Annotated in this window: 60 protein-coding genes, 1 other RNA gene and 1 riboswitch (2 of these 62 running past the window's edge); of the genes, 26 read left to right on the top strand and 35 right to left on the bottom strand. The window is 35.8% G+C overall.

What is annotated here, in order from left to right; genetic code table 11:
- From LBYS11_RS02040 to LBYS11_RS02030, 3 genes are all read right to left on the bottom strand, one after another.
- Positions 1-887 carry the 5' portion of a globin-coupled sensor protein gene (locus LBYS11_RS02040; protein WP_103117366.1) on the bottom strand. 406 nt of this gene lie to the left of the window's left edge, so the window shows 887 of its 1,293 coding nt (coding positions 1-887); its start codon is at positions 885-887; the stop codon falls past the left edge of the window.
- 294 nt (positions 888-1,181) lie between these two features.
- Positions 1,182-2,018: an undecaprenyl-diphosphate phosphatase gene (locus LBYS11_RS02035; RefSeq protein WP_175400802.1), complete on the bottom strand. Its 837-nt coding sequence runs from the start codon at positions 2,016-2,018 to the stop codon at positions 1,182-1,184.
- A 104-nt stretch (positions 2,019-2,122) separates the two neighbouring features.
- Positions 2,123-3,202, bottom strand: coding sequence for a metallophosphoesterase (locus LBYS11_RS02030; protein WP_066038436.1), 1,080 nt, complete (start codon positions 3,200-3,202; stop codon positions 2,123-2,125).
- A gap of 309 nt (positions 3,203-3,511) precedes the next feature.
- On the opposite strand from LBYS11_RS02030, the gene LBYS11_RS02025 reads away from it, so the two are divergent.
- Positions 3,512-4,660 carry an acyl-CoA dehydrogenase family protein gene (locus LBYS11_RS02025; protein ID WP_048393289.1) on the top strand — a complete coding sequence of 383 codons (1,149 nt, stop codon included), beginning with the start codon at positions 3,512-3,514 and terminating at the stop codon, positions 4,658-4,660.
- Between the two features lie 36 nt (positions 4,661-4,696).
- On the opposite strand, the gene LBYS11_RS23415 is transcribed toward LBYS11_RS02025, so the two are convergent.
- The 5 genes from LBYS11_RS23415 to LBYS11_RS02010 form a co-directional block, all read right to left on the bottom strand.
- Positions 4,697-6,016 carry a sensor histidine kinase gene (locus tag LBYS11_RS23415; RefSeq protein WP_233732367.1) on the bottom strand — a complete coding sequence of 440 codons (1,320 nt, stop codon included), beginning with the start codon at positions 6,014-6,016 and terminating at the stop codon, positions 4,697-4,699.
- A 53-nt stretch (positions 6,017-6,069) separates the two neighbouring features.
- Positions 6,070-6,906 carry a hypothetical protein gene (locus LBYS11_RS23410; protein ID WP_233732365.1) on the bottom strand — a complete coding sequence of 279 codons (837 nt, stop codon included), beginning with the start codon at positions 6,904-6,906 and terminating at the stop codon, positions 6,070-6,072.
- A gap of 16 nt (positions 6,907-6,922) precedes the next feature.
- Positions 6,923-7,078, bottom strand: coding sequence for a hypothetical protein (locus tag LBYS11_RS23020; protein WP_155483369.1), 156 nt, complete (start codon positions 7,076-7,078; stop codon positions 6,923-6,925).
- A complete protein-coding gene (locus tag LBYS11_RS02015) occupies positions 7,056-7,748 on the bottom strand; it encodes a response regulator transcription factor (RefSeq protein ID WP_048393287.1) in 693 nt (230 codons plus the stop codon). Before LBYS11_RS02015 ends, LBYS11_RS23020 begins: the two co-directional genes overlap by 23 nt.
- A gap of 76 nt (positions 7,749-7,824) precedes the next feature.
- Positions 7,825-8,688 carry a DMT family transporter gene (locus tag LBYS11_RS02010; RefSeq protein WP_103117365.1) on the bottom strand — a complete coding sequence of 288 codons (864 nt, stop codon included), beginning with the start codon at positions 8,686-8,688 and terminating at the stop codon, positions 7,825-7,827.
- A gap of 155 nt (positions 8,689-8,843) precedes the next feature.
- On the opposite strand from LBYS11_RS02010, the gene LBYS11_RS02005 reads away from it, so the two are divergent.
- A complete protein-coding gene (locus LBYS11_RS02005) occupies positions 8,844-9,074 on the top strand; it encodes a MerR family transcriptional regulator (RefSeq protein ID WP_004229745.1) in 231 nt (76 codons plus the stop codon).
- Between the two features lie 59 nt (positions 9,075-9,133).
- Here LBYS11_RS02005 and LBYS11_RS02000 read toward each other — a convergent pair whose 3' ends face one another.
- The 3 genes from LBYS11_RS02000 to LBYS11_RS01990 all read right to left on the bottom strand — a co-directional run bounded on the left by LBYS11_RS02000 (position 9,134) and on the right by LBYS11_RS01990 (position 12,598).
- Positions 9,134-10,120, bottom strand: coding sequence for a homoserine dehydrogenase (locus LBYS11_RS02000; RefSeq protein WP_048393283.1), 987 nt, complete (start codon positions 10,118-10,120; stop codon positions 9,134-9,136).
- 463 nt (positions 10,121-10,583) lie between these two features.
- Positions 10,584-10,967, bottom strand: a complete 384-nt coding sequence (locus tag LBYS11_RS01995; RefSeq protein ID WP_048393282.1) for a hypothetical protein — start codon at positions 10,965-10,967, stop codon at positions 10,584-10,586.
- 329 nt (positions 10,968-11,296) lie between these two features.
- Positions 11,297-12,598: an O-acetylhomoserine aminocarboxypropyltransferase/cysteine synthase family protein gene (locus tag LBYS11_RS01990; protein WP_048393279.1), complete on the bottom strand. Its 1,302-nt coding sequence runs from the start codon at positions 12,596-12,598 to the stop codon at positions 11,297-11,299.
- A gap of 115 nt (positions 12,599-12,713) precedes the next feature.
- A riboswitch (SAM riboswitch) is annotated at positions 12,714-12,827 on the bottom strand.
- Positions 12,828-12,982: 155 nt separating this feature from the next.
- Here LBYS11_RS01990 and LBYS11_RS01985 point away from each other — a divergent pair.
- Positions 12,983-13,615, top strand: coding sequence for a glycerol-3-phosphate acyltransferase (locus LBYS11_RS01985; protein WP_048393278.1), 633 nt, complete (start codon positions 12,983-12,985; stop codon positions 13,613-13,615).
- A gap of 195 nt (positions 13,616-13,810) precedes the next feature.
- A complete protein-coding gene (locus LBYS11_RS01980; protein WP_048393276.1) occupies positions 13,811-15,292 on the top strand; it encodes a DASS family sodium-coupled anion symporter in 1,482 nt (493 codons plus the stop codon).
- 73 nt (positions 15,293-15,365) lie between these two features.
- Here LBYS11_RS01980 and LBYS11_RS01975 read toward each other — a convergent pair whose 3' ends face one another.
- Complete coding sequence (locus LBYS11_RS01975) at positions 15,366-16,889, bottom strand: succinyl-CoA:acetate CoA-transferase ScpC (RefSeq protein ID WP_048393275.1); 1,524 nt, start codon at positions 16,887-16,889, stop codon at positions 15,366-15,368.
- 368 nt (positions 16,890-17,257) lie between these two features.
- On the opposite strand from LBYS11_RS01975, the gene chrR reads away from it, so the two are divergent.
- A complete protein-coding gene (gene chrR / locus LBYS11_RS01970; RefSeq protein ID WP_048393273.1) occupies positions 17,258-17,989 on the top strand; it encodes a class II chromate reductase ChrR in 732 nt (243 codons plus the stop codon).
- Between the two features lie 204 nt (positions 17,990-18,193).
- On the top strand, positions 18,194-18,619 hold the full coding sequence (locus LBYS11_RS01965) for a hypothetical protein (RefSeq protein ID WP_054549068.1): 426 nt from the start codon (positions 18,194-18,196) through the stop codon (positions 18,617-18,619).
- Positions 18,620-18,660: 41 nt separating this feature from the next.
- Here LBYS11_RS01965 and LBYS11_RS01960 read toward each other — a convergent pair whose 3' ends face one another.
- A complete protein-coding gene (locus LBYS11_RS01960) occupies positions 18,661-20,340 on the bottom strand; it encodes a tripartite tricarboxylate transporter TctB family protein (RefSeq protein ID WP_054549130.1) in 1,680 nt (559 codons plus the stop codon).
- A gap of 132 nt (positions 20,341-20,472) precedes the next feature.
- Between LBYS11_RS01960 and LBYS11_RS01955 the strand changes: the two genes are divergently transcribed.
- From LBYS11_RS01955 to LBYS11_RS01945, 3 genes are all read left to right on the top strand, one after another.
- Positions 20,473-21,123, top strand: coding sequence for a lysoplasmalogenase (locus LBYS11_RS01955; protein ID WP_103117364.1), 651 nt, complete (start codon positions 20,473-20,475; stop codon positions 21,121-21,123).
- Between the two features lie 90 nt (positions 21,124-21,213).
- Positions 21,214-22,443, top strand: a complete 1,230-nt coding sequence (gene pepT / locus LBYS11_RS01950) for a peptidase T (protein WP_048393267.1) — start codon at positions 21,214-21,216, stop codon at positions 22,441-22,443.
- Between the two features lie 176 nt (positions 22,444-22,619).
- Positions 22,620-23,582: a DMT family transporter gene (locus LBYS11_RS01945; protein ID WP_103117363.1), complete on the top strand. Its 963-nt coding sequence runs from the start codon at positions 22,620-22,622 to the stop codon at positions 23,580-23,582.
- Positions 23,583-23,842: 260 nt separating this feature from the next.
- Here LBYS11_RS01945 and LBYS11_RS01940 read toward each other — a convergent pair whose 3' ends face one another.
- A complete protein-coding gene (locus tag LBYS11_RS01940; protein ID WP_103117362.1) occupies positions 23,843-24,274 on the bottom strand; it encodes a DUF4395 domain-containing protein in 432 nt (143 codons plus the stop codon).
- Between the two features lie 119 nt (positions 24,275-24,393).
- Here LBYS11_RS01940 and LBYS11_RS01935 point away from each other — a divergent pair, with 119 nt between their 5' ends.
- Positions 24,394-25,104 (top strand): Fe-S oxidoreductase, encoded by a 711-nt coding sequence (locus tag LBYS11_RS01935; RefSeq protein WP_103117361.1) that lies wholly within the window; start codon positions 24,394-24,396, stop codon positions 25,102-25,104.
- A gap of 63 nt (positions 25,105-25,167) precedes the next feature.
- On the opposite strand, the gene LBYS11_RS01930 is transcribed toward LBYS11_RS01935, so the two are convergent.
- Both LBYS11_RS01930 and LBYS11_RS01925 read right to left on the bottom strand, forming a co-directional pair.
- On the bottom strand, positions 25,168-25,851 hold the full coding sequence (locus LBYS11_RS01930; protein WP_004229769.1) for a hypothetical protein: 684 nt from the start codon (positions 25,849-25,851) through the stop codon (positions 25,168-25,170).
- Positions 25,852-25,862: 11 nt separating this feature from the next.
- The gene (locus LBYS11_RS01925) at positions 25,863-26,975 is read right to left on the bottom strand and encodes a mandelate racemase/muconate lactonizing enzyme family protein (RefSeq protein ID WP_103117360.1); all 1,113 of its coding nucleotides are present in this window, start codon (positions 26,973-26,975) and stop codon (positions 25,863-25,865) included.
- 80 nt (positions 26,976-27,055) lie between these two features.
- Here LBYS11_RS01925 and LBYS11_RS01920 point away from each other — a divergent pair, with 80 nt between their 5' ends.
- A complete protein-coding gene (locus LBYS11_RS01920; RefSeq protein ID WP_048393260.1) occupies positions 27,056-28,297 on the top strand; it encodes a helix-turn-helix domain-containing protein in 1,242 nt (413 codons plus the stop codon).
- 55 nt (positions 28,298-28,352) lie between these two features.
- Here LBYS11_RS01920 and nhaC read toward each other — a convergent pair whose 3' ends face one another.
- From nhaC to LBYS11_RS01900, 5 genes are all read right to left on the bottom strand, one after another.
- Positions 28,353-29,801, bottom strand: a complete 1,449-nt coding sequence (gene nhaC, locus LBYS11_RS01915) for a Na+/H+ antiporter NhaC (protein ID WP_048393453.1) — start codon at positions 29,799-29,801, stop codon at positions 28,353-28,355.
- A 276-nt stretch (positions 29,802-30,077) separates the two neighbouring features.
- A complete protein-coding gene (locus LBYS11_RS01910) occupies positions 30,078-31,187 on the bottom strand; it encodes an amidohydrolase (protein WP_054549062.1) in 1,110 nt (369 codons plus the stop codon).
- A gap of 205 nt (positions 31,188-31,392) precedes the next feature.
- A complete protein-coding gene (locus LBYS11_RS23175) occupies positions 31,393-31,536 on the bottom strand; it encodes a hypothetical protein (RefSeq protein ID WP_167444843.1) in 144 nt (47 codons plus the stop codon).
- Positions 31,537-31,736: 200 nt separating this feature from the next.
- Positions 31,737-32,288 carry a superoxide dismutase family protein gene (locus LBYS11_RS01905; protein ID WP_054549059.1) on the bottom strand — a complete coding sequence of 184 codons (552 nt, stop codon included), beginning with the start codon at positions 32,286-32,288 and terminating at the stop codon, positions 31,737-31,739.
- A 161-nt stretch (positions 32,289-32,449) separates the two neighbouring features.
- Positions 32,450-33,214 (bottom strand): 3D domain-containing protein, encoded by a 765-nt coding sequence (locus tag LBYS11_RS01900; protein ID WP_103117358.1) that lies wholly within the window; start codon positions 33,212-33,214, stop codon positions 32,450-32,452.
- Positions 33,215-33,510: 296 nt separating this feature from the next.
- On the opposite strand from LBYS11_RS01900, the gene LBYS11_RS01895 reads away from it, so the two are divergent.
- Positions 33,511-33,696, top strand: a complete 186-nt coding sequence (locus LBYS11_RS01895) for a putative motility protein (RefSeq protein WP_004229797.1) — start codon at positions 33,511-33,513, stop codon at positions 33,694-33,696.
- A gap of 36 nt (positions 33,697-33,732) precedes the next feature.
- The gene (locus tag LBYS11_RS01890) at positions 33,733-34,902 is read left to right on the top strand and encodes a response regulator (RefSeq protein ID WP_048393245.1); all 1,170 of its coding nucleotides are present in this window, start codon (positions 33,733-33,735) and stop codon (positions 34,900-34,902) included.
- 44 nt (positions 34,903-34,946) lie between these two features.
- On the opposite strand, the gene LBYS11_RS01885 is transcribed toward LBYS11_RS01890, so the two are convergent.
- Complete coding sequence (locus LBYS11_RS01885; RefSeq protein ID WP_103117357.1) at positions 34,947-35,963, bottom strand: GGDEF domain-containing protein; 1,017 nt, start codon at positions 35,961-35,963, stop codon at positions 34,947-34,949.
- A gap of 426 nt (positions 35,964-36,389) precedes the next feature.
- On the opposite strand from LBYS11_RS01885, the gene LBYS11_RS01880 reads away from it, so the two are divergent.
- The 5 genes from LBYS11_RS01880 (at position 36,390) to LBYS11_RS01860 (ending at position 43,770) form a co-directional block, all read left to right on the top strand.
- Positions 36,390-39,281 carry a hybrid sensor histidine kinase/response regulator gene (locus tag LBYS11_RS01880; RefSeq protein ID WP_233732362.1) on the top strand — a complete coding sequence of 964 codons (2,892 nt, stop codon included), beginning with the start codon at positions 36,390-36,392 and terminating at the stop codon, positions 39,279-39,281.
- A gap of 120 nt (positions 39,282-39,401) precedes the next feature.
- On the top strand, positions 39,402-40,091 hold the full coding sequence (locus LBYS11_RS01875) for a response regulator transcription factor (RefSeq protein WP_066038418.1): 690 nt from the start codon (positions 39,402-39,404) through the stop codon (positions 40,089-40,091).
- Positions 40,088-41,074, top strand: coding sequence for a sensor histidine kinase (locus LBYS11_RS01870; protein WP_103117355.1), 987 nt, complete (start codon positions 40,088-40,090; stop codon positions 41,072-41,074). Before LBYS11_RS01875 ends, LBYS11_RS01870 begins: the two co-directional genes overlap by 4 nt.
- Before the next feature lie 103 nt (positions 41,075-41,177).
- Complete coding sequence (locus LBYS11_RS01865) at positions 41,178-41,939, top strand: ABC transporter ATP-binding protein (RefSeq protein WP_103117354.1); 762 nt, start codon at positions 41,178-41,180, stop codon at positions 41,937-41,939.
- A complete protein-coding gene (locus LBYS11_RS01860; protein ID WP_103117353.1) occupies positions 41,929-43,770 on the top strand; it encodes an FtsX-like permease family protein in 1,842 nt (613 codons plus the stop codon). Before LBYS11_RS01865 ends, LBYS11_RS01860 begins: the two co-directional genes overlap by 11 nt.
- 418 nt (positions 43,771-44,188) lie before the next feature.
- On the opposite strand, the gene LBYS11_RS01855 is transcribed toward LBYS11_RS01860, so the two are convergent.
- Positions 44,189-44,629 (bottom strand): hypothetical protein, encoded by a 441-nt coding sequence (locus tag LBYS11_RS01855; protein ID WP_048393233.1) that lies wholly within the window; start codon positions 44,627-44,629, stop codon positions 44,189-44,191.
- A gap of 171 nt (positions 44,630-44,800) precedes the next feature.
- Here LBYS11_RS01855 and LBYS11_RS01850 point away from each other — a divergent pair, with 171 nt between their 5' ends.
- Positions 44,801-45,439 (top strand): YfbR-like 5'-deoxynucleotidase, encoded by a 639-nt coding sequence (locus LBYS11_RS01850; RefSeq protein ID WP_081010946.1) that lies wholly within the window; start codon positions 44,801-44,803, stop codon positions 45,437-45,439.
- A 103-nt stretch (positions 45,440-45,542) separates the two neighbouring features.
- On the top strand, positions 45,543-46,055 hold the full coding sequence (locus LBYS11_RS01845; RefSeq protein WP_048393231.1) for a zf-HC2 domain-containing protein: 513 nt from the start codon (positions 45,543-45,545) through the stop codon (positions 46,053-46,055).
- 52 nt (positions 46,056-46,107) lie between these two features.
- Here LBYS11_RS01845 and LBYS11_RS01840 read toward each other — a convergent pair whose 3' ends face one another.
- Complete coding sequence (locus LBYS11_RS01840; RefSeq protein WP_048393229.1) at positions 46,108-46,446, bottom strand: zinc ribbon domain-containing protein YjdM; 339 nt, start codon at positions 46,444-46,446, stop codon at positions 46,108-46,110.
- Positions 46,447-46,693: 247 nt separating this feature from the next.
- Between LBYS11_RS01840 and ssrS the strand changes: the two genes are divergently transcribed.
- Positions 46,694-46,886, top strand: a non-coding RNA gene (ssrS, locus tag LBYS11_RS01835) — 6S RNA.
- Positions 46,887-47,394: 508 nt separating this feature from the next.
- Here ssrS and LBYS11_RS23405 read toward each other — a convergent pair.
- Entirely contained in the window at positions 47,395-47,598 is a 204-nt protein-coding gene (locus LBYS11_RS23405) for a hypothetical protein (protein ID WP_233732359.1), read from the bottom strand.
- Between the two features lie 23 nt (positions 47,599-47,621).
- Positions 47,622-48,002 carry a helix-turn-helix domain-containing protein gene (locus tag LBYS11_RS01830; RefSeq protein WP_103117352.1) on the bottom strand — a complete coding sequence of 127 codons (381 nt, stop codon included), beginning with the start codon at positions 48,000-48,002 and terminating at the stop codon, positions 47,622-47,624.
- Positions 48,003-48,219: 217 nt separating this feature from the next.
- Here LBYS11_RS01830 and LBYS11_RS01825 point away from each other — a divergent pair, with 217 nt between their 5' ends.
- On the top strand, positions 48,220-48,825 hold the full coding sequence (locus LBYS11_RS01825) for a stalk domain-containing protein (RefSeq protein WP_103117351.1): 606 nt from the start codon (positions 48,220-48,222) through the stop codon (positions 48,823-48,825).
- A gap of 80 nt (positions 48,826-48,905) precedes the next feature.
- Here LBYS11_RS01825 and LBYS11_RS01820 read toward each other — a convergent pair whose 3' ends face one another.
- The gene (locus LBYS11_RS01820) at positions 48,906-49,184 is read right to left on the bottom strand and encodes a hypothetical protein (RefSeq protein WP_233732356.1); all 279 of its coding nucleotides are present in this window, start codon (positions 49,182-49,184) and stop codon (positions 48,906-48,908) included.
- 220 nt (positions 49,185-49,404) lie between these two features.
- On the opposite strand from LBYS11_RS01820, the gene LBYS11_RS01815 reads away from it, so the two are divergent.
- Entirely contained in the window at positions 49,405-49,869 is a 465-nt protein-coding gene (locus LBYS11_RS01815; protein ID WP_231595654.1) for a hypothetical protein, read from the top strand.
- A 22-nt stretch (positions 49,870-49,891) separates the two neighbouring features.
- On the opposite strand, the gene ytxJ is transcribed toward LBYS11_RS01815, so the two are convergent.
- The 5 genes from ytxJ to LBYS11_RS01790 all read right to left on the bottom strand — a co-directional run bounded on the left by ytxJ (position 49,892) and on the right by LBYS11_RS01790 (position 53,154).
- Entirely contained in the window at positions 49,892-50,236 is a 345-nt protein-coding gene (gene ytxJ / locus LBYS11_RS01810; protein WP_066038413.1) for a bacillithiol system redox-active protein YtxJ, read from the bottom strand.
- Between the two features lie 96 nt (positions 50,237-50,332).
- Positions 50,333-50,746, bottom strand: coding sequence for a VOC family protein (locus LBYS11_RS01805; RefSeq protein ID WP_054549048.1), 414 nt, complete (start codon positions 50,744-50,746; stop codon positions 50,333-50,335).
- Between the two features lie 70 nt (positions 50,747-50,816).
- A complete protein-coding gene (locus LBYS11_RS01800; RefSeq protein ID WP_304413723.1) occupies positions 50,817-51,458 on the bottom strand; it encodes a 3-oxoacid CoA-transferase subunit B in 642 nt (213 codons plus the stop codon).
- A complete protein-coding gene (locus LBYS11_RS01795) occupies positions 51,455-52,162 on the bottom strand; it encodes a CoA transferase subunit A (RefSeq protein WP_004229828.1) in 708 nt (235 codons plus the stop codon). Before LBYS11_RS01795 ends, LBYS11_RS01800 begins: the two co-directional genes overlap by 4 nt.
- A gap of 83 nt (positions 52,163-52,245) precedes the next feature.
- Complete coding sequence (locus tag LBYS11_RS01790; protein ID WP_048393210.1) at positions 52,246-53,154, bottom strand: LysR family transcriptional regulator; 909 nt, start codon at positions 53,152-53,154, stop codon at positions 52,246-52,248.
- Between the two features lie 241 nt (positions 53,155-53,395).
- On the opposite strand from LBYS11_RS01790, the gene LBYS11_RS01785 reads away from it, so the two are divergent.
- Complete coding sequence (locus LBYS11_RS01785; RefSeq protein WP_048393208.1) at positions 53,396-54,079, top strand: hypothetical protein; 684 nt, start codon at positions 53,396-53,398, stop codon at positions 54,077-54,079.
- A gap of 271 nt (positions 54,080-54,350) precedes the next feature.
- Here LBYS11_RS01785 and LBYS11_RS01780 read toward each other — a convergent pair whose 3' ends face one another.
- Complete coding sequence (locus LBYS11_RS01780) at positions 54,351-54,989, bottom strand: LysE family translocator (RefSeq protein ID WP_066038411.1); 639 nt, start codon at positions 54,987-54,989, stop codon at positions 54,351-54,353.
- A gap of 192 nt (positions 54,990-55,181) precedes the next feature.
- On the opposite strand from LBYS11_RS01780, the gene LBYS11_RS01775 reads away from it, so the two are divergent.
- Both LBYS11_RS01775 and LBYS11_RS01770 read left to right on the top strand, forming a co-directional pair.
- Positions 55,182-55,604: an SRPBCC family protein gene (locus LBYS11_RS01775; RefSeq protein ID WP_048393204.1), complete on the top strand. Its 423-nt coding sequence runs from the start codon at positions 55,182-55,184 to the stop codon at positions 55,602-55,604.
- Positions 55,604-55,924 carry an ArsR/SmtB family transcription factor gene (locus LBYS11_RS01770; protein ID WP_054549042.1) on the top strand — a complete coding sequence of 107 codons (321 nt, stop codon included), beginning with the start codon at positions 55,604-55,606 and terminating at the stop codon, positions 55,922-55,924. Before LBYS11_RS01775 ends, LBYS11_RS01770 begins: the two co-directional genes overlap by 1 nt.
- A gap of 40 nt (positions 55,925-55,964) precedes the next feature.
- On the opposite strand, the gene LBYS11_RS01765 is transcribed toward LBYS11_RS01770, so the two are convergent.
- Together LBYS11_RS01765 and LBYS11_RS01760 are read right to left on the bottom strand one after the other, a co-directional pair.
- Entirely contained in the window at positions 55,965-56,744 is a 780-nt protein-coding gene (locus tag LBYS11_RS01765; RefSeq protein ID WP_103117350.1) for a YqhG family protein, read from the bottom strand.
- A gap of 17 nt (positions 56,745-56,761) precedes the next feature.
- Positions 56,762-57,671, bottom strand: the 3' portion of a protein-coding gene (locus LBYS11_RS01760) for a DEAD/DEAH box helicase (RefSeq protein WP_066038410.1). 605 nt of this gene lie beyond the right edge of the window; 910 of the gene's 1,515 nt are visible here — the last part of the coding sequence; its start codon lies off the right edge, out of view; the stop codon is at positions 56,762-56,764.

Below are 57,671 nucleotides of genomic sequence, written 5' to 3'. Positions count from 1 at the left end.
TGCCCAGAAATACTTTTCACAATTTCTACAACGGCATTTATTTTCGAAGAGGATGCATCTAATTGCTCCACCATATTTGCCATTTCAACGGTCTTATGATGAATCTTCCCTGTTTGTTCATTAATAGATATTATTTTAGTATAGCCTTCATTAGACACTTTTTGCATTGATTCTGCTTCATACATACTTTCCTTCAAAGAAGCGTTGACACGCTTTGCGCTATATACAAGTTCTGTTACTGTTTCAGTTGTAGTTTGTGATTGAACCTCTAATTGTGTAGAAATTCCGCCTATAACATCCTTTACATGGTCCCTAACATTATTACGTTGTGTTTCAATTAGTATACTTGCATAGCTATCATATTCTTCTAAAACGATTTGTTGTTCAAAATTACATATTTTACTGATAGCATCACAAAACTTCTCTTCTTCGCCCTTTGGTAATCGTAGTTCATAGACTATTTTGCGAAGTGATTTCTCAAGTATTTGAAATGCAGCTAAATACCATTTCGGATATAAATTAATCTTTACATGCATTTTTGCCACACGTCTTCGCTTCTCTAAAAAGGCTTCATCTATTCGTCCCTCAAACATTTCAATAATATGGTGACGTAATGTCTGACGTAAACGTTCGCTGGAGCTATGTGATTGAATAACCTTTTGTAAGGCAGGAACACTTTCTATTGCATGATAAAATGCCGCTACCACTTCTACTACATTTCTTTCTACATATGGTTTTAAACTATTAATCAGCTGAAGATCATGCACACTTAACCCTACAAGATTTAATTGTAGTAAACGGTCTGGATCTTCTATAAAAATACCGATTGTTGTTTCATTGCTTATTTCAATTGTATTTTTCTTAGATCTATTGATAAGTTGAAACATTTTCTCCACCTCATATATTTAATCATATATCTTAATAAGTCTATATTCCTACTTTTTATAAAAAAACAACAAATAATTAGACACTTTATGTATCAATTATAATCTCAAAACATCTAAATGAACAATATGTAGGTAAATGTTGTCTAATATTATTATAATTCGCTATTAATTTATGCTTTAACATGATTCTTTATGCTCATTTTCTATCAATTTATTGAAAAAATGGATATATGATTCAATAATCTTAACGCAAAAAAAGCCACTGCTTCTTGAAGAAGAAGCGTGACTTATTGTTTACATGAAAATGATAACGCAAAGAACTGCTGCTAAAACTAAACGATAAATGGCAAAAGGCATTAATTTTACCTTTGAAATAAGCGCTAAGAAAAACTTAATGGACAATAATGCAAAGACGAACGAACTAATGAATCCTACAGCATAAAAGCCAAAATAGTCCATTGATAAAGTATCCCAGTTTTTCAAAACGGATACGAGGCTAGCTCCTGCCATGATTGGCACAGCCATAATGAATGTAAAATCGGCTGCAACACGGTGACTCATACCAAATAGTACCCCACCCGAAATCGTTGCACCTGAACGAGAAAAACCTGGCCATAGTGATAGGCATTGTACAAGTCCTACCTTAAATGCTAAACCATAAGAAATCTTATCTAAAGAATCAACTTTTGGTTTTCTCGGTGCCAACTTATCTGCAGCAATCATCAGAATTGCTCCTGCCACTAGTGCATAAACAACATGCTCTACTTTAAAAAGATGGTCGTCAATAAAATCCTTGAATGCAAAACCTAAGACAACTGCTGGTAGCATACCAACAATAACATGCAATAAGTTAAAGCGGCCATTTATGGACTTAGCTTGACCTTCAATTTTATATAAACCAACTAAGCTTAGCATACGTTTCCACATAACTACGATAACCGCTAATATGGAACCAAGTTGTACAACAATTTTAAATGTGTTGGCAGGATATTTCCCTAAAAACTCCTCAGTCTTTAACCACATATCATCCACGATAATCATATGTCCCGTAGAAGATACTGGTGCAAATTCTGTCATACCCTCGACAAAGCCTAATATTAATGCTTTTAATAACTCTATAATTTCCACCATGTCACCTTACCTTTTTTAATCAAATACCCACTTATTATAAAATACTAAGTTTTTATATACTACTGCCTTTTCACCTAAGAAGCCGATTGTTAGATTATCACATACTATTTAAATGTTATATCTACTACCCAAAGCTCTGATCTACTGCCAATTCGCATCGGTGGGCCCCAGAAGCCATAGCCTGATGAAACAAGTGTATGCATCTGTTCCTTCAACTTATAACCATAATCCAGTTCAAATACACGAGCTGTTATATACTGATTCGGCCACAGCTGTCCCTTGTGTGTATGACCAGACATATGTAAATCAACGCCCATTTGGGAAGGCGTGTTTAAATCGTCAGGTGTATGATTCATTACAAGCCATGGTAAATTAGCAGAAGGCTTTAGCACCTCAAGTGGTTTTCTTTCTTTATTCGTTCTGTCCTCTTGCCCTGTTAATATAAACGCATCTTCTATAAGAATTGTTTCATCTAGGAGCATTTTCACATTGGCATTTTCCATTTCCTTAATAAATTCAGGAATTTTTTTGCCATAATATTCATGGTTACCTAATATACCATATGTTCCATATGTAGATGTTAATTGTTTCATGACATCTGCCATACCCTCTTGAACAAACCATTTAGGGTCATCGTCCACAATATCCCCAGCTAACAACACGATATCTGGTTGTGCTTCATTAGCTAAGCTGACAAAACGTTGTAAATGTCGTTTATGGGATAAAACACCTAAGTGAAAATCAGATGCTACAACAGCTCTTAGTGTGTTTAAGTCACTATCTTGTTTATCAACAGTTATTTCTAAATGACGAACAACTGGAGAGTAGGCTAAATAGGAGCCAATGATACTTAACAAGAATAGGATAGCTACTGCTATACTACCTATTATTTGCACGTTTTTAAAAGGTGTAAGCCAAATAATGAATTGTGCAACTAAACATAGCAATAAGCCATATTCAAAGATAAACATCCAATAATTACTGATTACAGAAAACACACGTAATGACTCGTGTAATCTTCCGATTATAATACTAAAAGCAACCATATACAGCACGATCCAAAATAATACTGGAAAACGAAACCACCCCATTGCTACAAGCCACTGCTTTACTCCCCACCCTAAATAGAAAGTCAAAGCACTATAAATACTAATTAAAAGAACAGCGCCGATTACTTTTGGCATAACCAAGTCCTCTACTTTCTTTCTATAATTTAATTGATTATACCATTATACTTATCAATCATATTGCTTAAAGCACTTGAATAATCTTCTAAAGAAAGTAGGAACTTGTCCCTTTATTCTATGACAAATTTAAGTTTACCTTTTCATTTCATTCGTTACTCTCGTTTTACATGACATTTCACTGTATATAGATGACATTTTCGTCATTTACATACTAAACGCTACTTTCATTTTCGCATTCCTTCCAGTAACATAGTAGATGAACGAGCAAAATCGCGTATTTACGAAGAAAAAGGGGTGCTATTTCAAATGACACGTTATAAATTTGAAACAACAGAGCATGAATTATTTCGCAAAACCTTTCGTAAGTTTTTAGCTGAAGAAGCTGAACCGCATTATGCCCAGTGGGAAAAGGATCATCTTATTCCGCTTTCTTTTTGGCGTAAGCTTGGTGATATGGGTTATCTTTGTCCACAAGTAGAAGAACAATATGGCGGGCTAGGCTTGGATTTCAGCTTTGGCGTCATTATACAAGAAGAACTTGAACGTATAGGCTCAAGTCTTATCGGGGTTGGCCTGCATAATGATATTGTTGTCCCGTATATCGAAGCATATGGGACACACGAACAAAAATCTCGTTGGCTACCAAAATGTGTCACAGGCGACTATATAACAGCTATTGCAATGACGGAGCCTGGCACAGGTTCAGACTTGGCTAATATCAAAACGTCAGCCATTCGCGATGGGGACCATTATATTGTAAATGGTCAAAAAACCTTTATAACAAATGGCATCCATACAAACTTAGCGGTTGTCGCAGTAAAAACAAATCCTCAGGCTGATAAAAAACATCGTGGTATTAGCCTACTTGTTATTGAAGAGGGCACACCTGGCTTTACAAAAGGAAGACAGCTCGAAAAAGTTGGTATGCATGCCCAAGATACAGCTGAACTCTATTTTGAAGATTGTCGAGTGCCTGTTCAAAATCTACTTGGCGAAGAAGGCAAGGGCTTTCATTATATGATGGAAAAACTGCAGCAAGAGCGATTAGCAGTAGCGATTGCCGCACAAACAGCCGCTGAGGATATGCTTACACTAACGCTGGACTATGTGAAATCACGTCAGGCTTTTGGCAAAACAATTGGTGACTTCCAAAATACACAATTTAAAATAGCTGAAATGGCTACTAAAATCGAGCTTGGTAAATCCTTTTTAGAATCATTGATTGAAGAGCATATTGCAGGCAATGATGTTGTGACAAAAGTTTCTATGGCAAAATACTGGATTACCGAAAATGCACGTGACCTTGCTACGCAATGTATGCAATTGCATGGTGGCTATGGCTATATGGAGGAATATAAGATTGCTAGAAGATATAGAGATATACCTGTTATGTCGATCTATGCTGGTACTAATGAAGTCATGAAGGTTATTATCGCCAAAAATTTAGGCCTATAATAAAAAAGGCGGCAGAAGTTTGCCGCCTTTTTACCATTAAACTGCTGGAATTCGAACGATTACTTTAAATAAATCGCCATCTACATCAATGCTCATTCTTGCTCCATGTAAATCGACAATGGATTGTGCAATGGCTAATCCAAGCCCTGAGCCCTCTGTATGACGTGAGGCATCTGCACGTTTAAAGCGTTCAAATAATTCCTCAGCATCTTCACTAATTTCATACTTTGCTACATTTTTCACCGTAAATTCAGCATCGCCATCTGCCGTACGCTTAAATGTCACATAAACACGCGTTCCCTCTAGCGCATACTTCAAAACATTGACAATTAAATTATCAATAAGTCTCCACCATTTTTGACCATCCACATATGCAAAGATTGGATCATGAGGCATGGTCATTCGTAAATCTAGTTGTGACTGTGTTAAATCCTCTTTATGCTCCCCTACAGCTTGTTGGATAAGCTGTGTTAAATCTACTCGACTGCGGTGAAGTTCAATATTACCACTAGCCATTTTCGATACTTCAAAAAGGTCTTCAATCAGCACTTTTAAACGTTCAGACTTTTTATCCAGTATATGGATGTATTGTTTCCGTTCTTCCTCTGTAATATTTGGCTTCTTCAGTAAATCGGTATACGTAATTATAGAGGTTAAAGGAGTACGTAAATCATGACTCACATTTGTAATCAGCTCTGTTTTTAACCGCTCACTTTTCGCCTGCTCATGCATGGACGTACGCACACCTTCTCGTAAATGATTGAGGTTTTCTGCATGACCTGAAAGCGGAGATTTACCTTTTACCTTTACATCACGATTTAAACGTCCTTCAGCCATATCCTTCGTATCTTTCATAATACGGTTTAAATAACCCATTCTTGATAGGAAAACAATCATAGCAGGAAATCCTATAAACATACAAATGCCAAGTACAAGGACTGGAAAAGCTCCGCCTCCTATCATGGTAGCAACAAGGCTACCACCTCCAAAGAAGGCTGCGGCTAGCATTACAATTGAATGTAATGCGATCGAACGATTAATAAATAAGTCAGTCAACGAATCCCCAAGTGACCATAAATAGCTCGATTTCACATTTTCCTCTAGCTTATTCAAAGTATTTACTCTTGTATACAACCAAATTAATTGCACGAAGAAAGCACTACCAATTACCATTAAAACAAGTATTTTAAAGCCAATATCGAGTATAAAACGGACATAATTATAATTATAAACAGAATTATATTCAATAGATTCAAAAACAACCTGGGCTGAAATGAAATACATAAGGCTCGTTATTAACAAAAGAATAATTTGTACATCGATTTTATACTTTGTTAAAAGATCTTTTTCCTTCATACTCGTAACTATCTGTAATAAGTCTTTACGCCCCCTCCATACAAAGACGGCCATTAAAATACTTGTGAGCCAAATAAAGTAGTGAGTATATTGATTGCGTTGAAACTGTTGAAATTGTTGATACCCTCCCTGTATAACATCTTCTGACATAGCTGCTTTTTTGAAATAGCTATTACACCTGTATATTCAGCTGTTTCGTAAAGATCATCTACATTCACGTATGTTTCGGTATTGTAAAAAATATCTCTTAAATTCTCACTGATATTCCATGCATATAGCGGTTTTCGATCAGTATACTTAATTTTATAGGCACTACTTTCGGTAACATCACCTGCACGGTACGTTTTACCAGTTTCTGTATTGGTCAACTCATAAGACCAATAGTCATAGTTTTTTCCAAAGTTTTTGGATTCACCTTTTGCTGCTTTAATATATTTATCAATGAGGGCCTCCTTTTCAGCAAGAATCTTTTTTCTTACATGCTCATCATCTTCAAAATTTGCTGTAATATCTTTAATTTTATTATCACGTTCAGACACTAGCTTTGTCTTTAATTCTGTTGCATTGGCATCTATAGCTTCCTGAATACGTTGTTCGTATTGTGCCTTAATATTATCGATTTGCTGTCCTAATGTACCATAATAATTACGATGATCTTCTATTTCAGTTTGAGTAATCTCAATTTTATTTTTCAATTCTTCTGCATTTGGTACATTAATTACTAACGGTCCTAGTTCTCCCGTGAAATTATCGATTTCATGTTGGAAATTTTCCGAATCAAAATATGATTTACCAATATACTGATAGCCCACATTATAAAAAGTAAAGACTCCGAAAATTGTCCAGATTAAACACATTAATACGAGAAGAGATTTCCATTTTTTTATCATCCCTTTTTACACTCCTCTAAAAAATTCTTTCTAACAATTGTAAAACCTCTGAGGAGCGAGAATCGACGATTTGATAGGCATAAATTCCAAAATAGATAAGCCCAATAACACCTGCAATAAATCCAGCAATAGTCATATACTTCTCTAATTTATTTTTCCATTTTATAGCCAACGCCCCATACCACCTTTAGATAGCGTGGATTTTTCGGATCAGCTTCAATTTTCTCACGTATTTTCCGAATGTGAACAGCTACAATATTTTCAGCATTATAAGCTTCCTCATTCCAAACACGTTCATAAATTTCACGAATCGAAAACACACGCCCTGCATTTTTCATTAATAGTTCTGTAATTTTATATTCTATCGGGGTTAGTCGAACTGGTTCTCCTTCTAGTACAACCTCTTTTGCCTCTTCATCAAGAATAAGTCCGTCTATTTCCACTTTTGTAGCTCCCTCACTATACGTTCCTAGCTGAACATAACGGCGCAGCTGAGATTTTACACGTGCCAACAGCTCTAATGGATGAAATGGCTTTGTTACATAATCATCTGCTCCAACCGATAATCCATGAATCTTATCGCCATCCTCCGCCTTTGCACTCAGCATGATAATCGGAATATTACGCTCTTCCCTAATTTTAAAGGTTGCTGTAATTCCATCCATATTTGGCATCATGATATCTAAAATTATTAAATGTACTTCATTGTTCTCTAGCTTTTTTAATGCATCTAAGCCATCTGCTGCTTTAATGACATGATAGCCTTCATTTTTTAAATAGATTTCAATACCATCACGAATATCTTGATCGTCATCTGTAACAAGAACTGTTAATTTCGTCATGATATACACCTCGCTCTCAAATATAAGTGTATCTTTTAAATCTTAAAAACCAGCTATTATAAAAATGAAGAATTTCTTAAGGTTTTAGCTTTTTTCTCCCACCCAATGTTAAAACAACAATGCCACCTAAAAGCATCGCTACTCCAAGCCAGGAAACTATACTTAAGTGTTCTCCAATTAAAAACACACCAAGAATTGCAGCAGTCAATGGTTCTGCTAATGAAAGTGTTACAGCTGAGGATGAACTAATTTTTTGTAGTCCACTTAAAAACAGGAAATACGCTACGCTTGTACACATAATCCCCATAAATAACATTGTCCATAAGTTGTGCACATCTACTAACCAGGAAAATCCATCTTGTATAGAAAACGGCAGTAAAAACAAAGCGCAAATGGAGAATGTCATAGCAACTGCGGGTAATGCTTCTTCTTGTGCCATTAATTTTTTACTTATGCTTGTGTAAAATGCAAAGGACAAACCTGCACAAAGCGCTAATGTGAATCCGCCAACGTGAACAGACTCCTCTCCATTATTCATAAACAATAAAAGACATCCGATAATGGCCATCAATGTAGCAAGTCCCCATACTGCTGTGGGACGTGTTTTCCATACTAGCCACTCTAATACACCAGAAAACACTGGTGCACTACCAATAGTAGCAACAGTTCCAATGGCTATACCTGTTAGACGAATGGATGAGAAGAAAAGACCTTGGAAAAACGCAATACTAGCCGCAGCTAAAATTGTCCATTTCCATGACCACCTTAAAAAATTAATTTTCCTCATTATAATCGTAATAGCTAATAATAAACTGCCACCAATTGCAGAACGAATCGTGGCTACAGCTATTGGAGATACCCCTTCATCCAAATATGTCTGGGCAGTACCTGTCATTCCCCATAGAATAGCTGCTAGTAATACAAACAATGAATTTAACATTTTTCAGCTCATCCCCGCTTCACATCTTTCTCCATACTAATCATACATATTTATCCAAAATCAAACAATTATCATTTTTACTTTTCTTTTAATTCCAATAGTATGTTTTCTCATGAATGGACGTTATAATAAAAACAGTAAAAGGAGCGAATCGTATGTACAAATCAATTGAAGAGACAGCTATTGATCTTGGTATGCCTGAGGATCAAGTAATGCGTCTAATTTACGAAGGACGCATCCGTTCTGTTTACGATGGCCAACAAATTTTAATCAATAGTGGACAATTCAGCACTTATTTTAAACAATTGGAACGTATAAAAGAGGAAATTGAAATTTGGCGTGCTACTCCTATTCCAGAGGACATAGACGTCAAAGATGAAGACTAAAAGCCCACCATTCATACAATTGAACATTGTTGAATGGCGGGCCTTTTTTAAAGCTTTTATTAGATTGTCACAACAAATCCTGCTCTTTTCCCAATGATTTCAGCATAATCTTCTACCATGACACTCGCTGTTGGATACATCCCTGCTCCAGGACCGATTAATGTTAATGTACCAATATAGTTAGTCTCTAATGCCACCGCATTGAACACATCATCGACTGGATAAAGTGGATGCTCTTTATCAACTAGTTGAGGACCTACTTTTGCAATAATCTTACCGTTAGCTAGTTTTTCCACCTCAGCAACATGGCGGTAACGAAGACCCTTTTCACATGCTTCATGAACCTGTTCAGCAGAGATACTATCGATCCCAATTACCTCTACATCTGACCAGTCAGGCTGCTCACCAAAAGCTAAGGCACTTAATATCATTAATTTTTTAAATGCATCCTGCCCAGATATATCATTATATGGATCTGCTTCGGCATAACCTAAGCCTTGTGCCTCTTTTAAAGCTGTTTCGAACGACCAGCCCTGTGCACGCATTTTTGTTAAAATATAATTACATGTGCCATTTAAGACACCTTGTATACGACTTACATCATTTACAAGTAAGATATTTTTCATTGTTTTTATCACAGGTACGCCACCAGCGGTAGTAGCCTCATAGCCTACAAAAACGCCATTAGCTTTTGCAAGATCCTGCAACTCCAAACCTCGTTTGGCAAACATCACTTTATTGGCAGTAATAACATGACATTTATGTTCCACCGCTCGCTTTAAATAACTGTATGCAGGTTCTTCGTTCACAATTGCTTCAAACACTACCTGCATACCTGGCTCTGCTAAGACTTCATCCATACTTGTTGTCATTAAATGTGCTGTACCTGGTACACGTTCACGACTAGCATCTGTCACTAAAATCTTCGCTACCTCTAATTCAATACCTAATTTATTTTTTAGCTCTTCTCGTTTTTCATTTAAAATATGGTAAATCCCCTGACCTACCGTTCCAAATCCTAAAATCGCTGCCTTTATAGTTGCCATTCTTGTTATTCCCTCCAACTTACATTCCGCAGTTTCATTAAAGCTAATTTTCCATGGGGTTGTGTCATGACAATTTGACACCCACCGCAGTCTTTAGCCAACAACTCTCTTTGTATGAGTTTCGCTATTTCTATATGTGTTAGGACACATACAAATTCAAATAATTCAAAATTTAACTTAAAGAAAATTGTAACGCAAATACACGCTTTGCACAAGAAAAATCTTTCTAGGAAGGACATTTGTTTTCTCTAGATGTGCAAAAGAAATCGGTTTCATTCCCTTTATTATACGTTTTATTAATCAATCTATAAGATTTGAACAAATATTGACTATTTAAATTTCAATATATGAATGTCTTTCTTCTATTATATATATGTATGCTCAGACACTCATAACAATCCCTTTAAAGAAAAAACTCATTCCCTGTAGCAGCAGAGAATGAGCTTAAAAATATGAGGGGGTTTTAACTTGCTTTTGAAAGCAATTGATAACGATATTGTGCTAAAGCTTGTTGAACAAGACTAATCTCTTCTTCTGTAAAATTTGGTATTGCATACGTACGTTCCACTAATTGAAATGTACCATACTTCAAGTAAAACTCTGTCGCAGGAAGTGAGATATGGCTCACACCGTACTGTTCATATGCCTCAAATACTTCCTTTACAGTAAAGTCCTTTTCAGTAAAAACATGTTCTTGAAATGCTGTATGACCAAATACTTCCTGCCATTTTCTTTCGACTGATGTAAGAAGGTGTTGAATGGATTTATTGTTGACAAATACATGCCCTTCATTTAGCTCATATATTAGATAGGATACAATGTTTTGCGCACTATAGATGTTACCCATTTTAAACACTCCTTTATCATCAGTTTTTGGGAAGAGTAGTCACTGGCTAGGCAACTACTCTTCTATATATTCAAAAGTGGGGGAGCACTTATGAAACATTTACCTTTTAAAAAAATTTTCGTACTGTTAACTTATTTCCTAGTATATAACATGGATTTAACAAAGTCAATAATACATATAAAATTACTTGGTATTATTTTTTATAAGGTTCTGATAATTAACGGATGCAGTAATAGATTGATGTAGCAACGTTTAACGCATTACCAAATGAGGCTAATCGAATGAGAAAATACGTTAACGTCACAACATCTTACCATTTTCTTTAAACTTTAAGCTTCTACTGTTTGTTCAGTTGTTGTAGCCTGTGTAATGGCTTGATCTAAATCAGCAATAATATCCTCTACTGCCTCTAAACCGATGGATAAGCGAATGAGCGACTCGGTTACACCAGCTTGAACTAATTCGTCTGCTGATAGTTGCTGATGAGTAGTGGAAGCTGGATGAATAATTAATGACTTTGCATCACCTACATTTGCTACATGTGAAAATAATTTCACGCTATCAATAAGCTTTCGCCCAGCTTCTCGTCCACCCTTTATGCCAAATGTAAGCACTGAACCGAAGCCATTTCTTAAATATTTTTTTGCTAACTCATGTGTCGGAAAATCTTCTAGGCCATTATAATTTACATACTCCACAAATGGGTGGTTTTGTAAATACTCAGCCACTGCCAATGCATTTTCGTTGTGTTTAGGGATACGCAGATGAAGCGTTTCTAACCCTTGCAATAAATTAAAAGCAGCATCAGCACTTAATGTTGGACCAAAATCACGTAATAATTGTACACGTAGCTTTGTAGCAAAGGCAGCAGAAGCTGTATCAATTCCATAACGTAGACCATGGTAAGAGGCATCTGGTTCAGTAAAACCAGGGAATCGACCGCTAGTCCAATCAAACTTACCAGCGTCTACAACAACGCCCCCTAAAGTTGTACCATGACCTCCTATCCATTTAGTTGCTGAATGAACTACAACATCTGCGCCGTATTCAATAGGTGTAGAACCGTAAGGAGAAGCGAACGTGCTGTCAATAATTAATGGTAGACCATTATCATGTGCAATTTTAGCTACTGCCTCAATATCTAAAACCTTTAAACTTGGATTACCATAAACCTCTGCAAAAACAGCTTTTGTTTTATCAGTAATCGCTGCTTTGAAATTCTCTGGGTTTGTTTCATCTACAAAAATTGTTTTAATACCATAGTTTGGTAATGTGTTAGCGAATAAATTATACGTACCACCATATAAAGAACTAGCTGCTACTATCTCATCACCAGCTCCAGCTAGATTTAAAATGGAAAATGCGATAGCTGCTGCACCAGATGAAAGTGCTACTGCTGCTGTTCCACCTTCCAATAAAGCCACACGTTTTTCAAACACATCAACTGTTGGATTGGTAATTCGTGTGTAAATGTTCCCTGCTTCCTCTAAGGCAAAAAGACGTTGCGCATGAGCAGTGTCTTTAAATACGAAAGCAGTTGAGCGATAGACTGGAACTGTGCGAGATCCCGTCACTGGGTCTGGCTCTTGACCACCATGCAACAGCAATGTTTCTGGTTTAAAATTTGTCATTGTGTACCTCCAAATGGTTATTTTTTTACGATGGTACCGGAGATGAGGAGGATTTTCTGTAGAAAACAAAAACCCTCTTCAGCTAAGAAGAGGGTTGCGGTTGCAAGTTTTCCTCCCCTTATCTGCCAGATCCAAGTAAGAATCTGTAGGAATTAGCACCTTAGTAAGCTCATTGCTTACTGGTTGCCGGGCATCATAGGGCCTATCCCTCCGCCGCTCTTGATAAGAGTATGAGATTCAATTTCCATCGTTGTTACACAGTATAAACATAGAGTTTTTTTCTGTCAACATGTAAATTTTATTTTTTCCGAAACTTCTGTCTGCTCTTATACGTAATATGAACGCATACACTATTTTAGAAAAAATTTTGAGAGGAGTATTTTTATGGTAAAGGCCGTGATCATTTTTCTTATGATTGGCTATATAATAGGCTGTATTCACGGCTCTAAAGTGGCTCAATTTTTATCGGGGGTTGATTTAAAAAAGGCTGGCCACGGTAATGCTGGTGCCTCTAATGCCACTCTTTCCCTTGGCTGGAAGTATGGCGTTTTAGTAGCCCTCATCGATATAGGCAAAGGCGTTGTCGCTATTATAGGTGCACATTTTTATCTAGCGGACGCTATTCATTTAACAGAAGAACAAATTTGGCTGCTTACTTATATTATGGCTGCTGGGGTTATTTTAGGTCATAATTTCCCCTTCTACATGGGCTTCAACGGCGGGAAAGGAACGGCCTCCATCATTGGTATTTTACTTGCTGTTGATTGGAAGATTGGTTTATTTGCACTTATTTTATTTGTTATTTTATCCTTTGCAACAAATTATTTAATTGTAGGTGTTCTAGAATTTTATCTCGTGTTTTGTACAGCAACTTATTTATGGATTCCTGGCATTGGCCCAACCATTATAGCTCTTCTTCTTTTTGGCATAGCCATCATCCTGCACCTCGAAAATATTAAACGATTAGTCAATGGAACAGAGCCTAAAGTAACTTCTGCCTTTAAGAAAAAGAAATAATATTTAATGGATATTTTTGTATTTTTTGTGACCGTATTTTTTCTCTTTATCTACTCATATTGCTGTAAAAAACACCATTTTCACATAGATTTTTTTCTACAATAAAATAGACATATTCTTATCTCAATAAAACATTATACAGGCCGATGTTATGGATAATAATCGTCATTTTTATCGTAGAAAGGATGAGAAAATATGTCTTCACCAAAGCAAGCAGCTACAAAACTTAATTTAAAGCCACTATGGATTGGCTTGGCATTCGCGTTACTAATCATTATTACCTTTTTACCTAACAATGGTGATTTACCTATAGCTGGGCAACGAGCTTTAGCCATTTTAGCTTTTGCAGTCATCCTTTGGGTTACAGAGGCCGTTTCATATCCTGTGAGCTCGGCCATGATCATTGCACTAGTAACTGTTTTACTAGGACTCGCTCCGTCAATGGATAATCCAACTACAGAGCTAGGAACAGCTAGCGCATTAAAATTATCTTTAAGTGGCTTTAGTAATTCTGCCGTTGCTTTAGTAGCAGCAGCTCTTTTTCTAGCCGCAGCAATGCAAATTACTAATCTACATAAACGACTTGCACTTTGGATTCTTTCACTGGTAGGAACGAAAACAAAAGCTATCGTATTTGGCGCTATTTTAGTGTCTATCGTCCTCGCATTTTTTGTACCTTCTGCTACAGCACGAGCTGGCGCAGTAGTACCGATTTTGCTTGGAATGGTGGCAGCATTTGGTTTACCACGTGATAGTCGGCTTGCTGCCTTATTAGTTATTACTTCGGTACAAGCCGTTTCCATTTGGAATATTGGTATTAAAACTGCAGCAGCTCAAAATATGGTGGCTTTAAACTTTATCCAAGAGCAATTTAATGTGGATATTTCATGGGGTGCTTGGCTACTTTATGCAGCCCCCTTCTCAATTATTATGTCGATCTTTTTATTTTTCATTATGATTGCTTTAATTAAACCTGAGACTAGCAATATCGAAGGTGGTAAAGAGGTCATCAAAAAACAGCTTGCAGAGCTTGGCCCATTAAAGGCTCCTGAAATTCGTTTAATCATTACATCCGTAGTTTTACTATTTTTCTGGGCAACTGAAGGGAAGCTACATCCATTTGATACGACAACAGTCACAATTATTGCTATCGCGATTCTATTAATGCCTAAAATCGGTGTGTATTCATGGAAGGAAGTTGAGCCTCATATTCCATGGGGGACAATTATCGTCTTTGCGGTAGGCATTATGTTAGGAACCATTTTACTAAATACGCAGGGTGCTGCATGGTTATCAGATAAAGTTTTTGGTTCACTTGGGCTAGATACTATGCCTTTACTAGCAACCATCGCACTCGTAACTTTATTTAACATTTTGATTCATTTAGGTTTTGCAAGCGCAACTAGCTTAGCCTCAGCACTTATACCTGTGTTTATCGTTTTAGCCTCCACATTAACGGCTAATGTTGATCAAGTTGGTTTTGTTATTGTGCAACAATTCGTCATAAGCTTTGGCTTCCTATTACCAATTAGTGCACCACAAAACATGCTTGCCTATGGTACAGGCTCCTTTACAACAAAGGATTTCTTGAAATCTGGAATTCCATTAACCATTATCGGTTTCCTTCTCGTACTTTTGTTCTCTGCAACTTATTGGAAATGGATTGGATTATTATAGAACTTTCATTAAATTAAAACGTAAAAGCCTTGAAGAAACAGACTATCTGTCCTTCAAGGCTTTTAAGATAAGACTATTGTTTCGTAAAAGCAGGATCCTTCATCGTACCGTTTTTCGCATAGTTAACGTGCCATGATAGTGCTTTTTCTAGGTCATGAGGTGTGTGATGTCCACCCGTTGCCTCATTGGCATCATTAAAGTACTGCCACAGCTGCTCCCTATAATCAGGATGTGCACAATTATCAATGATAAGTCCCACTCGTTCTTTTGGAGCAAGTCCTCGTAAATCTGCTACGCCCTGTTCAGTTACAATGACATCAACATCATGCTCCGTATGATCTACATGTGAGACCATTGGGACAATACTCGAAATATCTCCACCCTTAGCATAAGACTTTGTTACAAAAATTCCTAAACGTGCATTACGAGCAAAGTCACCAGACCCTCCGATACCATTCATCATCTTTGTACCAGAAACATGTGTGGAATTCACATTGCCGTAAATATCTAATTCCAATGCCGTATTCACTGAAATTAATCCGAGTCGACGAATAATTTCAGGCTGATTTGAAATTTCTTGAGGGCGCAACACTAATTTATCAGCATATTTTTCAAAATTCCCATAAACACGGTTTCCTACTTGCTCAGAAAGGGTAATAGAAGTAGCAGATGCAAAATTCACTTTCCCTGCATCCATTAATTCAAATACTGCATCTTGGAGAACTTCTGAATAAACTTCTAAGTTCTCAAACTCAGAGTCTTTAAAGCCTAGCAATACAGCATTTGCTACTGAACCTACCCCAGATTGAATTGGACGCAAACTTGTTGTTAAGCGACCTACTTTAATCTCTTCACGTAGGAAATTTAATAAGTGATTAGCCATAACATCTGTCTCTTCATCTGCAGGGACAATCGTTGATGGCGCATCTAATATATCCGAAATGACGATGCCTTTTACTTTATCTAAATCTAGTGGAATTCCAATTATACCAAGACGATCAGAGACATTCTGTAAAGGAATTGGATCACGTTTTCCTTGTTGTGCAGGTACATAAATATCATGTATACCTTCTAATGCATCAAGCTGTGCTACGTTTAATTCAATGATGACTTGGTCTGCTTCTTGCACAAAAATGGGAGAGTTACCAACTGAAGTTGTAGGAATTAATAAGCCTTCTTCTGTAATAGCAGCCGCTTCAATGATCGCAAAATCAATTGGTCCAATAATGCCTTGACGAACAAGCTCAGCATTATGGGAAAGATGGGCATCGACAAATGTGATATCACCGCTATTGATTTTATTACGAATGCCAGCATCTGCTTGGAAAGGACCGCGCTTACGTATGACCCCTGCTTCTGCTAAATATTGGTCTACCTCAGGTCCAAGTGATGCACCTGTAAAGACATCTACTTGAAAATCCTCTTTTTTTGCTTTCTCTACAAGTGCAAGAGGTACAACCTTTACATCACCAGCACGTGTGAATCCACTCATCCCTAATACCATGCCATCCTTAATCCAAGAAGCTGCTTCTTCCGCTGTTACAACCTTGCTTCGTAATTGTTCATGACGAAGCTTTTTCGCTAACTTTTCTTCCATTCCCTATTCCTCCATTCCACTTTATTTTTGTTCAACTTGCATATTTGGTTCCAGTAAATCTGTGACATCCGTCAGAGAATGTATCTTTATTCCAGGAGGATTTCATTACCTAATAGCTAATGCTGTCTAAACATTTGTGAATAAAGATCATGTAATTTTTTGGTAGCACAACCAAATAAACAGTCGCACCTATAATTTTATACTATTTAGAATATTTAATCTATATCAAATGAAATATTTTACTTTACGAGATAATTTCTACATTTATAAATTATTGATGTATAACTTTTTATCCCTCATTATTCGATTTTGCTAGAAAAGCGTGCTATGCTCAAAGTATAGAACAGACACAAAGGAGAGAGTTTTTAATGGTTAAAGAACTATTACGTAGCCATTCCTCGGTACGCATCTATGATGGAGAACCGATTTCAAAAGAAATCATTGAAGATTTAATTGGAACAGCACAAATGGCTGCAACATCCCATTTTGTGCAAGCCTATAGTGTAATCTGGGTAACAGATGCAGATAAAAAGGAAAAATTAGGTTTACTCTCTGGTAATCCACGTCAATATGAAACCTCTGGTGGGGCATTTGTTTTTTGCGTAGATTTCAAGCGACTTCAAATGGCTGGGAAACTAGAAGGAGTGGATATTGTAGCCGATTCTGCTGAAAATGTCCTTGTTGGTGTAGCAGATGTATCATTGTTTGCACAGAATTTTGTTATTGCGGCAGAGTCAATGGGTTATGGCATTTGCTATATTGGAGGTGTACGCAATAAACCTTCTGAAATCAGTGAATTATTTAATCTGCCTGACCATGTTTTCCCATTATTCGGGCTAACAATCGGCGTTCCTGCACGTCGCAATGAGGTAAAACCTCGTTTACCTGTATCTGCTGTATTACATGAAAATGAATACAATGTTGAAAAATATGAAGAACTTTTACCAGCCTACAACGAGGAAATGGAAATATATTATAACAGCCGTTCGTCTAACAGAAAAATTGATAACTGGACAAAACAGATGGCTGATTTTTTAATTGAACAACGACGTCCGCATATCAAAGAGTTTTTAGCAACTAAAGGGTTTAATTGGAAATAAATTAACGAGAATGGAGTTACTATCGTATGATAATAATTCCATTTTTTACATAAAAATATTACCTATATATATTCAATCTAGGGATATTGCCACAATTACTTCTATAAATCTAACCTTAAATTAAACGAAAAGACTCTTTCCTTTTCCAGCTATTCCATTCATATTAATAAATGATACCTATTAAAGAAAGGAGTTATAGAAACAATGTCCAATATCAATAAACATCTTGCTCGCACCTTAGAACAACAGCATAAGAGAAGTGTAAGAGGTTTATTCTTAAAAATTGAAGACTTAAATAATGAATGCACCCAATTAAGAAAAAGACTCGAGCCACATATTGATTTGAATGTATATAAAAAACCCATTGATTATGTCAATCAGTTCGTTTCTCACACTACTATACTCAATTTAAAATTCGTTACGAATACACAGAATTTAGAAGTAGTTGTCTTGCATGCTCTTTTATTATCCTATATTTTAGAAAACACTCAAAGCCATGCTTTTGAATATGAAGATAAATTGTTACAGGGGTATATACAAGAAATCTTTACACTAAATGATCATGCAAAAAGACTATTTATGAACCATAGAGAAAAGATGCTTACCTATGTTCAAGGGCAAGCTACATAAAAAAGACGATCTTCGTAATAACAAGATCGTCTTTTGTTCTTTTATTGTAGTCCTCTAATTATAAGAGAGCGAACTGGTAGGAACTGCTCTCCTGTATCTCCATAAGTGAGTATTACCTCATCACCCTCCTGTAAATAAATTGCTAAAGGTTCTGTTTCGGCACTCACTAAATAATTTTCACCATTGTTTAATAAGAAAGATACAGTTGTAAAATCGCCTAGACGTTCTTTATAAACACGTAATACCTTACCACTTATTTGTTTTTCCTCAGCACTTGAGCTACCATCTACAGTATTTCCTCCTCGACTTAAGGCTGTTTTATATAATTTCAACGCCTCCTTAGGAGTAGTAGCGTAAACGGAAATTTCAGGATTGGCTGCAGAAACAATAAAATAGTTTTGTAAGAAACCATTGGAATCTAGCACCGCTGTCAGCCAGCTCGCTTCTCCATAAAAGTTATACAACACTGGCATTTCGCCATTCCACTTTTTCTCAATAAATTTCTTCTCTATTATTTGTAAATTACCTTGTGAATCCATATAACTTGAGTCTTGATTCCCTGTATAATATGTTGCATCCCCTGTTCGTGCGTTTGTTAGTGAATAGCCTAACATTGAATCTACACCTTCTTTAGGACTTGTAAAATCTGTAAAGTAATACATATCACCCTTCTCATCGAAAATCGGGCTAACATTCGATTCTGTTCCTTCATCAGAAGGAATCTTTACATCCTTTTTACCAAACATACTATTCCAAAAACCATGTACATAATTACCGAAATAACTGTTTTGTAAACTTACTGTCTCTGGTGATACAGCACCATCAATAAATTCAGGTATTTGATCCAGTTTAATGACCTCTGATTTCCCCGTCAGCGCATCAACCAAGACAATTCCTTTTACATCAAAGCCATTACGCGCAGAAATAAATTCCCCATATGAGCGAATATAGTATGGCTTTCCTTCATCATCTACTTCCAGCTGTACGTCACCATAAAAAATAAGGAATGGGTGTTGTAAACGAATATGACGTTCTAAATTAGCATTTAAATATGCGGAAGGTACATATTTCATTTCCTCTTTTATAAATTTAGGATTATCCGCAGAATCTGTAGCACTCATTATGAAGTAACCAGGTGTTGTACCACCGTTCATCCATTTAAAGAATCCAGAAAATTCAACTGGTGCGATATAAACATATTCGCCCTTCACTTTTTGAATTTGTAAGCGTCCTAATTCATAGTAGCTCGTATTTGGCACTTGACCGAAAGCCTTTTTCATTTTATTGCGAGCAAATTTCGGTGGTACACTTGCAGGTGTTTGTGTCTCATCGAATGGTTTTATTTCAACTTCTTCCTTCATTTCGGATGACTTAAATTTTTCATTAGCATTCCATAAAGGTGCTGATAAAACATACACAGCTACACCTAGACTTGCTAAAAATAAAACACCTTTTATTTTCCTTTCGATACCACTTGCTAGCAGAGCACCCACTAACGTTAATAAAATAATAGCAGGCCAAAAAACAAGCCAATTTACATCAATTTTTGTTACATATAACGTAATCCCTGTGGCTAAAAACCCTAGTACAAAGACTCCAATAAAAAAGTATCCTATTACCTTTTTCGATTGTCCATCTTCTCGCTTCTTCGTAATAAGCGGTGTCACTAGCACACTTGCGATCAATGCAATGACTGCTGAAGCTATCAGTAGCTTAGTCATTTGGTTCATCCTCTCTTCTTCTTTCTCACTACTTACTTTACGGTTACATACTAAAAAAGTTTCATACATACGTTGTACAGAAAGGAATTCTACCATAAATATTGAATTTCAAAAGGAAAGGAGCTGAAAAATTTGTTAAAAAAATTATTAATCAGTGTCATTATTTTATTGGGTCTTTATTATATTTTTCTCTTTTCCCATATTGCTGAAAGTTTAAAACTCATCTTTAAAGTGATTCCTATGTTGCTCATCATTATTTTAGCTGCGATTCAGAAGCCATTACATATTAAAAAATACCAACTTTTGATTATTGCTGGGCTTGTATTCTGCATGATTGGAGACTATACATTGCAGTGGTTTTTAATCGGTCTAACTAGCTTTCTTATCGGGCATATCTTTTATATTTTTGCTTTCACTACTGCAAATGAGCGGCATGTACCAACTTGGGCTAAAATACTATTATTACTCTATGGAGCAAGTATGGCTATATGGATTGCGGGATCTGTCTTTAAAACAGGTGAAACCATACTTGGTATTGCAGTAATCGCCTACATTTCTGTGATACTCACAATGGGATGGACAGCTATTAAAACTGGATCTACTCTGGCAACAAGTGGTGCAATATTATTTATTGCATCTGATTCTTATTTAGCTATTAACAAATTTGTCATGCCACTAGCATTTTCTCATGAAATTATCATGCTGACTTATTATAGCGCCCAATTACTTATTGCTTTAAGTATCCTTCAATATTCCGAAATCCGAAGTAAAGTGTTACAATAATATCGATTATGCCAAGACATAATTGCGCCTGGAATCGGCTTTGTAAAAGCACAAAGAATTTTAACATATATACATTAGGAGGCCATACTTATGAAAGAACAAGTAATTGAGCGATTAATACGCTATGCAAAAATTGATACACAATCAGACTTCACAAGCGAAACAACTCCTTCTACACAAAAGCAATTTGACTTATTACATGTTTTAAAAGACGAACTTGCCGAAATTGGTTTAACAGACATTACATTAGATGAAAATGGCTATTTATTTGCCTCATTAGAAGCTAATACAGAAAAAGAAGTACCAACTATCGGCTTTTTAGCCCATGTTGATACAGCTACTGACTATACAGGCACAAATGTGAAGCCACAGCGTGTAGATAATTATGATGGTGGAGATATTCAGTTAAACGAAAACTTAGTTATGTCTCCGACTGACTTCCCAGAGCTTAAAAACTATGTAGGCCAAACACTTATTACAACAGATGGTACTACTTTATTAGGCGCTGATGATAAGGCAGGGATTGCTGAAATTATGACGGCAATGGAGTACCTCATTAAAAATCCTACTATTAAGCATGGTAAAATCCGTGTAGCCTTCACGCCAGATGAAGAAATCGGTCGTGGACCACATAAATTTGATGTCGCCGCTTTCGGTGCAGACTATGCCTATACTATGGATGGTGGACCACTTGGCGAACTACAATTCGAGAGCTTCAATGCCGCTGGCGTAAAAGTAATTACAAAAGGCACTAGCGTCCATCCTGGTTCAGCAAAAAATAAAATGGTGAATGCTATTACAATGGCTATTGCCTTCCAAAATGAAATGCCTGCTGACGCAGTTCCTGAAAAGACAGAAGGTTATGAAGGTTTCATTCATTTAATGAGCTTTAAAGGGGCTCTTGAGCATTCTGAGCTATCTTATATCGTGCGTGACCATGATCGCCAAAAGTTTGAAGAGAAAAAACAATTAATGCGTGATGCTGCAGCTAAAATTCAAGCACAATTTGGTGAGCATGCACTGAGTATTACCATTGAAGATCAATACTACAATATGGGTGAAAAAATTGAGCCTGTAAAAGAAATTGTTGACATTGCACGTACTGCAATGGAAAAATTAGATATTACACCGAATACCCTGCCAATTCGTGGCGGTACAGATGGCTCACAATTATCCTATATGGGCCTACCGACACCAAATATTTTCGCTGGTGGCGAAAACATGCATGGCAAATTCGAATATGTATCCGCTGAAACAATGGAAAAAGCAACCCAAGTTATCATAGAAATCGTTCAGCTTTTTGAACAGCAAGCAAAATAATAGTTTTAATTTTGAGTGAGCTTATTTCTATACGCATTTACCTAAGGAATCATGAAAAATTTTCATAGCTACGAAGAGGGGTTTTTCCTCTCTTCGTAATTTTTTCAGCCATAATTACTGAATTTTCAAATTACATAAAGGGTTTGAGGTTATAAACTCAAATTGAGGTGATGTTTATGAAAGAAATTGCATTAGGTATTTTAGCTTCCCTTTTCTTTGCCGTGACATTTATTTTAAATCACGCAATGGAAATGCAAGGTGGTAGTTGGCTATGGAGTGCATCATTACGCTATTTTTTTATGCTCCCTTTCTTGCTTATCATTGTCTTTTATCGTAAGGGCTTTTCACAGCTTTCTGGTGAAATAAAAGCACAGCCTATAGCATGGCTACTTTGGAGCTTTGTTGGATTTGTTTTATTTTACGCGCCATTAACATTTGCTGCTGCTTTTGGTCCAGGTTGGTTGGTTTCAGGTACATGGCAGTTTACAATCGTTGCTGGTGTATTATTAGCTCCTCTTTTTGTATCGATCATTGCTGGTAAAACAGTGCGACAAAAAATACCTTTCATATCCTTGCTTATTTCATGCGTCATTTTAGTAGGTATTTTGCTTATACAAATACCTCATGCACAATCAGTATCGTTTAGAAGTTTAATGCTTGGTATTTTACCTGTCATCGTTGCAGCTTTTGCTTATCCTCTCGGCAATCGTAAAATGATGGAAGTTTGTGGGGGCCGAATCGATACTTTTCAGCGGGTGTTAGGAATGACCATTGCTTCAATGCCAGCATGGATCATCATAGCTATTTATGCCGTTCTTACAGTAGGACTTCCCTCAGCAAGTCAAATGTTTCAATCATTGCTTGTTGGAATTAGCTCAGGCGTTATAGCAACAGTTTTATTTTTCATAGCAACAGATCGCGTAAGAGACCATCAAGGCAAGCTAGCTGCTGTGGAAGCAACTCAATCAACAGAAATTCTTTTCGTTATTATAGGTGAGGTATTACTATTAGGAATTGCCTTCCCTAGCCCTATTGCACTTGCAGGTCTCGGAGTTATCATTGTTGGTATGCTATTACATAGTTACTATACAATGATTATCGGGAAAAAGAATGCTGTGCAACAAAACCCAACTTCTTAACAGTCCATTTTATGGGCTGTTTTTTTACAAAAAAAAGACGACTCTATTCTAAATTTAGAATAAGTCGTCTGAGATTTTCACGTTCCCAAAAAATGAGGGGGGTTTTAGGAGCGTAATCATGAACTAGCAAACTTCTGGAGAAAAGTAGCTAAAGTTCATCCTCTCTACACTGTATTGTAGACGAGGAATAATCTTTATACGATAATGATAATCATTATCAATTAAAATGTCAATCATAATCTTATAATTTTTTTACTTTTTCAAAAAGATTTTTTTAATGAGCGTCGGTACTGCCATTGCTTCAACTGAAAATGTAAAAAACAGCCTATACAAAAGCCTGCTATTGCGATGGCCGATGCAATTGCAACCAGGCCAGTAAAGATATGACCAACAACCTGCCAATGTAACAGATAACCTAATAAACCAGCTGCTAAACAAAGGCTAGCAATACTTGAATTAAATTTTTGCTGCTGAGCATCCTCTGGTATATATGTAGATGGAGCCTTTGTTAAAAAGAGCTTCCCTACACGAAGTATCGGGTTAAAGTTGCATAAAATACCTAGTAAATTTGCAGCTAGTGGAATTACTAATATCCAGGTAATTCCTGTTAACCATGATAAAATGACACTCAGAAGAATAGTCCACTGGTTCAGTCTAACAAGTGGTCTTGGAATTGTAAGAAGTTGCGACACCCTAAAACCCACCTTTCTGATATGTTTAATGTATTTTACTACATGATATTCCATTTGTGAAGCAAAAATGATTACTTTATAATGAAGTTAACAGATGTTCAAAGGAAAAGAGGATAACTATGCCAGCTTTAACAATGGATCAAGTTCAACAATTAAACTCGTACAGTATTTATACAACTGAACCTAAGCGGACTTTATTTACTTTAGCTGATATACATAAAGACTTTTACCATCCTGATTTTTTAAACCTTATGATGGGTATAACAGATGCAGCAACAGAAACAGCAGCTATTTCTCACTTTGCACGCCGTTATGGGATGTTTTTTGCTATGCAATTTTATATGCTTGCCGCTTATGACGAAGTATGGGATGGTAAGCCACTTGAATTGCGTTTTGATGCTGCAAAGGAATTTAATAGCTTTACTGTTGCCATGTTTGCCAATCCAAATGATTGGCGCTACGTTGATGAAGATGAACGCCAAGCTGTTATTGAGAAAATTCTTTACGATGGCCATGTCATTGTCCAACAGCTTCGTAAAGTAACCTCCATCTCCCCCCTTACCATTTGGGAAAATTTCTTCGGCTATTTGCTATGGCATTATCATATATTATTATCTAATCCTGGCTTAGCCGATCAAGCCATGGAGGATGTTGAGGCTTTAGAGGACCCAAAAACATGGGCACGCTTCTCCAATAAATCTTGGTGGGCACAATATACAGGTGGTCTTAGCCCGACTAATTTAGTCAACGTTCCTGTAAGAAAATCATGCTGTTTTTCTAAAGATATCCCTGGTTTAATGGCTTGTGGTTTTTGCCCAATGAAAAAATAATAGAGCCTTTTAAAAAAAAGCCTTACCCTCCACAAATTCATGTGAAAGGTAAGGCTTTGTGCTTTATTTTTCGTATACTACAAACCAATCGTTGTTTTCTTCAAACATAGACGTGCCAAGGAAACCTTGTTTTAAAAGTTGCTGTTGCGCAGTTGTGTCTCCCATCGATATCACTTGTTTTTCAGTAAAGTTCGGGGACATCTCTTGTCGTAAGTCTTTATAAAAAATATAACGAAGCTTATCTACATATTTAATTTTTAATCCTTTAATAACGAGGTCTTGCGAGAATTTATCCTTTAAGCTCGGAATATTATATGGCTTTACAGTGGAGCAAACATAATCGTATTTTTCTAAATCGATATTTTCCATCACTACTGTAGCTAATGTCTTCTGTAATCCGTAACCTCGATATTTTGGTGAAACATTCGATATTTCCTGATATAAAACACGTTGAAATTCGTTTTCTGCAATCCCACAATCATAGCCAAGGTGTTCTTCATCAATTGGCGGGTTTAACAGTGCACGAAAGGCGATTAATTCTTCCCCTACATAAGCCCCTATCATCATTCCATGACCATTTAAAATATACTCAAATTCCTCTGTGCTTAAGGGTTGTAGGATACTTTGGTCTGCTAAAGCTTCATAAACCTCAACTTGTAGCTCTTCAATTTGTTGTAAATGTTGGAGTGTTAATTTTATAACAAAAAACGGTGTCTCACCAAGCATACCATCATAGATAATTTCCATATTACGCCTCCTTAGGCTGTGACAACAGTTGAAAACTTACATAATTCCTGGATTACAGCTTCATCTACATCTACCCCTAATCCGGGTTTCTCATTTAAGTAAATAAATGGCACATCATAATGTAAGTTCCCAACATCCTTTGAGAATTTTAATGGACCCGTTAGTTCTACACTCGTCATTATCTTCTTAGAAAATGCTACATGGAAGCCTGCAGCAGAACCAACTGACGACTCTACCATGGAACCAACTTGACATTCAATTCCTGCCATTTCCGCCATAACAGCAAGCTTCATAGCAGGATAGATGCCACCACACTTCATTAATTTAATATTTACTTTATCTGCTGCACGCTTGGCTATAATTTCACGCATTTCACGTACGCCTCGTAGTCCTTCATCAATCATTAATGTTACATCAGACTTTGATTTAATTTCTACCATTCCATCAATGTCTTCGCTATCGACAGGTTGCTCTAGCCAATCGATATTTAAATCTTTCATAGCACGTAAACCTTGTAAAGTAGTGGCTGCATTACCCCAACCTTGATTTACATCCACTCGAATAGCAATGTCTTCGCCTACTCGCTCACGTACCGCTTTTATACGGGCTACATCACGAAGTACCTCTGTACCTACCTTCATTTTAAAAGAGCGATAGCCCATTTCTACTCGATTAGCTGCCTCTTCTGCCATTGCTTCAGGTGTTCCAATGCTTAGTACATGTGTGATTGGGAATTTTTCATGATAACGTCCACCTAAAAGTTGGTATACAGGCACACCTAAGGCTTTTCCAGCAATATCGAAGCAAGCAATATCGATCGCTGCTTTTGCTGCTGGTACATCTTTCACAACTTTATTCATTTTATCGTGTAGTTTTTCAAAGGCCATTGGACTTTCCCCAATAATAGCTGGGACAAGCTGATGTTTTAGTACAGCATATGTACTTTCCCATGATTCACCTGTTACATGTTCATCAGGAACAGCTTCACCATACCCTACCATACCTGTATCGGTAGTTACTTTTAAAATAATGGAAGGCATTGTATCATATGTAGCATAACTAATGATGAATGGATCAATTAGCGGTAAATGTATAGCAAAAATTTCTACTTGTTTAATTTTCATCGTAATCAGTCTCCTCTGTCGTTAAAGTTGTCGCTAATACGTCGCTAAATGTTTAAAAAAATAGAAAAGGAGTGATGTCCATGTCTACCAAAATAGCGATTATATGTTCAAAAGCATTTATGAAACGTATTATTAGTATCGCACAAAACATAACCGATATTCAATTAGAATTTTATCTTTACAGCCACCCCTCTGAAGCACCTACTTTAATGAAGCAAATAAAACCATGTGATGCAATATTATTCGGAGGAACGTTACCTTATCTACACACTCAATCATTACTTTCAGAAGTTCCAATACCTTGGAATTATATTAAGCAAGATGAAACAACCATTTCTACAACATTATTATCATTAGTAGCCAAACATGCTGTAGCTATCGACAGGATATCCATTGATGTAATGAATCCTGCATTCGTTGATAATGTTTTAGCAGAAATAGAATTTCATGGTCAAAAGCCACATGTTCAGCATATTTCGATTACTGAGCCAACTGAGAATATTTTAAAACGCCATATCGCCCTGTGGAATTCAAAAAGTATTGATTTTGTCATTACCAGTATTCATAGTGTATTTGATGAATTACAAGCACTTCAAATACCGTCAATGCGTATGTTAGATGCTACCAAATCTATTATTCAATGCCTTGAAGAAACAAAATCAAAATCACTATTAACCAAGTCAGAAGCTTTCAAGGCTGTAGTGGGTCTCTTAGAAATCCCTAAAAATACTTCCATTGAATCAACTGTTTTAAGTCAAATTGCGAAAGCTACCTTTTCAACTTTTAAGCAAATTTCAACGCATTCCTTTGAGCTATACACAACTGCTGGACATCTTCAAAATGCTCTCGAAAAGGAAAACTTAGAGCAGCTCATACAGCAAGTTGAACAACCTTTTAAGCTAGCATTTGGCTATGGCTATTCCATTTTGGAGGCCACACAAAATGCTCAGCATGCTTTAACGTTTACTAAACCTTTTGAGATTTATATTCTTGATGAACATAAAAACTTATTAGGGCCTTTCCCTAATACAGAAGGTAAAATTTCTTTAAAAACCGATGATCCTTATGTTTTACAAATGGCTAAGCTTACAAGTTTAAGTCCATTAAATATTTCTAAAATAATCAATTTCAGTAACGAACGACAGTCAGCTCAATTTACATCTCAAAATCTTTCTGAATACCTCCAAGTAACACGACGTACTACAGAGCGTATTATTAAAAAATTAGTTGATAATGGCTATGTAAATATTGTTGGTGAAGAAATGACCCATCAACAAGGACGTCCTCGTAAAATTTATCAATTGAATTTTGCAACTTACTAAACTGCCTCATAAAAGAATTCTCGTAGATACACATGAATCTACGAGAATTTTTATTTTAGTCAACCATTACCAAATTATCCGTATTTTCAGCTTCTTGCGCCTTTTTACGCTTCTCAGCTTCTGCTATTTCTTCTGGCGTTAATTTAACAATAGCAAATCCAATATATCCATAGATAATAGAAATAATCGGTACAGTAAAGTTAAGAATTGCATATGGTGCATATTCCATTGCACTTACACCTAAAGTAGCTAAAATAAACACACCACAAGTATTCCAAGGGAAGAAAACAGATGTTAATGTTCCCCCATCCTCTAATGCACGAGAGAGGTTTTTAGAATGTAAACCACGTTGTTGATAGACACCCGCAAACATACGTGAAGGAACAACAATTGAGATATATTGCTCAGAACATGTTGCGTTGGTTGTTACACAAGCTGCAATCGTTGAAGCAATAAGACTTCCAGTAGATTTAGCAAACTTCACAATTACATTCATCAATGCCTTTAACATTCCTGAATACTCTAAAATACCACCAAATGTCATCGCTACAATCGTCATTGAAACCGTATTCATCATCGAGTCTAGACCACCACGGTTAAATAAATCATCCACCATGTGATTACCTGTTGAGATTTCAAAGCCTGCCTGTAATGCTTGTACAGCACTTGCAGCTGAACCACCTTGTACAAAAATCTGTAGTAAGAAACCTGAAACAATCCCTATAATTAAAGCTGGAATTGCTGGTACTTTCTTAGCTACTAATACAATAACCCCCACAGGAACAAGTAATAGTAAAGGAGAAATAACGAAGCTTTCTTCCATCACTTTTAAAGTTGTTAATATTTCTTCAGATTGCATTGAAACTTCTGCAAATTTTCTACCCATGAATCCAAAAACAACAAGTGAAATAATCAACGCTGGAATCGTTGTATAAAGCATATGCTTAATATGTGCAAACAGATCTGTACCAGTTAATCCTGCTGCTAGATTTGTTGTATCTGATAATGGTGACATCTTATCTCCAAAGTATGAACCCGAAATAACAGCACCAGCAATCATAGCCGCTGGAATACCCATACTTAAACCAATACCCATACCCGCGACACCAATTGTAGCCATTGTAGACCATGAACTACCAATAGCTAATGACACAATTGAACATAACAACATGATTGTCACAAGGAACCACGCTGGAGAAATTAACTTTAGACCGTAGAAAATCATTGTTGCTACGACACCGCCGCCAATCCATGCCCCAATTGTCAAACCTACTAAAATAATAATAACAATGGCAGGTAATGCCAGACGTATCCCTTTATACATCATCTCTTCAATTTCTGCCCATTTATATCCATGCATTTTGGCAACAATTGCTGCTACAGTTGTGCCAACAAGAAGAGGTACGTGAGGACTTTGCTCTAAAACAACTACTGTAATCAACATAGTAATAATCATAATTGCAAAAGTTAGTAGTGCCCAGCCCGCATTAATATCCTTTTTCATTTTTCCATCCCCTTTTTTTGCACCAAATCCCTTTTCGGTTTTTTCAAGACGCAAATAATTTTTTACGTTTTTTAGCTTAATATTCAAAAAATTAAAAGTCAACGCAAAAAATTTATGCTTCCCTAGCAAATCCCTTTATTTTAGCGTAATAAAACGCTTTCAAGTAGCAATAAAAAACAATGCAAACCCTTGAATATCCATGCATCATTAAAAATGTTCATGCAAAAAAGCTATATGAAAAAAGTTACATTTTTTCATATAGCTTTTAATATTTTTTTATTCAGGCTTTTTTTCTAATACACATGCAAGTACTTTCGCAGCATCAATTAAGGCACTACGATCAAATGTCATTTTAGGGTGGTGTAATCCTGGTGTTAAATTTGCACCAATTCCAATCATTGCCGCTTTTAATTCCGGCTTTTTAACTGTATAGAAATGGAAATCGTCACTACCTGGTGTAGTTATTTCATCTGCTAAATGCCCTTCTCCCAAAGCCTCAATGATGGCATTCTTTGCCATGTTCGCAGCAGTTGGGGAAACTTCAGCACCTGGTGTGAAATCTATCCACTTCCAACTCATATCAATTTCAAATTGTTGCTGTATTGATTTCAGACCAGATTCAATTTTACTGCGCAGCAATTCAAGTTGTTGATTATGCTGTGCGCGAACATCCATTGAGAAACTAGCATTACCTGGAATAATATTTGTACTACCACCATCCGCAATGATTTTTGTTAACTTAGCAGAATGTGGTTCAAATGGTGATAAATGAATGCTGTGTAGCATTTGTTGCACGGCCATAATAACATCAATGGCATTTTTACCTTGATGTGGTCTAGCACCATGTGCATCTATTCCTTGAATAGATCCCTCTAAAAAATAAGCAGCGCCATGATGAATCGCAGGCGAAACTTTGCCAAGTGGTAATTCTTCTATTGGTCTTAAATGAACACCAAATAAATGTGATACTCCATCAACCGCGCCTCTATCAAACGTTGCACATGCGCCATTTCCTAGTTCTTCAGCAGGTTGGAAGATGAAACGAATACGATGTTGTAAGGTGCGATCTTTCAGTAGTAATAATGCACCAAGAACCATGGAGATATTCGCATCATGTCCACACGAATGATTTGCTTGCCACTTCCCATCAACTTCCTGCCATAAGGCATCAATATCAGCACGTACTGCAACAATTTCATTACCAGTCCCAATTTCAGCTATTAATCCTGGTATATCACCTAATAAACGATAACTAACATGCAATTCATCCAGTATGGAAGCAATTTTTTTAGTAGTCTCAAACTCTTTCCAACTTACTTCGGGATATTGATGAAAATGATCAAACCATTGATAAATCGTTTCTTCTACTGTTAAAGCTTTCGACATAACTACACCCTCTATACGCATTTTTGTTTCCCATTATACATGAATCTTTTTCAGAAAAGTACATATGTCATCAGACCTAATACACTTATTTTAATCATATATTACATTCATATGCACTGGAAAAGCCATTTATCAATAGAGGTATAATATACAATGGGCTATGCTAAAAGTTAGTATACTTTCAACATAGCCCATCAAATTTTCATTATAAACTTGTAAAAAACCCTTCTGGATACTCTTCATACTGTATATTCACCATTTGCTCCTCATTTTTCTCTTCTTCTTCACGTAAATCGAATTCTTGATCCATTAAATACGTTTCAAACTTTGAATTTAACAACTTCCCCATTGTACCACTCCTTATTAATTGAATTTTCTGATAAAAGGATTATACAATAGATTTTTAGTAAATTGCAATAAATTATATACATTATGCATTATAACTATAAAACCTATCTCATTTTTAGATTGAACTATCGTATTTTTTCTATTTATTTACAAAATAAAAACTGCATCTTTTGACATTCAGATACAGTCTCACTTTTCATTCTATTGAATGGCTCCACAGGCTATTCTAGCTCCTGAATTACCAGCAGGATCTGTTTTATAATCATCCGCTGATTCATGAATGACAATAGCACTTCCATCACTATCTAATAGCGAATTTGGTTGATCTTTTTGTAAAGTTAACCCCTCAGCTAAAAAATTAAGATCCACATTGCCATCTTCACCAATTTCCAAATTTGGTAAGTCCCCTAAATGATAACCATTAGGATTTAATTTACCATGTTCCTTGTTTGTTGGATTAAAGTGGGCACCAGCTGATTCAAATTTAGGTGGTTCACACTTTCCTACTTCATGAATATGGATACCATGTGTGCCTGGTGGTAAGCCTGTTAATGCGAGCGTCATCATAACCCCATTATCTTCCTCTTGAAGATATGCATTGCCATAGCTTTCATTATTTGCACCAATTACTTTTGCAGTAGCTGTTAAAGGGGTAGATGCATTGACAGCTACTTTCTCCTCTTTCTTATCAAAAAAACTGCAACCCGCAACAAAAATTAGTAAAGAAAGACTCATTAAGCTTATTTTTTTCATAAAAATACCTCCTCTCTTTCTGATGATTTCCAATTTCTTCAGTACTTATGCACAATTAATCATTTACGATTCTATAATGGCTCCTATATCATTTGAGCCTGAATAGGAAACTCAACCAAAATAAAAGGGATTTCCCAAAGTTCGAGAAACCCCTTTCATAATTAATTTAAGATTTTTACCGTTACTGTTTTGACACCCCACTGAAGTGCTTGTCCTTCAGTAGGAATAAATACATCGATTTTATTTCCTTTAATAGCTCCCCCTGTATCAGCAGCGATTGCTTCACCATAACCTTCCACCCAAACCTTCGTACCGAGTGGAATAACCCGTGGATCTACAGCGATTACCTTTAAATTAGGATTCGACCTTATATCTGTTCCATTTGCTGTAATTCCTGAACAGCCTTCACAATAGGCTGTATACGCAGTCGCACGCATTGTTAATGTTTTACCAGAGACAGTTGCTGGAGCACTTGCTGGTTTTGTTTTGGCAGGTGCAGCAGGCTTAGTAGCTGTTGCAATCCCCCCGGAAGTTTTTGGTTTTGGTTTTGCAGCTGAAGCTTTAATAGCTATCGATTCACCAGCTAAAATCAAATCTGACGCAAGGTGATTCCATTTCTTCAAATCATCTACAGTTACATTATTAATACGAGCTATTGAAAATAAAGTATCCCCACCTTTGATGACATATTCATCCCCCAATGGTTCTTCTGCTTTTGACGTGTCTTTCACTAAGTCTTGCTCTGGGTAAAACCATAATGAATCCTTTTCATTTAATTGCTGGAACTCACCTACTGTTAAATTATAAATTTGCGGGAGTGCCCATAGTATATTGCCTGGCGATTTGTCCTTAGCAAAGGAAGGACTAGCATAGAGACTCACACCAAATGTCAATACTACCGCTAAAGCTAATGCTCTTTTCTTCATGTTTAGTAATACCTCCATCATTTTATTATTTGTTGCAAATCTGTTGCTAGCACACTAGAGTTAAAAGCTCTATTATGTAAGCAACCATAAGTTTGCAAATTAATAACTCAGGACTAGCTACCTGATATTAGGAATTATTACTATAAAAACGGAAAAATATACAATTTCAATTAATTTTTTAGTAATTTAATCAATTTATTGCGTATAAACTATAATTTAGTAGGTCTGTTTAGGACTTTTTTATATTAGATATTTGCTATATTTAGCCGATAAAAAAAGAAAAGGAGGGAATAAAAATGGAAGTTAATTCACTTATGTCATCCCAGCTGATGGAACTCCAACAAACAGTACAGATGAGTGTCATGCAAAATGCTCTTAATTTAAACACAACTACTGCAATTGAATTACTGAAAGAACTACCTCAACAACAAACAGCTCCTACTCACCCATATAAAGGATCCATAATAGATATCTCAATCTGATCATACAGCCATATTTATCGAAAGGAGGTTCCTTATGTGATTCGGGTAATTATCGTGGACGATGAGCCATTAGCTCTGGTTAGTATGAAAAAACATTTAAATGAATTTGATAACATAGAGGTCATTCGAACTTTTACTACTGCAAAGGATGTATTGAAAGAAGGACCTACCTTAGACTTTCAAGTAGCATTTTTAGACGTTGAAATGCCAGGTATGAGCGGATTAGAAGTAGCACAACTGTTAAAAACATGGGATAAAAATATCTGTATCATTTTTGTAACTGCCTATCGAGACTATGCTGTTCAGGCATTTGATGTACAATCACTTGATTATTTATTAAAGCCAGTTTCAAAATCTCGTTTAGAGATAACCATTAACAGAATACAAAAGCTATTCCAAAAAAATCTATCATCGGAGAAAACTCGAACGCATCAAAAGCCTATGCTTCAAATCAGATGCTTTGGAGAGTTTGTCGTTTCTTTTGATGAAAAAGTAATTCATTGGAGAACAATTAAAAGCAAAGAATTGTTTGCCTTTCTATTTTTACAGCTTCATATGCCCGTACCTCGTGATAACATTTTAGATTCACTTTGGAGTGATACGGATGTAAAAAAAGCCAGAGTACAATTGCATACTACTGTCTCCTACTTACGTACAACACTTTCATCTTATGGCTACACGGATGTCATTGAATATGCAAATGGCTGCTATATTTTGAAACTAAACGATTTTCAATGTGATGCCTTTGATTTGGAGGATATCTTAAATACCAAAGCTGAAACAGGACGATTAAATATTGAAAGAGCTGAGGAACTCATCCAAAATTACCATGGTGAATTTATGGCAACAATGGACTATGCATGGACTACTAGTAAAGCAAATTTGATGAATAAACAATTTAGTCAACTACTTGATGAATTGATACTTTATTACTCTAAAAATCAGAACCTTAAAAACAGAGAGCGTTCATTGTTATTTGCTTTAGAGTTTAATCCGTATTCCGACAAAATCGTGCAACAATTAATCCAACATTATACTGAAATTGGAAATCGCGCAGAAGCTATAAAAATATACCATTCTTTTAATAGCCTTCTATTAACAGAATTAAATGTGTCACCATCTCAGGAAACCACAGAACTTTTTCAAAACGTCTTACATGCACATGAAAAAGAGCATGAAAACAAGCGTTTACCCCTAAGGACATGAAAAAACATGCTAGCGTCCAGTGCTAGCATGCTTATATAGTTTAATTATTTAACAATCATTTGTCTCATATTACTTACAACACATAAACAGTTTCTTCCAGATTTTTTAGCCTTATACAAAGCATGATCTGCAATTTCTATCAGTTGATTGGGACTTTGGACATTTGGTGTAAAAGCCGTAATTCCAGCAGACATTGTCACAGGTCTTCCACACACAGTTTCTTGTAAAGCTTGTTTGATTCGGAGACTTTCCGCTAATTGGACTGCATCCTCTATATTCATCGAAGGTAAGATGACCATAAATTCTTCGCCGCCAAATCTAAAGCATAACCCCTGCTCCCCGACACTGCTCTGCATAGTAATCGCAAAGGCTTTTAAAACTTCATCTCCTACAGTATGACCATATGTATCATTTATACTTTTAAAATCATCTAGATCTATTAAGATAATGGCATGAGGAACCTTATCAATAATTAAATTGTGTAAAATTTGATCCATTCTTCTGCGATTAAGAATCCCTGTTAATGAATCTAAGTTCAACTGCTCTGTTAAGTCATTGATTTTACTTTCCGAACAGATCATCATATTTTGAATATTCTTTTTCAATAAATTTACCTCATCATACCAATCAGCAATTTCCTCAATCCCTTGTGCTCCTTCATCTACTTCAATTCTTTTCGATAGCTCTTTGAGAGGCTGTGTAATTTTAATAGCAAACCAAATAGCAAATCCCATTATAGTCGCTATAACTATTATGATTGGGCCTAGGACTTTTTTAAAAAACAAATTGAAGGACACTATTCTTTCATCAAGTAAAGTATCAACCATTTGTTGCGTATACAGCTTTAATGAATGGTCATCTGTCTTAGCATCTTGTAAATAGCTTTCCGTAATTGTCGAGACTTCCATTACATAAGTTTCTTGTATATTTGTTTTATGTTCCTTCAAAATTTCATTGAAATTACGATAGCTACTCCAAATACTAATACTAGATGTTATGAGGACAACAATAGTTGTCATACTAATAATAAGAAACGATAACTTTAACTTGAATTTACCCACAATAGATCATTTCTCCCATTGAGATGTTTTTTCGTTAATCTTATCTATGTTTAAATTTTGATATACTTATTCAATCATCATACGTCAAACCTCTTAAAGAAAACTTAAACACTAATGATTTTTTCCTCCTTCAATTTAAAAGGAAAAAATCGATAGTACTACTAACTCCAAATTGTTCTATTTATATAGGCTTAAAGCATTCTTTTATTATCCATTATATTTTCTTTTTTCCAATTTCGTGGCATGGTAGATAGAGATTATTAGGAGGGAAAAATTGCTGTGTTGAGAAAAGCTTCTACCCAACATCTACTTATTATAATTGCCATTTTTATAGTCCTTACTTTTCTAAGGTTATTATGGTTAAACTATTTCCTCCCCTCTACACATCAACCTAGTGCCAAAGATGGTGTGGTCCACATAAACAATTTGACTACATCGGAAGAAGAAGTTATTTCCTTGGATGGAGGATGGATCTATTATCCTGGACAATTTGTGAATTCTGAAAATAAGGGGGGTAACAAAGAGAGTCATAGCAATACGTATAATACCCAAAATATTCCTGCGTTAAAAAATGAGCGAACGACTCAACCCTATGGCACTTATCAGTTAAAAATTCTGCTACCAAACAATTTAGATAATGATCGATATGCCATTCGTATACCTGCTATCTCAACTGCATCAACCTTATATATAAATGGAAAGCTAGTAGGAAAATCAGGCAAAGTAGCAGATAATGCAGAAGACCATGAAGGTCAAGCTGCACCTTATACTGTTTATTTTACTAATACACAATCTGAAATTAATCTCATACTTCATGTATCTAATTTTGATACACCTACAAGTCCTATTATTAATAAAAGGGTTTTATTTGGCACTGCGTCAGCGATGACGCATCATCAATTAATTGTAGGGCTATCTCTTTCAACTATTGTAGTTATGCTAATCATATTCTCTCTTTTTAGCATACTTGTATATTTGTTCATCTATCGAAAATCTATCGTTTTACTTTTCACATTTGGTTTTCTTTTGCCTTTAGCAGATGAATTAATTACGTTTGATCGCTCCCTACTGGATTGGTTGCATCTGAATTATGTATGGTCCTATAAGCTTTCTTCTATTATTTTTCTAGGAGCCTCCTTTTTCTTTGTTCAGTTTATGAGAGTCCTCTTAGTCAAATATCACAACACTAAAACATTTCAATGGATTTTTGCTTGTTATGTTTTAAGTGCAATACTCACGATTGTTTTACCAATGACATGGCTGATACCTACGAAGAATATTTTCTTCGTACTTTATCTAGTATCCTTTCTTTACGTAGTGGTACTGGCTCTTAGAGAGTATTTAGAAAACCAAAAAAGGAGCTCTGCTTTTATTGCACTAACAGCTATCGGCACCACAAATGGTATTATATGGGGTTTCATTAAATCTGTTTACGTATTCGATATTCCCGTTTATCCATTCGATTATTTATTTATCATGCTTGGTTTTTCTAGCTATTGGTTCAAACGTTTTCATGAGAACTCTCAGCAAATTCAAAACTTAGTGACTAAACTACAACACGAGGATGCTTTAAAAGATGAATTCCTTACAAGTAATGCAGAAAAACTTTGGAGTCCAATGAATAGGATGATTACCCTAGGACAATCCATTTATGACAACCCACATAACAAACTTGTTACTGAAGATGAAAAAAATCTTAAACACCTTATCGATATAGGTAGAAGTATGTCCTTTACGTTAAACAACATACTGGATTTTACTCGTTTAAAAGAAGGAGATTTACATCTCCATACACAAAGTGTAAATCTTCAAGGTGCTGTTTATGGAGTTTTCGATATCCTCCGCTTTATTGCAAATGGTAAACAAATACATATGGTATCTTTAGTACCTCCAAGTTTCCCAAATGTATTAGCCGACGAAAATCGCCTTATTCAAATCCTATTTAACATTTTGCATAATGCCCTAAAGTATACAGGTGAAGGCTCTATAGAAATTATTGCTCGTGAAGAACAGCATATGGCTATTATCCACATTCGTGATACTGGACAAGGCATGGACAATTTTGTACAAAGTCTTTTGTATTCGCCCTATGAACAGGGCCAAGAATATGATGAAGGCATTGGTATTGGCCTACTTATTTCAAAAAAACTGATTGAATTACATGGAGGTACGTTAAATATACAATCTATTCCTAACAAAGGATCGAATGTTTATTTTACATTACCTCTTGCAGATGAAAGTAGACAAAATAAGGAATACGCAACCTTTAATGCACAAGCTAAAACTCAGCTATCCACAAATGAACAAGAGTTATCCATGGTGTCAGATAAGCATTTCAGGATCTTAATGATTGATGATGACCCTATGAATTTAGCAACGATGAAAAGTATATTTTCGATCTCTGAATACGAAATTACTACTGTTACAACCAGTGAGAAAGCTCTAGCTCTGATTCAGCAAGAATCATGGGATTTAGTAATTGTTGATGCAATGCTTCCGTATATTTCAGGCTATGCTGTAATTCAAAAAATACGAAAACAATACTCATTGCTGGAATTACCTATCTTATTATTGACGATAAGAAAGCACCCTGAAGATGTTTATACAGGCTTTGCCTATGGTGCTAATGATTATGTAACAAAACCTATTAATGCATTAGAGCTAAAAGTAAGAAGTCGAGCTTTAATTGATTTAAAATATAGTATTCAACAACGTCTACATTTAGAAAGTGCTTGGCTGCAATCTCAAATCCAACCACACTTCTTATTTAATACACTTAATACCATTGCCTCGCTTAGTACTATTGATACAGATAGAATGATCGATTTAATGCATCACTTTGGTGAATATTTACATGCCAGCTTCGATGTCAGAAATCTTCAAAGAGTAGTACCACTACAGCATGAGCTCGATTTAGTTCGTTCGTATCTTTACATTAAACAGCAGCGATTTGGAGAATTAATTCAGATTGAATGGGATATTGATGAAACGATACAAATTGAAATTCCTCCAATTTCTTTACAAACGTTAGTTGAAAATGCCATTCGACACGGTATATTAAAGAAAGAAGAAGGCGGTACTGTTTGTATTCGTATTAAAGATTTCACAACTTATGTATCCATTAGCGTAATAGATGATGGTGTGGGAATTAGCCCCACTCTATTAGAGGAATTGCAAGAAGATTACAAAGGGACAAGCTCTGGTATAGGAATAAGAAATACAAATCTACGACTTAAAAGAATTTATGGCCAACAATTACAAATTCAAAGTACTATAAACCAAGGTACAAATGTTACTTTCCATATACCTAAAGATTAAAAATCGGAGTCATTACAACGCCATTTTTGTAGTGACTCTTTTCTCAAGTTTCCAATTACATATAGATTTTTCGAAATGAGGGTACAGTATACATATAGAATAAAGGAAGGATCGATAGGTATGTACAAAATATACATAATAGAAGACGATGCAAATATAGCTTCACTGATTGTCGAGCATTTAGCTAAGTATCAGTTTGAATGCTTTACTGTACAACAATTTCCACACATTATTGAAGAATTTAATACTATACAACCACACCTGGTCATTATGGATATCAATCTCCCGACTTACGATGGCTATTTTTGGTCACGGAAAATCCGTCAACTCTCAACATGTCCCATCATCATTGTCTCTGCCAGAGTAAATGATATTGATCAAGTATATGGAATTGAAAATGGAGCCGATGATTTTATCACAAAGCCCTTTTCATTGGATGTCCTCATGGCAAAAGTAAATGGACTACTTCGGCGTACCTATGGTGAATATGCTTTAACCGAGACAACAACCATAACTATAGCCAATACTACATTAAATCCAGATACAGTTCGTCTTCAAACAAAAGCCAAAGAGAGCCTGTTAACGCTAAAAGAAATGCAGCTTAGTAAGTTATTATTCGAAGCTTACCCTAATGTAGTGCCGCGTCAAAAGCTTTTAAGTGCTATTTGGGATGATGAAACCTTTGTTGAGGAAAATACTTTGTCTGTGAATATTGGTCGATTACGTAGAAAATTGGAAGCCGTACACTCTAAACTTGAGATTAAAACGATCCGTGGTCTTGGATATCAATTAGTGGAGGAAAGTGAATGAAGCTATTCTTTCGAGATCATCTTAGTATCATTATTCTCTATAGCATAAGCTTCCTCCTATTACCTTGGATAATTCATGTATTAGATGACCTATCCTCACACTATGCCTACTTTATTTTTCTTGTCAGCTTTCTATTTATTCTGTGGCTACTTGGTCGTTATTATCGAAGAAGAAAGTTTTATCACCATTTACAAAAAAATATCAACACACAGGATGATCTTCATTTATTTGAACCACGTGCAGCTATTGAGCAATACTATAGTGAAAAACTAAGGCAAATACAGTATTTATTTTTAACCCAACAGCAAAGATTGGAAGAACAAGCACATGAGAAGCAACTAGTTCTATCACATTTTGCACATCAAATGAAGACACCTTTATCTGTTATTCAATTAATCGTTCAAGCTACACCCAACAAGACCACTGATGAATTGCAACAATGGTATACCATCAATAAAGAGTGCAATAAATTGACATTTACCCTCAATCAGTTATTAACGTATGAGCGCACATCTCATTTAGTAGCTGATTTAAAAATTGAACCTATTATTTTAAAAGGACTCGTGCAAGAAGTCATCAATGATTTGAAGGATTTCTTTATCATAAGAGAAGTTTTTCCAAAGCTGACGTTTGCTGAAGACCAAATCATTTATTCAGATCGAAAGTGGTTAAAAATTGTACTTTATCAAGTATTAAATAACGCCATTAAATATAGTGAAATGGCAAGCACCATTCATATCCATTATGACAACACGGCTTTGCACATAAAAAATAATGGTGAGACGATCCCTACTAGTGAAATAGCACGAGTCTTTGATTTATTTTATACAGGTATGAAGGGGCGAACGAGTGGTGAAGCAACAGGTATAGGCTTATATTTAGTGAAAAAGATTTTAACTACACTAGAGCACCCCTTCACTTTACAATCTTCTGAGCATGTCACTACTTTTTCCATTAATTTTTCAAATAGTCTTAAAAAATGAAGATGACAAAGTTGTCATCTTCACGTCATCAAGAGAAATAGGTTATGTGCCGCTCCTTTTCTATACTAAAGTTATCTAATGAGCATAAAGGAGTTGTTTTAATTTGGGTAACACAATACTACAAGTAAACAATTTGCACAAGGAATACATCGGTGAGATCACCTATAAAGCGTTAAACGGTATCGATTTTCAGCTACAACAACAGGAATTTGTAGCTGTCATGGGACCTTCAGGTAGTGGGAAAACAACATTTTTAAATAGTGTATCCACTATTGATCGTCCTACCGCTGGCGATATCTTCATAAACAATCATAATCCTTACGCATTAAATGATGAGGAGCTCGCCAAATTTAGACGCTCTGAACTAGGTTTTGTATTTCAGGATTTTAATCTTGTGCATACATTAACAGTGAAAGAAAATATTTTATTGCCATTAACATTAGATAGCATACCTGCTTCAAAAATGCTTCAACGTTTAAAGGATGTCGCTCAATTTCTTGGTATCGAGGAACTATTGTCGAAACGTATTTATGAAATTTCAGGTGGACAAAAACAACGAGTAGCCATCGCTCGTGCCGTTATACATGGGCCAAGTTTATTGTTAGCAGACGAGCCTACTGGAAACTTGGATTCAAAGGCTGTCAATGATGTCATGAACTTATTTTCCTCAATTAATCAAGAGCTTGATACGGCTATTCTCATGGTGACACATGATCCTTATGTAGCAAGCTTTGCCAATCGCATTATTTTTATTAAAGATGGGAAATTATATAACGAAATACATCGAGGCAACAACCGTAAGCATTTTTATCAGGAAATTATGGACACGCTTGCTTTTCTAGGTGGTGGACAGCATGAGCTTTAATCATATTGTGATTCAAAATATTTTACGTGACAAATGGACGTATGTTTCTTACTTCTTGAGTAGTATGTTTTCTATTATTATTTTCTTTCTATTTTCTGTTATCGTCTTTCATCCAAATCTGAAAAGCCTAGATCCAAACTCTACACTTGGAATTTCTTTAATGCTAGCTAGTATGCTCGTTTATTTATTCTCTTTTATTTACATTACCTATTCAATCACAGCATTTTTACGTAAGAAGACCAAGACCTTAGGAATATTTATGATTACTGGGGCTTCCATGAAGCAGATTCGTAAGCTGGTCTTCCGTGAAAATCTGTTGATTGGCTTTTTAGCTATTCTGGCGGCTATCGTTCTCGGCCTTGTTATTACACCTCTTTTCTTAATGGGTGCAAAAGTCATTTTAAAGGCAGAAACATTTGGTATGTACATCCCTCTTCAAGCAATCAGCATAACCATAGGATTATTTCTGATTTTATTTGTTGTAATATCGATAGTTGTTACGAGGTTCATTAATAAAGAAGCGTCTATCCAACTTTTAAAAAGCGATACAGTTATCGAGAAATCTATTAAGCCTCATTATGGGTTATTAATACTAAGTATTTTGATGTCTGCCACTTTAGCTTACTTGCTAAAAATCGAGCATTCCATTGTAGACACTTTAAGTGTCCTTTATTATCTGTTATTTTTTATTAGCATTCTTAGTACGATTTATTTAGTTATTACACAAGGATTTCGTTTGTTTTTAAAAATATATGAAAAGTCTCCTGCCTATCTTCAAAAAACAAATATGCTTTTGGCGTCCAATTTAAATGCAAAAATGAAATCACATGCAAATATGCTGTTTCTAATTACTATCCTATTAAGCGGTGTCTTTCTATGTACAAGTATTTTATTTAGCTCTTATTACAATGTAAAAAAGGCTAGTGAAGAAAATTATCCATATAGCTTTCAATATATTGCTGATCCAAGAGCTGATGACAACATGGTAAAGGCTGATCTTGATTATCTTGAAGATACTTTATCAACTGTTCAAGCTCAGAGGTATTTTATTGAATTTAAATCAAACGAAGATCAACGCATTGGCTATATGGCGTTATCGGATTATAACCTGATCCAGCATCAGGACAACAAACTAAGTAAAGATGAATTTATTGCCGTCGCTGGCAGTCGAGATGTAGCGCCTACAACAAACAATACCAGCGATCTGTATATAAAATCTTTCAAACTAGCCAGCACCCATGAGCAAAATCTACTATCTACCGGCTTCCAACAAAGTTATTTCATTGTACCTGATGACATTTACAAAACCATTGACTACCCTATTTATAAAACGTATATCTATGAACTGGAAGATTGGACAGCCCACACTGATTTGGCAAAAATTATTACCAGTGACTTACCCTCTTTACCTGGAGAACGTTATGTAACATCCAAAATTGATTTATATAACACAGAGATGTTTGTTAAAAGCGTCATGTTCTTTATCGGCTCCATGTTAAGTCTAATTTTCTTAAGTGCAGCCATGAGTATATTGTACTTCTATTTACAAACAACATTACAACAAGAGAAGGAAAAGTATATTGGTATACGTAAGTTAGGACTTTCTAGAAATGAATTAGCTACCATTATCACTAAAGAATTGGCGATTCTTATTTTTGTACCATTCACCATAGCTATTACACTCTTGCTAATTACACTTTTTGCTATACAAACAATGGTTTCTACAGCATTTTTACAAGTTTCCATAGCTAGCTCTTGTTGTTTCTTTGTGCTTTTCCTCATTAGCTATGTATTAATTCGAAAAAGTTATTTTAAACGCTTAGTAAGCTAAAAAATCGCACTCCTTAAGGGGTGCGATTTTTTTATAGTGTTGAAAAACAAACCAATTAATAGAATCTTTATGAAAAGCTTTTAACAAAGTTTTTCAAATAAAGTGAAGGTGTTAACTACTCATTTTAGTGAGGAGTGTCGTCATTCATCTCTTCTCCTCATTGAAAATAAAAGCCATTATTCAAATAATGGGCTATTGGATCGCTACTGCTGCTTAGGAAAAAACACTTCTGTAGAATGGTTGATTGGAGAGGAACCAGCGTCACTCCTAGGGGATTTAGCGTCGCAGATGAGACCTTGGAGCGAACGTAAGTGAGTGAAGCGGCTCATCGGACGCCCCCTGGAAAGGACGCTGGCGGAACGCAAATCAACCTCTCGCCTTGTGAAAAGGTCTTTTTCTGCAGATGACATTTTCTTTTTTACCAAAGAACGGGCTTTGCTACCATCAGCCATAGCATAATAAGCAATAATACTATATACATCCAGGTTTTACGATGCAACAGTGAAACAAATTGTAGATGATTAAATGCTGGTGTGTTAAAAGTACGCAACGTCGGTTTAAACGCCCTTGCTAGAAATACGATCGATGCAAACATCACGAGGAAGGTTAATACAATCCACGAGGTATTCCAATGATAGCCCGCATGCCACATTAACAAAATACCAGAGGCTACTAGTACATGCCCTGAATGTTTGACGAGCGTAATGGCCCCCTTAAAGGCTTCTATATATGGTGGCATGTCATCCATGGAAGCTATGCGCATTTTTTTTACAATGGTTAGCACAACGAACAAAGGCCCAATCGAAAGAATAGCACTTAAAATATGTATATAAAGAAGAAGTGTATAAATGGAAAACATACTGTGTACTCCCCTTTTCATCAGTCCCCTTCATTATAGCATTCAGCTGAATTTACTTTATCAGCAATTGTGAATCCTTTGTAAACACAGCCTGAATCATTGTTAAATTGTTTGAAAAACGTATAAAGAGGGTATTGTTTATAGTAACATGCACTTATAGAACAAAAAGGAGTGATTTTTATAGGAATTCATCAATTTTTCACAAGTCTTAATGATTTAGAGCGTATTATTCGTTGCCCTGGTCGCTTCAAATTTGAAGAGCACAACGTGGCAGCCCATTCTTGGAAAGTGTCCCAATATGCGATGTTTTTCGCAACGTTAGAAGAAATGCACGGTGCAACAGTTGATTGGAAATCTTTATATGAAAAGACAATCAATCATGACTTTGCGGAAGTGTTTATTGGTGACATTAAGACACCAGTAAAACATGCTAGCCCAGAGTTAAAGCAAATGCTCGCACATGTGGAAGAAAAGATGATGGAAAAATTCATTATCAATGAAATCCCTCAAGAATTTCAGGCTATTTTCTTTGAACGGATGAAAGAAGGAAAGGATCAGACTTTAGAGGGTCGGCTACTTGAATTTGCGGATAAACTCGACCAGTTTTATGAGGCTTTCGCAGAATTAAAGCGTGGTAATACTGACAAAGAATTTGTCTATATGTATCAATCAGCCCTTTCAAAACTGTTGGCGATTCCACTTGAAGCGACCGTCCACTATTTCCGCACAGAAATTTTAAAGGATGCAGTAAAGGAAAAAACACATATCGATATTCAAGCATTAACAAATGAAGTATTAACATCAAACTAATAGGGTGCATGTACAAGTTTTCCGATTGAAAAATTCACGGAAGGCTTTTTTTATTTTCCGCAAAAAGTCGTATAATGAGGAGAGATTGAATGGAGGGAAAGTATTGTCACAGGAATGCTCAATTATAGAAGATTTAATACCTCTTTATAAAAAACAACTGCTTCAAGCATCAACAATAGAATTTGTCGAACAGCATCTAACAACTTGTCAGCAATGTCAGCAGCTTGTAGCCAATTCATCAACTCAGAACGCATACTTACCCATGAAAAGAACAGTATCCTTTTTTCATATCATATTTATTGTATTATCCTTTATGTTTGCCATTAACTCGTCCTTACTTGGCAATCAAAAGGGCTTTGTCATCTCATATGCTCTTTTCGGCTGTCTTTCTTACCTTTTCTATAAAAATATCTGGATTGTTTTTATCATAAGCTCTTTGCCTGTATTCGTTTGGGCTATCATTAATAATCTTAATAATGAGCTCTATATTACAATCTTTTCTTTAACTGAAATAGGGGCGCTTGTGATTGGAGCTGGCTACATCGCACTTTTACATACCATTTTCGCTTTAATTGGCGCAGCTTTTGCCATTCTATTACGTAGGGTTTTTCAATAAACAAAAAAGCACCTTTGAACTTTTTTACCAAAGTTGAGGTGCATTTTGTTTGTTAGGCCTTTTTCACAAATTCTGATTTTAATTTCATGGCACCAAAGCCATCAATTTTACAGTCGATATTATGATCGCCTTCCACTAGACGAATACTTTTTACCTTTGTCCCAATTTTTAAAGTGGAAGAACTGCCCTTCACCTTTAAATCCTTAATAACAGTAACTGAATCGCCGTCAGCTAACAGATTACCATTTGCATCTTTTACAATAAGTGCATCTGATTCCTGTTCAGTTGCGTCCATACTCCATTCATGCGCACATTCTGGACATACATAATTTGCTCCATCCTCATATGTATATTCTGAATGACATTTTGGACAATTTGGATAAGCTGCCATTTTTGCTTCCTCCTTTTATATTTTTACTAGGAAAATCCTCTTTATGCTCCTATCTTTACATAGTCGACCTTATTTAGCAAAGGTTGTTCGTATTTTCCGTTCGCATTTGTGAAAAAAATATGAAACATCAGCACCTTTTTGAAGGTAGTACAAGATGTTTATAACGCTATTTGGAACACTTGCCCATTGACTAATTTGCCATTATCATCTTACTTGCATGTTTATCAATCATGCTTTATTATATCCATAAAGGCTGCATTGTTCGTATAATATTAAGTTTTAACCTTTAAGCTGTAAAAGGGAGTTTTATTATTGGAGTTGGAATGACGGGCCTCACACTACGGTGCATGAGGATAAGCAGGAAAACTTCTGCGAACACCCACTTTGAGGAGTGGTGGTTTAAAACTTTCTATAATAACTACGGCATACGCGGCTTTTACTTAAATAGTGTTATATCAAGGTTTCTACAGCATCTTAGCCAAATTGGTTAAGGTGCTTTTTTCATCCCAAAATAGCCAATGGGGTTAAATTGGGGTTAAACCTCATTATAATTATTGGTAATTAAAATTAAACGCTTGTTTATCTCCGCACAATATACACTCTCATGCGAGGCTCAATATACATTTTTTTATCAACAGGCTTATTAACATTTTGGATTCCTTCTTAAATTTCATTTCCTCATATTGATCTTCCAAATCAAAAATTGTTAATTGCCCCTGCAGTTCCATATATTCAAAATGAGTCATATTTTATTTCCCCTTTCATCATTCCAGCCAGTTTTCTAAGTTTGGTCTACTACATATTTCTGTTCGACTATCACGCTTATTCAGCCAATTATAAAAAGTACTGGACGCTCTCTATCTGCTGTTTCTTCTATAGATGATGAATTAGTCACCTTCATACTAGAACGTTCTACAGCCTTGTTAAACGCCCTTACAAATACAGCTCTTAATGTACTAGTGATATAGTGATAGTTAATGTACCATTCACAAAATCACGTATATCGTTCATTTTTGTAGCCAAGATACATTTGTGAAGTTGATCTTTCAATTCATCTTGTAAAGGCATCGAGTGCATGAAATCGTATAGCATTACTTGGTACTCCATGTATGCCTTTTTCTTTTCAGCTTGCAAAGGTAATTCATTTGCCAAGACTCATAATATTATTTGCTTGTTTAGAACTTAAAAGATTTAGATGATTGGTTTTCAGATTGTTGCGCTTCAACCTTACTCTCACAAGGCTTTTCAGCATTTCCACGCTCGCACATTGACGGTGGGACATTGTAAGGCAAAATAATGTAGATGCTTGCTCCTTGTCCACTTTTGCTTTTTACAGTGGTTTCTTTCTTAACGATCCCTAACGATTCCAGTTTTGAAATAGCCCGATAAACTGTCTTTGTGCTGATCTCCAATGCTGCTGCAATTGTGGCAGCTTTCAAATGACAAGCTCCTGGATGTTCTAAGCTATGAGAAGCAAGTTTGAAAACGATGGCACGTTCTGATTCTGTTAAATCATAGTAATGAGCCGCAATGTGTTCCTCAACTGCTGTGTCCATGTCTGCTACTGATTCAAATGTTTTATAAGTTGCTAATTTTAGTGAAAATGAATTAGAGGAGATTGCAAACGCTTTAGATGCAAAATATGAGGCTCATTTCGTTTTAGAGGATGGACGCAAGTTTTAGGTTACAGATAACTAATATTGGTTGTCTGTTTTTTATTATGTACAAATCTCATTAAATTTCCTATTATAGTTAAAAAAGGGGGAATTTAATTTGAAAAAAACAACAGTATTATTTAGTGTATTAATTTTACTTTTAACTTTTAGTATGGGTGCTTACGCTGCAACTAAATACAATTTTACTTTTGATGGCAAAAAACAATCTATCGATGTGCAGGTAATTAATAATCAAGCATATGTACCTTTAAATGCTGTTACAGACCTTTTTGGGGGAAAAGTGACTTACGATAACAAAACTAAAACGTATGCTGTTACATCTAATGTCACTGGAACAACTAACACTCAGAATGGATTAACACAAACAATTGGTAATATTACAGTTAAAGTTGATAAAATTACCCAAGATGCAGATTCACTTAAAGTTTTTGTAACATATATAAATAACTCAAAAAAAGAAGCTATGACCGGGGATAGTCTCTCTAAGATTATCGCTAACGGAAAACAATATGAATATGACTTTGATTTTAACTTTGCCAGATACTATGATAAGGACGTAGCAAAAGCAGCGAGTTACATTGAACCTGGAGTAACAGAGAGTTCAGTGATATTTTTCAAACCAGTATCTACAGATAAAATTAACGTTGTATTAAATGCAGGTTGGGAATCCTATCGTTTTAATGATGTAAAGATTCAAAAATAATAAACGCAAAAAGCCCAGGCTCAAACTTAATTGAGTACCTGGGCTTTCATGGTTTAATTTATAAACAAAATTTTTCCACATTAAATCTCCAAATTAGGCATTGTTATCCTTACAGCTAATTCTACTATTGGTTTTGAGAAAGTCCTTGGAATCATGGGACTTGGTAAATCTCCATCATGATTGGCAAGTCCAAAAGATGCTTCTCCTATATGAATCCAATCTATATCATCCTTACCCTCTATAAAACCTATAAAATGATAATTTGCACTATAAGTATCATATCCATCCTTATTGGGGATTGCTCTCCAAACTTCGGCTTCTTTTGTAGGATCAACTCCAAATTGTTTAAAGAAATTCAAAATCTGTTTTCATCTGACACCTTCAGAATTCGGCTTTTTATACATGATTGATACAGTACCTTAGCTATTTAGGTTCAGGTGCTTTTTTATATTCAACCTACTCTTTCCTCTTCTCCTTATTCAATCACTTCCTAACCATTCATAAAAAGTAAGGACAACCTTCTTGTATTTTGTATAATTCCCTCCCATTTTGCGCATAGATGGAGTAACAAGGGAGGTTATGACATTGAAGAAAATAATTTATCTATTGGTTTTTACTCCACTACTGTTAGTAGCTTGTGGAAAGAGCGCTGAACCAAAGGAAGTGGCAGTCGATCAAAATACGAATGTTGAAGATATTGTAGGCGCGATTGTGAAAAACGAATTCTCTGTGGATGAATCAAAAGACGGTGTTGTCACAATTTCCATTCAAGATACAGATGTAACAGAAGGATCGAAAAGCCAAATGCTAAAGGATTCTACTAAAATTTTTGCTGATTTGTCCAAATTAGAAAATGTGAAGACACCTGCTATTACTTGGTTTGCTCCTCTCACTGAACCTGATGGGGACAAAACAATGACTGAGGTTTTGAATATTTATTTTAGTGAAGAGGATTTTCACAAAATAGACTGGGCCAATTATCTACAGGTCGATATAGAGTCTAGCGCTACAAATTATCATGAAGATGAGGCTTTAGAAGATTAATCACATAAAGATACCCCACAGCCTATTGTGGAGTATCTTTTTTTACATATTGTTCTATAGCGTTTTCCAAAAGAGAGTGCTTTATTTTGTAGTGAGTTGCTTGCCAAATTCCTTTCCCACCCTGCAGGATTATTAGTTGAGGAGATTCGTGCTTCACTTGAAGATCACAGGCAATAGCATTTGAAATTACCCGATCCATTTGTACAATGACAAGATATTTAGGCAATTCCGTTTGTAATTCTTTATATTCCTTTAATGCTGAAATACTACTTATACATGTCATGCTAATTTTTAACACAAGACAAGGTTTGAACTTCGATTGCTCTAAAACCTCGCACCATTTGTTTAATGTCGTTATTCGTTGCATTTAGTAACCCCCTAAACAGATTATATACTACAAGGGGTATTTTAGGTTACAAAAAAACACGAGACTACATACGTGCTCGTGCTTAAAATTTTCTATTTAAATGCCTTCCGTATTCATGAATACTAGACGCCAGCCATCAGGGTCTTCAATGGTTACCCCTTTCTCAGCCCAATATGGATTTTCAGGCTCAACTTCGGGATATCCCATGAGCGCAAGACGTTCGGCAATATGACGAATGGTATCTCTGTTTGGGATATAAAGTACGAGAAGATTGTCCTTACTTGGTGCTGGACAAGGGCTACCGTCACTATGCTCAGTAAATTCTAAGTGATAACCTGCATCTGGAAGACCAATCATTAAACCATTATAGCCACGATGTTCTGTAAACGAACCAATTTTCTTTAATCCGACACCTTCACAGTAAAATCGTTCTACTTCCTTTAGCTGATCGGTTGGTCTTGCCACACGCACCTGTGCGACTGCTAATTCATTTGTCCATTGCTGTTCCATTGTTATGAAATCCCCTTTTAGACTATTGTAAAATGAGACCATAACGCTGGAAACAGTCCTAAGTCTGAAGTTATTGGATAAGAGCAACGCTAAAAGAAGCATCTGTTTTCTCTTTTACTTCCTCTAAAGAAACACCATCTGCTAATTCTATCAGTTGCATGCCCTCTTTCGTAAAATCAAATACAGCCAAATCTGTAATTAATCGATGTACGACACCTTTACCCGTTAGTGGCAGTTCACATTGTTTTTTTATTTTAGATTCACCATTTTTATTCACATGCTCCATGACGACAATCACTCTCTTTGCACCAACGACAAGGTCCATTGCGCCACCCATGCCCTTCACCATTTTCCCCGGAATCATCCAGTTAGCAAGGTCTCCTGTTTCAGATACCTCCATACCTCCTAAGATGGCAAGGTCAATATGTCCACCTCGAATCATTGCAAATGATTCTGCACTGTCAAAGAAGGATGCCCCTGGAACTGCCGTAACTGTTTCTTTACCTGCATTGATTAAATCAGGATCTACTGCATCTTCTACTGGATAAGGACCAATACCGAGAAGTCCGTTTTCGGATTGTAAGAGTACGTCATAATCGGTTGGGATCGCATTCGCCACAAGTGTTGGAATACCTATGCCTAAATTGACATTCATACCGTTGGCTATTTCTTTTACTGCTCGGTTAACAATTTTTTGTCTTGTATCCATCATGCTTCCCCCTTCTTCACCGTTAAACGCTCAATACGCTTCTCGTAATTTTCACCTAATAATACACGTTGTACAAAAACCCCTGGTGTATGAATATGATCAGGATCTAGCTCGCCTACTTCTACAATTTCCTCCACTTCAGCTATTGTAATTTTCCCAGACATAGCAGCTAATGGATTAAAATTGCGTGATGTTTTTCTGTAAACTAAATTTCCTAGCTTATCGGCTTTCCATGCTTTGACCAGCGCAAAGTCAGCAACGATACCTTCTTCCAATATATATTCTTTGCCATCAAAAACCTTCACTTCTTTTCCTTCAGCAATTGGTGTGCCAACCCCTGTAGCTGTGTAAAAACCAGGAATTCCCGCTCCACCTGCACGCAAACGTTCTGCAAGAGTTCCTTGCGGTGTCAACTCTACTTCTAGCTCACCACTTAAAAATTGTTGTTCAAAAATCTTATTTTCTCCTACATAAGAAGCAACCATTTTTTTTATTTGCTTGTTTGCTAATAGTAGACCCAATCCCCAGTCATCTACACCACAGTTGTTACTGACAACGGTTAAATCCTTTGTTCCCTGTTGCACTAATGCTGCGATTGATTTTTCGGGTATACCACATAGCCCGAAGCCACCTACAGCTAATGTATCTCCATCCTTAATATCCGCAATCGCCTCTTCAAACGAACTCCATACCTTGCCATTCCCCATCTCGAAACCTCCCTGAATTGCTCGTTTATTAAGGAAAATTCTACATCATTGCTATTTTACAAGTAAAGGAATTAATTAGAATACTACTTATTCTTATATGGAATAAATCTTTTTTCCCCATTCCTACCTATCATTTCAAGTAACTGTTTTAATGCATAAGATTGATAGGTATTTTTCTTCGTAATAATCCCTAAACGCCACGGCATTTCAAAATCATCTAATGGAATTATTTTCACATTGGTATTTGTTTGCTTAGCTGCAATGGAATGGGGTAACAATGTAACCCCTAGATTGGAGGATACTAACTCTACAATCAAGTCCCACTGTGAACTTTTATAGCCGATTGTAGGTGTAAAGCCAACACTTTCACAGGATTTAATTATATAGTCGTGAAGCGTGAACTCCTCTGCAAAGATAATGAACGTTTCATTTTTTAAATCTTGTAAAGCTATGGATTTCTGGTGTGCATAGGGGTGAGATTCATTCATAAAGACATAAAACTGGTCTTCTATAAAGGATTGAACAGCAAACTTCCTTTCATCTACTGGTAATACAACGATGCCCATATCAACATCACCATTTTCAACTAGCATTTCTACCATTTTTGCACCACGTTCGATAAGCGCTAAATGCACTTCAGGATATAGCTGATGAAATTCCCTAGCGATTTCTGGGAAAAATAATGTTCCAATTAAAGGTGGAATTCCTAATTTGATAGCACCTGTCTTAATATTTAATAAATCGTCTAGCAAAATATGTAGTTCTTGGACAGCATGCATTATTTTTTGTCCTTGATGATAAACAATACTACCTGCGTCAGTAAGTTCTACATTACGCGTTGATCTGTTCAACAATTCAACTTGTAATGATGCTTCTAATTTTTTGATACTTTTGCTTAATGAAGGCTGAGATACAAATGAATCATGTGCAGCCTTTGTAAAACTCCTATGCTCAACAACAGCCATAAAGGCTTTTAAATCTCTTAATTCCATCACTATCTTCTCCATTTATTCGTATTTGTTATAAAAGCATCTACAAGTACTACCCTTTAGCAATAAATTCTCCATCCTTTCTTTTTAATCCTTTGCAATGTGTTGAACTATAAAATTTAGATATTTTCACCCCTGCCATTATACGTATCTTTTCGACTTTTGGAGAGTTTTTTGAGAGTTATATGACCTACAATCAATTATAAATATTGTCATAATTTATCAAAGATTGGAGATGTAACAGATGTTGAAGCAATTGCTTGAAAATCGAATAGTTAATAGGCATTATTTAGGTCTTACATTTCAGCAACATGTTTATGAATTAAAGAACTGTGAGGAAGTTTTAGGAGTGAAAGCTAAATCGCTACATATTGAGAATCGTCATATTGCTGTTGGCTATATTGCTGATGACAGTATTTTCTTTAAAAGTGCTCATTTCGGAAATACCATGGTCACTTTAACAGATGGAATTCATCAAGCAATTGTTCAGCTATTTGTACAACATTCTGGTGAAATTTGCATTGAAGTGAAACCTTATATTAAACATGCCAACATCGTGCCTGTTTATTTCCGGACAATTCTAGCTGATACTGCCATTGCCATTGACCTAAAAGGCGCATTAAAAAAATTCCTAGTAACTCATCATTATATGATTGAAGCAGATACGATCATGGAAGTTCATTATCAATCCATGCATCCCTATGTGCTCAAGAATTCTTATGCTGGGCATTTTGTTTTAGGGTGTACACTTGATGGTAGACAAGTAACAGGAGCCGAGGAGTATACATTAGCTAACCGTATAGCTAATTTAAAGTTTTCTCACATTATTATTCAGCAACAAGGCATACCAAAATTAATTGCTTTAAATATATTATTAACGTTTGTTATTACGAATAAGATTTTTGTTACTAACGAACTTTCTTTGTAACTAATTGGATAGAGGATTTTACGATGTTATTTTCATTTATTTCATTGATTGTCAGCATACTAGTAGTTTTATTTGTTATAAAATCTTTTTCTCTCTATAAAAAGCGTGCAGAAAAGAAAAATTTTTTACAAAAAAGACTTAAAAACCTTGACAAATATAAGCCAACTTAAATAAAAATTTTTCAAAGAGAAATGACCTTATCTTATTAAGTGCCAACAAAAAATACACCACCTTTATAGTAAAAAATAACTCTAATAAGGTGGTGTATTTTTTAGTGAGCTTTTTCTAATGCTAATTTAATGCCAAATGCAATTAATATTGCACCTGTTAATCCTTCAATTACTGCCTTAGTTGATGGCTTTTTCATAAATGCACTAATTCGATCTAAAAGGTACACGTAGAAGATAAACCATAGCATTGTTAATGCTGTGTAAATTAGACCCATTATTAAAAAAGGAAAAAATGTTCCACTATTTCCATCTACAAATTGAGGGAGAAATGTTAGGAAAAATACGGCGACCTTTGGATTTGTCACATTTGTGAGAAACCCTTGTTTAAAGCAAGATTGGTGGGAATATTTGTGTTCTATACTTCCTACATCGTCTACAACTGGAGATTGTGTTCGAATTGTTCGAAGTGTCCACAAGGTTTTGATTCCTAAATAACATAAATAAACCGCACCAACATATTTTAAAACAGCAAATATATAGGCGGATTTTACAATAATCGCCGAAAGTCCAATAACAGCCGCACAAGTATGAATTAATAAACCGCAACAAGAACCTATGATTGTTTGTAAACCGCCCTTTCTACTTACAGTCAGTGTGTTTTTTGTTGCAATCGCTGTATCAGGGCCAGGTAAAATAATAAGTAAAATGCACATAACTAAGAATACAGATATATTGACCATATTACGCCCACCCTTTCTGTCAGAAAATTATAAAAGTAATTGTAACATACGCCAAGTCCAACAGAAAGATACAAAATTTTTCCGTTGACATATAACCGTAGGGTGTTATATATTCATAACACCCTATGGTTATATTTTATACAGATTCCTCTGCTAGTGGACTTAATAACGTTGAAAAAGGAGTAATAGAACATGACTGAAAAATTACAGGATATTGTCAAAACAATTACATTAAATGCCCCTATCGAAAAAGTTTGGGAGACTGTCGCAACAGCTGACAAAATAGCTGCTTGGTTTATGCCAAATGATTTTCAACCTATCGAAGGATACGAATTCACTATTCAATCACCGTTCGGCCCATCACCCTGTAAAGTAGAACGTGTAGATGCACCACACTTTCTACGATTTGCTTGGGATCAAGATGGCTGGTTCGTAACTTTTGAGTTAAAAGAAGTAGGCGAGCATACTGAATTTACTTTAACACATGGTGGCTGGAAGGAAGCTTCACATATTATTCCTAAAGCAAACACTGCTACTGAAGCCGTACGTACTAATATGGATAACGGATGGACAATGATTATTAATCATAAATTAAAAGAGGCTGCTGAATTCTAATGACTGAAGCAGCCATAAAGTATGATATTTTTCAAGCAATAGCTGATCCCACAAGAAGAAGCGTTTTACAGCTCCTTGCAGCAAGCGACAGACCTATTTCCAATATTACTGAGCATTTTACGATTAGTCGAACGGCTGTTGTAAAGCATTTAAAAATATTGGAACAGGCGGAGCTAATCTCTGCTCAAAAAAAAGGTCGTGAAAAAATCTATACGTTGCATAGGGAGCGTTTAAAGGAGATTGAAGATTGGCTCCAATACTTTCATTTATTTTGGGATAATAAATTGGCTCAGCTTCAAAGCATGGTTGAAGATCATTAAAGCAGAAAAAGAGCTGTCCTTTTGTAAGACAGCTCCTCATTTAAAAGAGATAAAATAATCCCCCATTAATGACTTCTATTTTAATTTTTGCTTCATATTGCTCCTCTAATGCTTTTCTTTCAATTTCATAACACTCTGGTTTATCTTCTATATCCTCATAAAAATAATCCAATACACGTTGATCACGTTGCCATCGTTTTTGTGCTTCCGTTGCCCAGGAATGGTCATCCTGCTCAATAATTGACTCAATTGTAGCTTTCAATCTTTCCAGTGCTCTGGCAGGCTTAATAATATATTGCACATGAAATACATTTTCTTCAGGTTCTATGTTAAAGTCCGAAGAACAAATCCTTTCATGAAAACCCTCCTTGATGACGCCCGTCAATAAATTAATGCCAAATGAGTAAAGCATTTCTTTTGTACGATCACAGCAATACGAAACTTTAAAGTTAACACCTAACCAGGGTGTTAAAATAACCTGCCCCATATCACGATCCACTTTTTCAAACAACTGAACATAAGATCCTAGTTCCCTTGTAGCTAAAAATATCTGATTTAAACGTGGAGAGCCGTAATGAATAGCTTCCCCAAATAAATTACCAGCCATTGCTGTTTGATTTGTAATAAAGGTTACTTGCGCTGGATTTGGTTCGCTATTCGTTGCTTCAACATATTGCCAATAAAATGGCCTATTCATAATTCTTTTATCTATGTCTATCGTTAATTGAACGGTTAGATAATGATTCTCTTCTCCTAAAATTGCACAGTCATTCTCCATAAAAAATTCCTTTAAATAGTGGTGAACTTGCTGTGGATACATAGCTGCACCTCCCTACCTTATACAGATTCTTTAAAGTTTGTTAAAATGGCATCTAAATCGCCAACCACCTTCTCGAACACATCAATTTTTGTATGAAGCAATTCCAAGATTTTCTCTTCAATTGTATGTTCAATGGCAAGATTATAAATATGGACATCATGCTCCTGTCCCAAACGATGGACACGACCAATACGTTGCTCTAGCTTCATTGGATTCCAAGGTAGATCATAGTTGATTACATGATGACAAAATTGAAGATTTATCCCCTCTCCACCTGCCTCGGTAGCGATGAGCACCTGTGCTCTTTCTTTAAATAGGTGCTTCATATAATCTCGTTTACTTTTATTAAACTTACCATTAAATAGCACACTTGATATGCCATTAGAATGTAAGTACCATTGCAAATAAATTTGCGTAGCACGATATTCTGTAAAAATAATAACCTTGTCATTTGCTTGTTTAACAATTTCCAAAGACTTTTCCGCCTTTGAATTCACTTCCAAGGTCATTAATTTAGTAATAATTGCTTCTATTTCTTGTGGTTGTACATGATCATCTAGCATATTCGTTAATGTTAATGCCGTAGCTTCCTTGCTACTACACATTTCTTTTTGCAACGTAATTAATGAAAATGACCCTGTGTTTTGAAGGTTGCCAAGCATTTCGTAAACTTCTCTTTCTTCGTCCGTAAATGTAATCGGTACAATTTGAACACGACGATTTGTCCAATCAATCCCCGTATCTTCCCTACGATTTCTTACCATTACCTGATTAACCAACTCTTTTAAATAATCATCATGTTCTAAATCATGCTTGCTAGCAGAGAAAGCCGATTGGAAGGCATCATAGTTACCAAGATGCCCAGGCTTTAATAAGGAGATTAAATAATACAATTCAAAGATATCATTTTGAATAGGTGTGGCAGTT

It is taken from the genome of Lysinibacillus sp. YS11 (assembly GCF_002896375.1).
Lineage (GTDB): Bacteria > Bacillota > Bacilli > Bacillales_A > Planococcaceae > Lysinibacillus > Lysinibacillus capsici.
Note: the sequence above shows the minus strand (reverse complement) of the source record. Positions and strands in the feature narration are given on the sequence as shown.

Excerpts from the sequence above, each read along its gene's own strand:
- LBYS11_RS02035 (WP_175400802.1), bottom strand. The coding sequence starts at position 2,018 with ATGGTGGAAATTATAGAGTTATTAAAAGCATTAATATTAGGCTTTGTC.
- LBYS11_RS02030 (WP_066038436.1), bottom strand. The coding sequence starts at position 3,202 with ATGCCAAAAGTAATCGGCGCTGTTCTTTTAATTAGTATTTATAGTGCT.
- LBYS11_RS02025 (WP_048393289.1), top strand. The coding sequence starts at position 3,512 with ATGACACGTTATAAATTTGAAACAACAGAGCATGAATTATTTCGCAAA.
- LBYS11_RS23415 (WP_233732367.1), bottom strand. The coding sequence starts at position 6,016 with ATGAAGGAAAAAGATCTTTTAACAAAGTATAAAATCGATGTACAAATT.
- LBYS11_RS23410 (WP_233732365.1), bottom strand. The coding sequence starts at position 6,906 with ATGATAAAAAAATGGAAATCTCTTCTCGTATTAATGTGTTTAATCTGG.
- LBYS11_RS02015 (WP_048393287.1), bottom strand. The coding sequence starts at position 7,748 with ATGACGAAATTAACAGTTCTTGTTACAGATGACGATCAAGATATTCGT.
- LBYS11_RS02010 (WP_103117365.1), bottom strand. The coding sequence starts at position 8,688 with ATGTTAAATTCATTGTTTGTATTACTAGCAGCTATTCTATGGGGAATG.
- LBYS11_RS02005 (WP_004229745.1), top strand. The coding sequence starts at position 8,844 with ATGTACAAATCAATTGAAGAGACAGCTATTGATCTTGGTATGCCTGAG.
- LBYS11_RS02000 (WP_048393283.1), bottom strand. The coding sequence starts at position 10,120 with ATGGCAACTATAAAGGCAGCGATTTTAGGATTTGGAACGGTAGGTCAG.
- LBYS11_RS01995 (WP_048393282.1), bottom strand. The coding sequence starts at position 10,967 with ATGGGTAACATCTATAGTGCGCAAAACATTGTATCCTATCTAATATAT.
- LBYS11_RS01990 (WP_048393279.1), bottom strand. The coding sequence starts at position 12,598 with ATGACAAATTTTAAACCAGAAACATTGCTGTTGCATGGTGGTCAAGAG.
- LBYS11_RS01985 (WP_048393278.1), top strand. The coding sequence starts at position 12,983 with ATGGTAAAGGCCGTGATCATTTTTCTTATGATTGGCTATATAATAGGC.
- LBYS11_RS01980 (WP_048393276.1), top strand. The coding sequence starts at position 13,811 with ATGTCTTCACCAAAGCAAGCAGCTACAAAACTTAATTTAAAGCCACTA.
- LBYS11_RS01975 (WP_048393275.1), bottom strand. The coding sequence starts at position 16,889 with ATGGAAGAAAAGTTAGCGAAAAAGCTTCGTCATGAACAATTACGAAGC.
- chrR (WP_048393273.1), top strand. The coding sequence starts at position 17,258 with ATGGTTAAAGAACTATTACGTAGCCATTCCTCGGTACGCATCTATGAT.
- LBYS11_RS01965 (WP_054549068.1), top strand. The coding sequence starts at position 18,194 with ATGTCCAATATCAATAAACATCTTGCTCGCACCTTAGAACAACAGCAT.
- LBYS11_RS01960 (WP_054549130.1), bottom strand. The coding sequence starts at position 20,340 with ATGACTAAGCTACTGATAGCTTCAGCAGTCATTGCATTGATCGCAAGT.
- pepT (WP_048393267.1), top strand. The coding sequence starts at position 21,214 with ATGAAAGAACAAGTAATTGAGCGATTAATACGCTATGCAAAAATTGAT.
- LBYS11_RS01945 (WP_103117363.1), top strand. The coding sequence starts at position 22,620 with ATGAAAGAAATTGCATTAGGTATTTTAGCTTCCCTTTTCTTTGCCGTG.
- LBYS11_RS01935 (WP_103117361.1), top strand. The coding sequence starts at position 24,394 with ATGCCAGCTTTAACAATGGATCAAGTTCAACAATTAAACTCGTACAGT.
- LBYS11_RS01930 (WP_004229769.1), bottom strand. The coding sequence starts at position 25,851 with ATGGAAATTATCTATGATGGTATGCTTGGTGAGACACCGTTTTTTGTT.
- LBYS11_RS01925 (WP_103117360.1), bottom strand. The coding sequence starts at position 26,975 with ATGAAAATTAAACAAGTAGAAATTTTTGCTATACATTTACCGCTAATT.
- LBYS11_RS01920 (WP_048393260.1), top strand. The coding sequence starts at position 27,056 with ATGTCTACCAAAATAGCGATTATATGTTCAAAAGCATTTATGAAACGT.
- nhaC (WP_048393453.1), bottom strand. The coding sequence starts at position 29,801 with ATGAAAAAGGATATTAATGCGGGCTGGGCACTACTAACTTTTGCAATT.
- LBYS11_RS01910 (WP_054549062.1), bottom strand. The coding sequence starts at position 31,187 with ATGTCGAAAGCTTTAACAGTAGAAGAAACGATTTATCAATGGTTTGAT.
- LBYS11_RS23175 (WP_167444843.1), bottom strand. The coding sequence starts at position 31,536 with ATGGGGAAGTTGTTAAATTCAAAGTTTGAAACGTATTTAATGGATCAA.
- LBYS11_RS01905 (WP_054549059.1), bottom strand. The coding sequence starts at position 32,288 with ATGAAAAAAATAAGCTTAATGAGTCTTTCTTTACTAATTTTTGTTGCG.
- LBYS11_RS01900 (WP_103117358.1), bottom strand. The coding sequence starts at position 33,214 with ATGAAGAAAAGAGCATTAGCTTTAGCGGTAGTATTGACATTTGGTGTG.
- LBYS11_RS01895 (WP_004229797.1), top strand. The coding sequence starts at position 33,511 with ATGGAAGTTAATTCACTTATGTCATCCCAGCTGATGGAACTCCAACAA.
- LBYS11_RS01875 (WP_066038418.1), top strand. The coding sequence starts at position 39,402 with ATGTACAAAATATACATAATAGAAGACGATGCAAATATAGCTTCACTG.
- LBYS11_RS01870 (WP_103117355.1), top strand. The coding sequence starts at position 40,088 with ATGAAGCTATTCTTTCGAGATCATCTTAGTATCATTATTCTCTATAGC.
- LBYS11_RS01860 (WP_103117353.1), top strand. The coding sequence starts at position 41,929 with ATGAGCTTTAATCATATTGTGATTCAAAATATTTTACGTGACAAATGG.
- LBYS11_RS01855 (WP_048393233.1), bottom strand. The coding sequence starts at position 44,629 with ATGTTTTCCATTTATACACTTCTTCTTTATATACATATTTTAAGTGCT.
- LBYS11_RS01840 (WP_048393229.1), bottom strand. The coding sequence starts at position 46,446 with ATGGCAGCTTATCCAAATTGTCCAAAATGTCATTCAGAATATACATAT.
- LBYS11_RS01830 (WP_103117352.1), bottom strand. The coding sequence starts at position 48,002 with ATGGACACAGCAGTTGAGGAACACATTGCGGCTCATTACTATGATTTA.
- LBYS11_RS01815 (WP_231595654.1), top strand. The coding sequence starts at position 49,405 with ATGACATTGAAGAAAATAATTTATCTATTGGTTTTTACTCCACTACTG.
- ytxJ (WP_066038413.1), bottom strand. The coding sequence starts at position 50,236 with ATGCAACGAATAACGACATTAAACAAATGGTGCGAGGTTTTAGAGCAA.
- LBYS11_RS01805 (WP_054549048.1), bottom strand. The coding sequence starts at position 50,746 with ATGGAACAGCAATGGACAAATGAATTAGCAGTCGCACAGGTGCGTGTG.
- LBYS11_RS01800 (WP_304413723.1), bottom strand. The coding sequence starts at position 51,458 with ATGATGGATACAAGACAAAAAATTGTTAACCGAGCAGTAAAAGAAATA.
- LBYS11_RS01795 (WP_004229828.1), bottom strand. The coding sequence starts at position 52,162 with ATGGGGAATGGCAAGGTATGGAGTTCGTTTGAAGAGGCGATTGCGGAT.
- LBYS11_RS01790 (WP_048393210.1), bottom strand. The coding sequence starts at position 53,154 with ATGGAATTAAGAGATTTAAAAGCCTTTATGGCTGTTGTTGAGCATAGG.
- LBYS11_RS01785 (WP_048393208.1), top strand. The coding sequence starts at position 53,396 with ATGTTGAAGCAATTGCTTGAAAATCGAATAGTTAATAGGCATTATTTA.
- LBYS11_RS01780 (WP_066038411.1), bottom strand. The coding sequence starts at position 54,989 with ATGGTCAATATATCTGTATTCTTAGTTATGTGCATTTTACTTATTATT.
- LBYS11_RS01775 (WP_048393204.1), top strand. The coding sequence starts at position 55,182 with ATGACTGAAAAATTACAGGATATTGTCAAAACAATTACATTAAATGCC.
- LBYS11_RS01770 (WP_054549042.1), top strand. The coding sequence starts at position 55,604 with ATGACTGAAGCAGCCATAAAGTATGATATTTTTCAAGCAATAGCTGAT.
- LBYS11_RS01765 (WP_103117350.1), bottom strand. The coding sequence starts at position 56,744 with ATGTATCCACAGCAAGTTCACCACTATTTAAAGGAATTTTTTATGGAG.